This is a genomic window from Leeuwenhoekiella palythoae (assembly GCF_900130045.1).
Classification (GTDB): domain Bacteria; phylum Bacteroidota; class Bacteroidia; order Flavobacteriales; family Flavobacteriaceae; genus Leeuwenhoekiella; species Leeuwenhoekiella palythoae.
The window spans coordinates 230686-288356 of record NZ_FQXT01000003.1 but is presented as its reverse complement, the minus strand read 5'-3'; the positions used below and the strand labels follow the sequence as shown (position 1 = coordinate 288356).

Annotated in this window: 54 protein-coding genes and 1 tRNA gene (2 of these 55 only partly in view); 21 read left to right on the top strand and 34 right to left on the bottom strand. The window is 38.7% G+C overall.

The window, feature by feature from the left end; translation table 11 throughout:
• The 12 genes in view from BUA96_RS08495 to BUA96_RS08445 are tightly spaced (at most 40 nt apart) and all read right to left on the bottom strand, a layout consistent with a single transcriptional unit that may run on beyond the window.
• A protein-coding gene (locus BUA96_RS08495) for a hypothetical protein (protein WP_072982238.1) crosses the window boundary here: on the bottom strand, positions 1 to 2676 show its 5' portion. Its footprint begins 27 nt before the window's first position; only the first 2676 of its 2703 coding nucleotides appear in the window; the start codon lies at positions 2674 to 2676; its stop codon lies beyond the left edge, outside the window.
• Positions 2670 to 5753, bottom strand: a complete 3084-nt coding sequence (locus tag BUA96_RS08490) for a baseplate J/gp47 family protein (RefSeq protein WP_072982236.1) — start codon at positions 5751 to 5753, stop codon at positions 2670 to 2672. Before BUA96_RS08490 ends, BUA96_RS08495 begins: the two co-directional genes overlap by 7 nt.
• A gap of 2 nt (positions 5754 to 5755) precedes the next feature.
• Positions 5756 to 6169: a GPW/gp25 family protein gene (locus BUA96_RS08485; protein ID WP_072982234.1), complete on the bottom strand. Its 414-nt coding sequence runs from the start codon at positions 6167 to 6169 to the stop codon at positions 5756 to 5758.
• Positions 6170 to 6181: 12 nt separating this feature from the next.
• On the bottom strand, positions 6182 to 6481 hold the full coding sequence (locus BUA96_RS08480; protein WP_072982233.1) for a PAAR domain-containing protein: 300 nt from the start codon (positions 6479 to 6481) through the stop codon (positions 6182 to 6184).
• A 4-nt stretch (positions 6482 to 6485) separates the two neighbouring features.
• Entirely contained in the window at positions 6486 to 8219 is a 1734-nt protein-coding gene (gene vgrG, locus BUA96_RS08475) for a type VI secretion system tip protein VgrG (RefSeq protein ID WP_072982231.1), read from the bottom strand.
• A gap of 12 nt (positions 8220 to 8231) precedes the next feature.
• A complete protein-coding gene (locus tag BUA96_RS08470; RefSeq protein WP_072982230.1) occupies positions 8232 to 8927 on the bottom strand; it encodes a CIS tube protein in 696 nt (231 codons plus the stop codon).
• On the bottom strand, positions 8928 to 9089 hold the full coding sequence (locus tag BUA96_RS17285; RefSeq protein WP_164916923.1) for a DUF5908 family protein: 162 nt from the start codon (positions 9087 to 9089) through the stop codon (positions 8928 to 8930).
• Positions 9090 to 9091: 2 nt separating this feature from the next.
• Positions 9092 to 9526: a phage tail protein gene (locus BUA96_RS08465; protein WP_072982229.1), complete on the bottom strand. Its 435-nt coding sequence runs from the start codon at positions 9524 to 9526 to the stop codon at positions 9092 to 9094.
• The gene (locus tag BUA96_RS08460) at positions 9526 to 9963 is read right to left on the bottom strand and encodes a phage tail protein (protein WP_072982228.1); all 438 of its coding nucleotides are present in this window, start codon (positions 9961 to 9963) and stop codon (positions 9526 to 9528) included. The genes BUA96_RS08465 and BUA96_RS08460 overlap by 1 nt, the downstream gene beginning before the upstream one ends.
• A gap of 40 nt (positions 9964 to 10003) precedes the next feature.
• Positions 10004 to 11965 carry a phage tail sheath family protein gene (locus BUA96_RS08455; protein ID WP_072982227.1) on the bottom strand — a complete coding sequence of 654 codons (1962 nt, stop codon included), beginning with the start codon at positions 11963 to 11965 and terminating at the stop codon, positions 10004 to 10006.
• A 12-nt stretch (positions 11966 to 11977) separates the two neighbouring features.
• Complete coding sequence (locus BUA96_RS08450) at positions 11978 to 12829, bottom strand: hypothetical protein (RefSeq protein ID WP_072982226.1); 852 nt, start codon at positions 12827 to 12829, stop codon at positions 11978 to 11980.
• Positions 12826 to 13428, bottom strand: a complete 603-nt coding sequence (locus BUA96_RS08445; protein ID WP_072982225.1) for a Pvc16 family protein — start codon at positions 13426 to 13428, stop codon at positions 12826 to 12828. Before BUA96_RS08445 ends, BUA96_RS08450 begins: the two co-directional genes overlap by 4 nt.
• A gap of 217 nt (positions 13429 to 13645) precedes the next feature.
• On the opposite strand from BUA96_RS08445, the gene BUA96_RS08440 reads away from it, so the two are divergent.
• From BUA96_RS08440 to BUA96_RS08425, 4 genes are read left to right on the top strand one after another with little or no spacing between them, the layout of a single operon-like run.
• Positions 13646 to 14134, top strand: a complete 489-nt coding sequence (locus tag BUA96_RS08440) for a hypothetical protein (protein WP_084673104.1) — start codon at positions 13646 to 13648, stop codon at positions 14132 to 14134.
• Between the two features lie 12 nt (positions 14135 to 14146).
• Positions 14147 to 14809, top strand: coding sequence for a hypothetical protein (locus BUA96_RS08435; protein WP_072982224.1), 663 nt, complete (start codon positions 14147 to 14149; stop codon positions 14807 to 14809).
• A gap of 12 nt (positions 14810 to 14821) precedes the next feature.
• Positions 14822 to 15610 (top strand): sensor histidine kinase, encoded by a 789-nt coding sequence (locus BUA96_RS08430; protein ID WP_072982223.1) that lies wholly within the window; start codon positions 14822 to 14824, stop codon positions 15608 to 15610.
• 59 nt (positions 15611 to 15669) lie between these two features.
• Entirely contained in the window at positions 15670 to 16323 is a 654-nt protein-coding gene (locus BUA96_RS08425; protein ID WP_072982222.1) for a response regulator, read from the top strand.
• Here BUA96_RS08425 and BUA96_RS08420 read toward each other — a convergent pair.
• From BUA96_RS08420 to smpB, 4 genes are all read right to left on the bottom strand, one after another.
• Complete coding sequence (locus BUA96_RS08420; RefSeq protein ID WP_072982221.1) at positions 16320 to 16835, bottom strand: DinB family protein; 516 nt, start codon at positions 16833 to 16835, stop codon at positions 16320 to 16322. The two genes, BUA96_RS08425 and BUA96_RS08420, sit on opposite strands and share 4 nt — an antisense overlap.
• 12 nt (positions 16836 to 16847) lie before the next feature.
• Positions 16848 to 17237, bottom strand: a complete 390-nt coding sequence (locus tag BUA96_RS08415; protein ID WP_072982220.1) for a hypothetical protein — start codon at positions 17235 to 17237, stop codon at positions 16848 to 16850.
• Positions 17238 to 17255: 18 nt separating this feature from the next.
• Positions 17256 to 19715 (bottom strand): DUF5686 and carboxypeptidase regulatory-like domain-containing protein, encoded by a 2460-nt coding sequence (locus BUA96_RS08410; protein WP_072982853.1) that lies wholly within the window; start codon positions 19713 to 19715, stop codon positions 17256 to 17258.
• A gap of 143 nt (positions 19716 to 19858) precedes the next feature.
• On the bottom strand, positions 19859 to 20323 hold the full coding sequence (gene smpB / locus BUA96_RS08405) for an SsrA-binding protein SmpB (protein WP_072982218.1): 465 nt from the start codon (positions 20321 to 20323) through the stop codon (positions 19859 to 19861).
• 110 nt (positions 20324 to 20433) lie between these two features.
• On the opposite strand from smpB, the gene BUA96_RS08400 reads away from it, so the two are divergent.
• On the top strand, positions 20434 to 21168 hold the full coding sequence (locus tag BUA96_RS08400) for a DUF6503 family protein (RefSeq protein WP_072982216.1): 735 nt from the start codon (positions 20434 to 20436) through the stop codon (positions 21166 to 21168).
• Positions 21169 to 21209: 41 nt separating this feature from the next.
• Here BUA96_RS08400 and BUA96_RS08395 read toward each other — a convergent pair whose 3' ends face one another.
• Positions 21210 to 21752 carry a SixA phosphatase family protein gene (locus BUA96_RS08395; RefSeq protein ID WP_072982214.1) on the bottom strand — a complete coding sequence of 181 codons (543 nt, stop codon included), beginning with the start codon at positions 21750 to 21752 and terminating at the stop codon, positions 21210 to 21212.
• 116 nt (positions 21753 to 21868) lie between these two features.
• Here BUA96_RS08395 and BUA96_RS08390 point away from each other — a divergent pair, with 116 nt between their 5' ends.
• Both BUA96_RS08390 and BUA96_RS08385 read left to right on the top strand, forming a co-directional pair.
• Complete coding sequence (locus BUA96_RS08390; RefSeq protein WP_072982212.1) at positions 21869 to 22054, top strand: CsbD family protein; 186 nt, start codon at positions 21869 to 21871, stop codon at positions 22052 to 22054.
• A gap of 77 nt (positions 22055 to 22131) precedes the next feature.
• On the top strand, positions 22132 to 23424 hold the full coding sequence (locus BUA96_RS08385; RefSeq protein WP_072982211.1) for an anthranilate synthase component I family protein: 1293 nt from the start codon (positions 22132 to 22134) through the stop codon (positions 23422 to 23424).
• On the opposite strand, the gene BUA96_RS08380 is transcribed toward BUA96_RS08385, so the two are convergent.
• Positions 23421 to 24056, bottom strand: coding sequence for a Crp/Fnr family transcriptional regulator (locus BUA96_RS08380; protein WP_072982209.1), 636 nt, complete (start codon positions 24054 to 24056; stop codon positions 23421 to 23423). The genes BUA96_RS08385 and BUA96_RS08380 overlap by 4 nt on opposite strands.
• A 130-nt stretch (positions 24057 to 24186) precedes the next feature.
• Between BUA96_RS08380 and BUA96_RS08375 the strand changes: the two genes are divergently transcribed.
• Positions 24187 to 24951, top strand: coding sequence for a YebC/PmpR family DNA-binding transcriptional regulator (locus BUA96_RS08375; protein WP_072982208.1), 765 nt, complete (start codon positions 24187 to 24189; stop codon positions 24949 to 24951).
• A 53-nt stretch (positions 24952 to 25004) separates the two neighbouring features.
• Here the strand turns inward: BUA96_RS08375 and BUA96_RS08370 are convergent, their stop codons facing one another.
• Positions 25005 to 26777 (bottom strand): mechanosensitive ion channel family protein, encoded by a 1773-nt coding sequence (locus BUA96_RS08370; protein ID WP_072982206.1) that lies wholly within the window; start codon positions 26775 to 26777, stop codon positions 25005 to 25007.
• A 306-nt stretch (positions 26778 to 27083) separates the two neighbouring features.
• On the opposite strand from BUA96_RS08370, the gene BUA96_RS08365 reads away from it, so the two are divergent.
• On the top strand, positions 27084 to 28619 hold the full coding sequence (locus tag BUA96_RS08365) for a glycogen synthase (protein ID WP_072982204.1): 1536 nt from the start codon (positions 27084 to 27086) through the stop codon (positions 28617 to 28619).
• 3 nt (positions 28620 to 28622) lie between these two features.
• Here the strand turns inward: BUA96_RS08365 and moaA are convergent, their stop codons facing one another.
• The 8 genes from moaA to BUA96_RS08325 are packed head-to-tail and all read right to left on the bottom strand — an operon-like array spanning position 28623 to position 34456.
• Positions 28623 to 29630 (bottom strand): GTP 3',8-cyclase MoaA, encoded by a 1008-nt coding sequence (moaA, locus tag BUA96_RS08360; protein WP_072982202.1) that lies wholly within the window; start codon positions 29628 to 29630, stop codon positions 28623 to 28625.
• Positions 29623 to 30540 (bottom strand): bifunctional molybdenum cofactor biosynthesis protein MoaC/MoaB, encoded by a 918-nt coding sequence (gene moaCB / locus BUA96_RS08355; RefSeq protein ID WP_072982200.1) that lies wholly within the window; start codon positions 30538 to 30540, stop codon positions 29623 to 29625. The genes moaA and moaCB overlap by 8 nt, the downstream gene beginning before the upstream one ends.
• A gap of 38 nt (positions 30541 to 30578) precedes the next feature.
• On the bottom strand, positions 30579 to 31007 hold the full coding sequence (locus BUA96_RS08350) for a molybdenum cofactor biosynthesis protein MoaE (RefSeq protein WP_072982198.1): 429 nt from the start codon (positions 31005 to 31007) through the stop codon (positions 30579 to 30581).
• 6 nt (positions 31008 to 31013) lie between these two features.
• Positions 31014 to 32063 (bottom strand): ThiF family adenylyltransferase, encoded by a 1050-nt coding sequence (locus BUA96_RS08345; protein WP_072982197.1) that lies wholly within the window; start codon positions 32061 to 32063, stop codon positions 31014 to 31016.
• Between the two features lie 9 nt (positions 32064 to 32072).
• Complete coding sequence (locus tag BUA96_RS08340; protein WP_072982195.1) at positions 32073 to 32312, bottom strand: MoaD/ThiS family protein; 240 nt, start codon at positions 32310 to 32312, stop codon at positions 32073 to 32075.
• Positions 32313 to 32891 carry a molybdenum cofactor guanylyltransferase gene (gene mobA / locus BUA96_RS08335; protein ID WP_072982193.1) on the bottom strand — a complete coding sequence of 193 codons (579 nt, stop codon included), beginning with the start codon at positions 32889 to 32891 and terminating at the stop codon, positions 32313 to 32315.
• Positions 32892 to 32928: 37 nt separating this feature from the next.
• Positions 32929 to 33273: a winged helix-turn-helix domain-containing protein gene (locus BUA96_RS08330; RefSeq protein ID WP_072982191.1), complete on the bottom strand. Its 345-nt coding sequence runs from the start codon at positions 33271 to 33273 to the stop codon at positions 32929 to 32931.
• Between the two features lie 4 nt (positions 33274 to 33277).
• Positions 33278 to 34456, bottom strand: coding sequence for a molybdopterin molybdotransferase MoeA (locus BUA96_RS08325; protein WP_072982190.1), 1179 nt, complete (start codon positions 34454 to 34456; stop codon positions 33278 to 33280).
• A 195-nt stretch (positions 34457 to 34651) separates the two neighbouring features.
• Here BUA96_RS08325 and BUA96_RS08320 point away from each other — a divergent pair, with 195 nt between their 5' ends.
• Entirely contained in the window at positions 34652 to 36961 is a 2310-nt protein-coding gene (locus tag BUA96_RS08320) for an FdhF/YdeP family oxidoreductase (RefSeq protein WP_072982188.1), read from the top strand.
• Positions 36962 to 37131: 170 nt separating this feature from the next.
• Here BUA96_RS08320 and dapB read toward each other — a convergent pair whose 3' ends face one another.
• A complete protein-coding gene (gene dapB / locus BUA96_RS08315) occupies positions 37132 to 37932 on the bottom strand; it encodes a 4-hydroxy-tetrahydrodipicolinate reductase (RefSeq protein ID WP_084673103.1) in 801 nt (266 codons plus the stop codon).
• Between the two features lie 384 nt (positions 37933 to 38316).
• Here dapB and nirB point away from each other — a divergent pair, with 384 nt between their 5' ends.
• From nirB to BUA96_RS08275, 8 genes are all read left to right on the top strand, one after another.
• Complete coding sequence (gene nirB, locus BUA96_RS08310; RefSeq protein WP_072982184.1) at positions 38317 to 40827, top strand: nitrite reductase large subunit NirB; 2511 nt, start codon at positions 38317 to 38319, stop codon at positions 40825 to 40827.
• A gap of 77 nt (positions 40828 to 40904) precedes the next feature.
• Positions 40905 to 41282 carry a nitrite reductase small subunit NirD gene (gene nirD, locus BUA96_RS08305; protein WP_072982182.1) on the top strand — a complete coding sequence of 126 codons (378 nt, stop codon included), beginning with the start codon at positions 40905 to 40907 and terminating at the stop codon, positions 41280 to 41282.
• Between the two features lie 11 nt (positions 41283 to 41293).
• Complete coding sequence (locus BUA96_RS08300) at positions 41294 to 41872, top strand: DUF4202 domain-containing protein (RefSeq protein WP_072982181.1); 579 nt, start codon at positions 41294 to 41296, stop codon at positions 41870 to 41872.
• A 7-nt stretch (positions 41873 to 41879) separates the two neighbouring features.
• The gene (locus BUA96_RS08295; RefSeq protein WP_072982179.1) at positions 41880 to 43679 is read left to right on the top strand and encodes a sensor histidine kinase; all 1800 of its coding nucleotides are present in this window, start codon (positions 41880 to 41882) and stop codon (positions 43677 to 43679) included.
• A 4-nt stretch (positions 43680 to 43683) separates the two neighbouring features.
• A complete protein-coding gene (locus BUA96_RS08290) occupies positions 43684 to 44361 on the top strand; it encodes a response regulator transcription factor (protein ID WP_072982851.1) in 678 nt (225 codons plus the stop codon).
• A gap of 136 nt (positions 44362 to 44497) precedes the next feature.
• Positions 44498 to 45928 (top strand): NarK family nitrate/nitrite MFS transporter, encoded by a 1431-nt coding sequence (locus tag BUA96_RS08285; protein ID WP_072982177.1) that lies wholly within the window; start codon positions 44498 to 44500, stop codon positions 45926 to 45928.
• Positions 45929 to 46097: 169 nt separating this feature from the next.
• Complete coding sequence (locus BUA96_RS08280) at positions 46098 to 49622, top strand: nitrate reductase (RefSeq protein WP_072982175.1); 3525 nt, start codon at positions 46098 to 46100, stop codon at positions 49620 to 49622.
• The gene (locus BUA96_RS08275; protein WP_072982173.1) at positions 49619 to 51058 is read left to right on the top strand and encodes a rubredoxin; all 1440 of its coding nucleotides are present in this window, start codon (positions 49619 to 49621) and stop codon (positions 51056 to 51058) included. The genes BUA96_RS08280 and BUA96_RS08275 overlap by 4 nt, the downstream gene beginning before the upstream one ends.
• Here the strand turns inward: BUA96_RS08275 and cobA are convergent.
• Positions 51052 to 51819, bottom strand: a complete 768-nt coding sequence (cobA, locus tag BUA96_RS08270; RefSeq protein ID WP_072982171.1) for a uroporphyrinogen-III C-methyltransferase — start codon at positions 51817 to 51819, stop codon at positions 51052 to 51054. The genes BUA96_RS08275 and cobA overlap by 7 nt on opposite strands.
• A gap of 153 nt (positions 51820 to 51972) precedes the next feature.
• Between cobA and BUA96_RS08265 the strand changes: the two genes are divergently transcribed.
• Positions 51973 to 53238, top strand: a complete 1266-nt coding sequence (locus tag BUA96_RS08265; protein ID WP_072982169.1) for an alginate export family protein — start codon at positions 51973 to 51975, stop codon at positions 53236 to 53238.
• A gap of 73 nt (positions 53239 to 53311) precedes the next feature.
• Here BUA96_RS08265 and BUA96_RS08260 read toward each other — a convergent pair.
• Positions 53312 to 53386: transfer RNA gene (locus BUA96_RS08260), tRNA-Pro, on the bottom strand.
• Between the two features lie 223 nt (positions 53387 to 53609).
• Between BUA96_RS08260 and BUA96_RS08255 the strand changes: the two genes are divergently transcribed.
• On the top strand, positions 53610 to 54056 hold the full coding sequence (locus tag BUA96_RS08255; RefSeq protein WP_072982167.1) for a hypothetical protein: 447 nt from the start codon (positions 53610 to 53612) through the stop codon (positions 54054 to 54056).
• Here the strand turns inward: BUA96_RS08255 and BUA96_RS08250 are convergent, their stop codons facing one another.
• Both BUA96_RS08250 and BUA96_RS08245 read right to left on the bottom strand, forming a co-directional pair.
• Complete coding sequence (locus BUA96_RS08250) at positions 54057 to 54509, bottom strand: c-type cytochrome (RefSeq protein WP_084673102.1); 453 nt, start codon at positions 54507 to 54509, stop codon at positions 54057 to 54059.
• Positions 54506 to 55636, bottom strand: a complete 1131-nt coding sequence (locus BUA96_RS08245) for a PQQ-dependent sugar dehydrogenase (RefSeq protein ID WP_072982166.1) — start codon at positions 55634 to 55636, stop codon at positions 54506 to 54508. Before BUA96_RS08245 ends, BUA96_RS08250 begins: the two co-directional genes overlap by 4 nt.
• Before the next feature lie 244 nt (positions 55637 to 55880).
• Between BUA96_RS08245 and trxB the strand changes: the two genes are divergently transcribed.
• Positions 55881 to 56837: a thioredoxin-disulfide reductase gene (gene trxB, locus BUA96_RS08240; protein WP_072982164.1), complete on the top strand. Its 957-nt coding sequence runs from the start codon at positions 55881 to 55883 to the stop codon at positions 56835 to 56837.
• Between the two features lie 82 nt (positions 56838 to 56919).
• On the opposite strand, the gene BUA96_RS08235 is transcribed toward trxB, so the two are convergent.
• Positions 56920 to 57246, bottom strand: a complete 327-nt coding sequence (locus BUA96_RS08235; protein ID WP_072982163.1) for a hypothetical protein — start codon at positions 57244 to 57246, stop codon at positions 56920 to 56922.
• Between the two features lie 75 nt (positions 57247 to 57321).
• Positions 57322 to 57671, bottom strand: the 3' end of a protein-coding gene (gene aroB, locus BUA96_RS08230) for a 3-dehydroquinate synthase (RefSeq protein WP_072982161.1). Its footprint extends 730 nt past the window's final position; only the last 350 of its 1080 coding nucleotides appear in the window; its start codon lies off the right edge, out of view — the gene reads right to left on this strand; it ends in the stop codon at positions 57322 to 57324.

Genomic DNA, 57671 nt, shown 5'->3' with positions numbered 1-57671 from the left:
CAAAATGACTTTTTGATTAGTTTTTTGCTCATAGGTATTTGATGGAGAAGGGGTACAGCTGTAAAGCCTGCCTTGATGGTAAATGGTGTGCAAACTGCTTAGCACTTTATTTAGGGAAGTAAGTGCGGTTTCATCTTGTTTCTGGCCGGCGTTGGTCTTAGAAAGCAGCCAGTTTTTATACGCAGCTTCAAGTAAAACCATTTCATTTTCTTTAGGTGGATTACCGTCAGGCTCGGTATAATTTTTTGGATACCCAATCCAGCATATTTTTGGAAGAATATGTGACGGCAGTTCTCTGCAGATCAAATCTTCCACATAGCGTCTAAAGTCTATATTGCCAAAGCGTTCCGTCCAACCCGGAAGTACAATGCTCACTCTAAAGCTATAGGGGTCTAACGGTTCACATGCTTCTTCAATCTGTTCTTTACAAATGGGTAGAAACGTATGTTCTGGTGCTGTATTTTTAGTAATATCAGGTCGGAGAAGTATGTGTTCAATAAGATACATTCCTTCATTTCCTGCAAAGGATTTGACCAGATTAAGCACAGCTCTACTTGCTTTACGCGCATTAGCTCTACTGTTAAATTGAGCAATACGCCGGGCGATAATGTAATCTTCGCTTTTTGTATTGGTGATCGTTGGATTCACAAGAACGAAATACCATTTAACCTGATCTTCAGGATTCTTCTTTTTGATTTTTCTGAACTTGTAATTCGAAGGATCGGTAGCATAGCGTTTTACCAGTATTAACTCTTGGTGCAATGCTTCAAGACTCGCGTAATTCTTAGTTGCAGAAGACAGAATGGTCTTTGAACCGTCTTTTATTCGCCAGCGATATTCTAGTTTGTTATCAGCGTCTTTTTCCTCATAAATTTCAACGTAATCTTCAGAAAGATTTCTGCGGTTGATGTCAGTAATTCCTAATAGAAGATAGAGCCGTTTTTGTAGCGCAGAAATATTATCAGTTTCCCAAAGTTGAGCTTCGGGTTGCTGATACCAGTTAAAAGCTGCTCCTCGCGCATAACTACTTTCAGCATATTGCTTTAACAAACGTTCTTTGGTATCTAAAACCGCATCATTTGCAAGATCTCCATAGATCTTTTGCGTTAGAAAAGCGTAGTTACCAAAATCTTCTGCAAATCGAGACAACAAATGGTCTACTATTTCGTGGCGCTTTTCACTGTTTCTAGCAGTATAATCTGAATAGAATAGGTCGCTTAATTTTTCCTCATCGTTATAATTTTGAGGTTCCCTTAAAAGTTCCTCAAGACCTTTTATATCCGTAAGAGGTTGAGCAAAAAAGTTTTGAGATTTATCACCAGCAACCGAAAGTAAATTACCTACGGTACTAAGGTGTTTAAAATAATTAGCCAAAAGCTGATCGAAGAATAATAGATAGGCCTTGAGTTGCTTAGCCTTGACCTTATCAGCTTTAGAAGCATTGCTTTTGAGTCCGTAAGGGCCTATACCATAAACCTCTGGAAGATCGTTTTGAATACTGCTTGTTTCGGCAAGGTTGGTGAAAATTCCTTTTGGTATGTCTAAATCTTGAGAAGCACTTTTGATTTGGGTACTCACAAGGAGTTCCTGTTCTTCAAATGCGGTTTGATATGCTTTTACTTTATTTTCATCAGGTACAAGCGGTATAAAACCTTTAAAAAAGCTCCACGAACTTTTATCGCATAGCACCGGTTTTTTACCGTTTTCAATACAGATACCCCAATTATCAGGGGGAGGTGTTTGGTCAGAACAAGCGCCTATACTTATGGCCTTAACATATTTAATTCCATCTATTTTAGTAAGTATTGCGATCAGATCGCTTTGGCGTACTTCGGTTCTTAATTGAGCTGCTTTTACCTCATTACTATCTAAAAAACCATTTTCTAATACTGGTCCGTTAAAGATCTCTTGAGTTTCTAGACCTAATTCAAGCAATTGAGCTAAGGTTTTGGGACGTATTGAAGGCGTAAGGTATTGATCAATCTTTTGTAATACAGTTGCTTTTACGAGATTTTCATCAGCCTCAGGTTCCAGTTCTAGTTGGGCGCAAATTTTAATGGGATGTTCCCCAACCTCAGTGATATGAATGAGGTCTTCACATAAATTGCGGTTGGTTTGGTAGCGCTTCATTAGTTCAGGTCTCAGGCTATTTATAGAGCGGGTACCGTCAAGATCAACAATGAGATCATATAATCCATTCAGTATCGTTGTATGTTCATCTTGAGGCTTTAAATATGAATAAGACGTATTTTTTAGAAAGCTTCGGTAACTTAATTTGGCATCTTTTGTATTGATGTAAAGTTTCTTATTATGCTTTATTAACCAGGCGTTACGCACTCCCGGAACGTCTATAAAGAGTTTTCTGTAATCTAAATGCGTTACCGGCTTACAGCTTAAAATGTCTGAAGCTTTATGAAACTGATCAAGGTTATCTTCCTGTTTGTGGGCGATAAGCGTTTCAATAGGAAGGCTCATGCGTTGACCAAGATCGGTAAGTGCGTAGCATAACACTTCGAGAATGGTTATCCCGGGATCGTGGCTGTTATAGTCTGTCCATAATTTGCTACTCAGAGATTCTATATAGGCAATTCCGCTTTTGCGTAAAAATTCAAAATCAAGATCATCCTGAGTGCTTGTATTCTTTGATAGCGATATGTGTTCTTGTAAACCTAACATGAGACTAGAACAGTATTTTCGTTAGACTTACACGTGCTTTTTGCCAAATCAATAGTGTGTGTTTTGGCAGAAACTAATATAGCTTTTGGAGAAGAGGGGACGATTTCATTTTTTGGTGTTGCCTGATGCATTAAAACTACATCGCTCAAATAGTCTACATAGCTTAATTGTTCAAGATGACTTATAAGCATACTTTTATTAATAGACACGCCAAATGTTAGCAGGGAAACCTCTTCATAAGCCCAAGGCGAAAGCCATTTTTTCACAGCTTCCTGTAATTCATTTTTATAGTGATGCTCGTCATAACCTTTATGAAATTTTACTTTGAGAGCAACACTTACAGGCTCATACTGCGGATTGATTATTTGCGGCGTGATGAAATACGACGTTCGTTCAATTAAAAATTCTTGAATTTCATTCAATTTGGCAGTACTGCTTCTAGGCTCAAACAGGTCAAAAACGGGTTTGTTAACTGTATTAGGTATGACCACTAATGTGACTTTCCCTGCTGCTTTAAATTTAGTTTTACAGGTATGGTTTAAACATTTTACCTTATAAATTTCAGGGAAGTTCTGTAGCACCAGATGTTCATAATCCCAAAGATTCAATGCACGATCCTTATGGCGTAGTCGTTCACTTACTCTTCTGTAATAATCAGCTTGGGACTCTTGAGTTCTTCCATTGAAGCTAGAATAGGGTTGCATTACTTTTTTAATGGAAGCAACACGCGTGTTTAATTTGCTAATGCTTTCTGCAGGCAAACCATTTTTTAAATGCTGAAAACTTGCGGAAGCTAAATGAGCTTTTACAACCTGAGTATGAATATTTATAAACCTACACACTACATCAAAGGCTCTAGATGTATGCGCTCGTAACCAAATAAATCCTTTAGGCATTAAAAGACTTTCGGTTGAAGCCGATTCAGGCAAGGCCAATGTAATAATTCCGGTTTTTAGAAAATTGTCTGTTTCTTCCCGCAGGATTTCCTGATCGGTTAATGCTTGCCAACCCGAAGCAGTAAGAACTGACCATTCGATTTTTTCTTGTTCTGCAAACGATTCTTTCAAAGGATTTTCTGTTCCCTCTTGAAGCTGAAACAAAAAGCTTACCTGCGCTCCGGGCTGGGCATTTTCAAGAGCTAAATAAAGATATCCTCCTTCCTCGTATTGAGGAAACACCGTAGTACCCATTGAAACGCCATATGGATGAATTTGATAAAAATTTAGTTGCTGATCAGTTTCTTCTGCTTGCTTATCTGAGGTAAGGTCTAACCGTTGCGTAGCGTAATAACTGAGTTCTAACGATTCCAGAAGTGGGGTGTAAGGCTCGTTAGGAATAATTACTTCTGGATCTTGAGCGGCCAAAGCCAGTGCGTAAAGTTTAGGATAGAGTGTATGATAAAAACTTGTATTTAAAGTAAGTTCAATAGGATGTTCACCAGATTGGATTCCGTTTTCACTCAGACTTTTAATGTTGATATTGGTTTGGGATGCTCCTTCAGTAAATAATGGATGCGTATCTTTAGATTGAGAAGTGCTAAAAAGTCTGTTCTCATCTGCTATAGTAATCTGTGCAGAAAAATGGTCGTTACTCTCAACAATGAGATTATCAAGATCAGAATTCCAAGTTTTGGGAAGTTTAGCTAACTCTGTAACTTCGGTTTTACTGCCAATCTTATAAATACTTTCCACAAAAGCGCGCGTAGAATTGATGGTGCCGCTTCGGTATCCTAAATAATGATCTCTAAAGCTTTGAGGTAAATTAAGCCAGTTAAGCCTAAGGTTTATTTGAAGCCAATTCTTGGTTGTAAGTTCAGAGCATTTTATTTTAAAACGGGACTTTTCAAATGGTCTAGGCCCAAAAGGATAAAATGGTTTTGATGCGCTTAAATTCCCGATGTCATTACTTAAATCAAGCGTTGTGAGTCCATCAACCGCCACGGCAATTTCGACATCATCTAAAATTAATTCACTAAGCGATTGGGCCAGATCATAAGATTCTGTAGAATTTATGGATAACTGCAGTTTTACTACCGGAATTCCATTTTTAAAATTTCCAGTATGGATTGCTTCATCAAAGCCAACAATTGCTTTTTCTGAGGCTTCTAAACTAAAAGCAAAATTGATAATTCCAGATTCTGATGAGGTTTCAAAGCCCGGATAACTTCCTTTTTCTTGTAATCTAATTGGACCGATCCAGCCTTTTTCACCGGTGACAAAAACTTCAAGTAAATTAATAAACTCCTCACTATCAATCTTTTTGTTTTCTTTATAGAAGGTTGAAATACGCACTTGACGTAGTCCGGATTCCAAGTTCAGTACGGTGGCAGCTACAGCAAAACCTAGAGTAGCATTGGGTAATTCAGGACGGTTTTTAAATGTTTTAGGATAGCCGAAGGGCATCCAAAATTGTTCTTCTTTGAGTTCTTGGTCTATACCATCTAGCGTATTGGTTTTTTGGGTTGCCTTGAGTACTTTAGTTATAGGATCTTTATAATTACTTCTAATATTAGCGAGCTGAGCCTTGTTTATGACTGTGGTCTGCTCAGTTGCGTAAAGAAGTGGCTTATTGTGCTCGTCTTTTCCTGCAACGGCTTGGGTAGCCTCAGGTAATGCATAGGATTCTATATTTTTAGCGAGTTCAAATAGTAAATGAACCTGATCGTTTTGAGCGGGTTTCTTGGCGATCTTTAAAACTTCAGAATAGTAAAAATCCAGATGTCTTGTAGTGATCGTATTAAACCGATTTTTAGAATGTTCTAATAATCTTAAAAAAGAAATAAACAGGGCTAAGTGCGGCGTAATGGTATGTTCCTTTTCACCTTGCTCTAAGTAATTTTGAAGCGTCTTAGCATCGCCAGAAATAAAAAAGGTTTGCCAATCACCTATAGCTTGTTCCGGATTACGAGTACCGAAGTACTTAACCTCTTTGGCAAAATTGTAAGCCAATTGCATATAATCCTCCCAAGACAAGTCATTCAGTTGAACTGAAGCAGGATTGGGGGCTGCGGCAGTTCTATCTTCTTGAGACGTTCCGCTTAGCGCATTCAAAAAAGAGTTGATACAATTGGTACTCATAATTATTTTAATTCAGTTCCTTCATTGATGTAAAAGGGATAAACCATATTGCCACGCGAATTGGTTAAACGCACGGTGTAATGCACGATCATGAGTACTTCACCCTCTAGAATACGTGATTGATCAAAATCGATCTTATCCAGTTCGATTCGTCTTTCATTATACAGGATGGCCATTTTCACCCGGTCTACGATGTAGGTGCGCGTGCTCATATTTAGTCCTTCAAAAACAAAATCACTTAAGCTTGAACCATAATTAGGAAGCATAATGCGTTCTCCCAATTTAGTATTCAGAAGAATATGAAGACTTTGATTGATGTCTTCAATAGCAGAAACCATTTGGATATTTTTAGTTTCTTTATTAAACTCTGGTGGAAAACTCCATCCTATACCTAAAAATGATTCTTCAATTTTCATAATCCATTATTTTTAACCGCCAATATCAACAGTTGGAGCTCCTATAGAAATTGTTCCGCCGTGTGCTGTTGAGTCTCCCATTCTGGCCGCCGGCATTCCGCCAATTAAAACACTTGTTGAACCCGAGGCGATCACATCAGGAGGTCCTACACAAACCGCATTATCCCCAACGCGAGCTGCCGGCATTCCTTCAATAAGCACGGTAGGCTCTCCCGGCCCAATTATAGGCCCGCCCACGTGCGGAACAGTTGGCGTTCCCGGCGTTTGCATCGGGCAGGTATGCATATCGTTAAGTCGTGCTGCAAGTGGCATAGGTTTAATTTATTTGTACTAATGATCCTTTTAAAACAGCTATCGCTGAGGTTGATAATTCTGCTCCTGCTGCGCCTTCGGCTTTTAAATCTTGTTGTGCTTTTATGCTTATGTTTTGTCCCTCAAGATTGAGGTCGCCTTTAGCCTGTATAGTTATAGCACCGCTGCTGTCTAGAGCGATTCCGTCACTGGTGAGGCTGACACTACTAGTGCCATTGTCATCAACATGAATTTCCTCATCGTCATCATTGATGATTATGCTTCGACCTCCTGGTGTGGTGATGGAAACTGATTTTTTTTCATCGTTGAATAAAAATTGAATTCCGCTACGCGTAAAAAATCCTTTTTCATTATTCTCATCGGCTGCCTCGATTGGTGCAGTGTTAATACTACTATGTAAAGCGCCTAGTATAACAGCGTCGTTGGGATCGTCATTGATAAATCCTAGTATAACTTCGTCATCGATCTCGGGGCGGAATAGGGATCCGCGATCTAAGCCGGCATCTAGCAGTGCAATACGTGCCCAAATCCCTTCTTCAGCATTGTTGATGATTGGAATCTTGACCAAAACACGTTCGGCACCCTCAGGATCATCTTGTAATTGGGTGACTTTGCCAATTTGTAAACCGCTTATTGCTGGAATAATACCAGAAGCCGGCTGTGCATTTACTTCAAAAGTTTCACTAAACCATTGCGGACTCAAGCCATACTGAAGATTTGTGAACCAGTTTCCATTAGCGATCTCGTGATGTACCGCGGTAATGTATGCTTTGCCATTAAAACGATCGCCTAATCCTTTAAGAATTACGTTCATTCCCGGTTTTACCGAAGCATTCCCTTGAATTTTTATACGCCCCCGATTAAGCGACAACAGATGAAGTTGCAGTTTAGCATCAGCCCAGTCCTGTAGTACTTCTTCGGTTAGATTTCCGCCGTGGTTGAGTTTAAAATTTTCAAGATCTACTATTTCAGCGAGATCCATTTGGGTTAGATTTCCCAATTCTAAAGCGTTAGATGTACTTGCTTCTTTTTCGCTTACTTCTTGATCACCGCTGTTCCAAGTATAGGATGTGATGGTTTTCAGTGCATTTCGGGCGTCTATTTCACCGTCAAAATCATAAATGTTAAGTCCGTATTCTAATGTGATTATCGGTTCGGTAGAAAGATCAGGTTTCTTGAATTCAATAGTGTTTCCTTCAAGAAAACATAAAAATCCGTTTATTTGGGCGCGTAGTACGATAAAGTCCCAATCGGTAGTTTGATATTGAATAAGTTGAGGGTGAGTATAATTTGATTGCTCTACCGATGCATTAATGCCTGCATTACCAAGAATACTTTCAATAATATCACTATCAGAACTATCATAAAAGTAGTTGCTTTTGGGGCCAACGGTAAGCTTAACAGCCTCGTGTTTACACTCAACAACAAGCATAGAAACAGACTCTCTTATTTTTATACTATGCCGAACAACTATACCCGTAAATAAGCTTACATTATCATTTTCATAGCCCGCTAGGATTTCTAATTCGCTGCCCGGAATTAAATCTTCTGAAGAGCTAACCGCAAATGTCCCGGTAGAAACATCACCATCTACCAGAATAATCGATGCATAAGGAATACGATTAACTTCGTGATGAATTACCATAGACTTGATCGAGAATGAAGCACTTTTATCAGTGCCATTGATCAAAAGCTTATAGCTAACTATTCCTGTATTTAGTGCGGTAGCAGTGTTCATGTGACTAATGCATCAAATGGTTTTTTCTATAATAGGAGGGAAGAATATCTTCTGACCGGGTTTAAGTGTTCTAAAATTGGTGATCCCGTTTGCCTGAGCCACTTTCAAATAGTATTTGGAATCGCCATAAATGCGAAAGGCCATCAACGGAAGCGTATCTCCCGATTCTACAATACGTATGTGCGTGAGATCTGGTGAATTTCGGTTTTCGTCTGCCAAACGTAATTCAGGGTCTACCGTTTCTTTAAACCTGGCTTTGATCACTGCTCTTAACGGAGTTCCTTGCGGATTAAAAAGTTTATATTCGATATTCATCTCAATTAAAATCCCTTTAAAAAGCAGACTCCCCCAACGGATTTCTAAATAATAGGGGCGATGTTCATCCCCAGAATATTCAAACGCTACTTCTTTAAATTGCTGAATATCATCGACCACTCCGACGTCTTTATCGTGATTTTGATTGTGAGCAATTATGCCTGTACGATCAAACAAGAATTCAAGATCTAGATTTTTGGGAGGCATTTTTTCAAATCTGGGATCATTGCCACTAGACCCTGCGGCCTGATCATCATTGTATTCAATTTTGTACGCCAGCGTGTATTTTTCTGGATTAAGCAGAGATGTAAAAACTCCATCAGCTACTTTCTCGCTATATTTTATATCGCGAAAAGCGGTGATCTTCAATTTAAAAAGTTCTCCTAAAGCCATTTATCGTTCATTTTTTCGTTCTTGAATACGCATAACTTGTTCTATGCATGCTTCGATGAGTTTTTCTTTTTTAGCAGAAGAGGTTGTCGAGGTCGCAGCGGTAGAGTTGGCGTTATCGCTAACATTTATTTTGATATGCAATTCTTTAATTTCAATGGGCATAATCAAGATTTAAAATAGTTATACGCTAGTTCTATGGTTTCTATAGCGATGCTGTTCTGCTCTGCATTAAAATCTGAAACCGACCATTTTACGGGATACGCGTGAACTACATTCCAGGTCACCAGAGGTTCGTGTTCATTATTTAAAAGTTTGATCGTGACATCTGTAGGACTGAAATCAAAATTTTCTACAGCGTCCTTGCACCATTTAATAAGTTTCGAATCACTTACGAGTCCGCGTTTTAGGACCAGATTAGGAAACTTGGTACGAACGGGTAATTTATGCTTAAACCTATTTTCTCCACCTTCGGCATACTCTTCCGTTTCTATATCTACTGAAAGTCCGCTCACAGATTGAAACTGATGATCGATTTCAGGAGAAACCGCACCAAATTCAACTTTAAAGTGAAAACCAACCGGTGGATAGTAGTCTGCCATTATGCTCCGTTTTGAATTTCAAGCCCTTCGTGCACAATCTCTATTGATTCTATAGCCACTTCATTGGCGTCAGATTTCAAATCTGTTGACTGTACTTTTATAGGAAATGCATTTTTTACTTTCCAAACAACAACAGGCGCGTGCTCTTCATTTAGGAGACTTATGGTAATGTCACGCCGTTCGATGGTGTTGAGTTTTACACTGTTCCACCAAGCGAAGTATTCATTGTCAGCCAAGAAGGTACCACGTTTCATCGTGATGTTGCTGTATTTTTGCATTCCCGGCATTTTAGTTTTGCTGTATTCCGGGCTTGCTCCGTGTCTATATTCTATAGGTTCAATTTCCACATCAAGACCGGAGACTTCTGTAAAACCTACATTTGTTCCGCCCCAATCAACGAGGAAATGAAATTTTGCTAATGGATATATTGCTGCCATTTTTGTGATTTTTAATTACTAGGATTAGATGTTTAGTTTTTTATGATTCCTGCATTTTATGAGAGAATTTCAGTATTATGAATTCTGCAGGTCGTACTACCGCCATACCTATTTCGATCGCCATAATTCCGTTTAAGATATCTTCGGCGGTCATTGTTTCTCCAAGCCCTACACGCACATAAAAAGCTTCGTTTGGTTTAGCCCCGGCAAGAGCTCCTGCACGCCATTGAAGATTTAAAAAGTTTTCGATCATTGCGCGTACTTTTACCCAAGTGTTGGCATCGTTACTTTCAAATACAAACTGTTCAGTTGCTTTTTTAACCGATTCTTCAACCATATTGAAAAAGCGACGTACAGGAACATAACGCCATTCGTTATCATTTCCGGCAAGTGTACGTGCACCCCAAACCATAATGCCTTTTCCAGTGAAAGGTCTAATAGCATTTATAGATTTTCCGGCAACGGTATCTACATTCAAGCCTTGCTGATCGTCGTGATCTATAAGGTGTGTCACACCTACAACACTATTTAAAGAAGTGTTAGCTGGAGCTTTCCATACACCGCGGTTAGCATCTGTTCGTGCATAAACTCCTGCAATTGCTGCACTTGGTGGTAGCACTATGTATTCTCCTGCAATCGCATTTTTAATTGATTTTAGTGCCGGAATCATTTCGGTTGCGGCTGTTTCGTAGGTGCTTAAATAATTTGCCGTAGTGCTGCTGATATAGTCTAATGCCGATTTGATTTCAGTATAGAAACTACTCACAGTAGGGAGTAATGCGGCTATTTGGCTTGATTGACTTTCGGTATCTACAAAATAGGTTGTACTACTTGAGGATGGCACATAATCTACACCTGTTGTAGAATTAATTACATTACTAGCAGTAAAAGCATCATTAAAACTTTTGAGAATATCACCCATAGTCTCCGTAATGGTTTGAATACTGCCACTAGTCAAACTTGTATTAAATACTGAATTTAAATGCGGTTGTAAGGCTTGGTCAGGCGGCGTTGCTGAAGTGTGTTTTAATTTGTAATTATCGGTTCCCACTTCAACAATATCTCGTATAAAATCAATTGCATCGGCATAGAATTGAAGGAGACTAACAAGGTTTCCAATAGATGAACTTGTTGTGACCGTAGTAAGCAACTCTTGATATTGATTATCAACCGACGAACTAGAGTCGGCAAGGTCACTCAGCTTATCTGATACGAGTGCGCTGTCATCTATGAGTTCATCAAGTTGATTAGCAAGACTTTTGGCATCTTCATCTTGAATCAACTCGGCTAGAGTAACCGATACGCCTCCAAAGCTTATTTTACCTTTTAAACTTTTATAATGCACCGTTCGCGGCAAATTTGCTTTTAACCAAGGCGTGTAGGCTGCTCCATATTTTAAGCTGTTCATACCCACGCCATTTCTAAAAGCATTTATATCTACCTCGAGATCTTCGTTATCATTTTTAATACCTAATAGGGCAAAGCGATCGCCTAATTTTCCACACTGTTTTAATAATCCCTGATTAAAGGAGTCTAGATCAGCTTGATCTAATAAACAGGCATCGGGAGAAACTAAAATGGTAGGTTCATCTACTTTTGCGATTTTGGCTAAACCGTTTTCTAAAGCTGTTAATGCAATACTATCTTCACCGCATTTACCTACACTTACTATGTAGCAATCACCGCCACCATTTGCATAGAAAAGTCTCAACGCATCATATAAATAATACGTGTCTTGTATAGTAAAAGAAGCAACTGATTTTGATGCTGTTAACTGAATATCGTTAATATTTGCTTCGGGTGCACCTCCATAAAGGGAAACAAACTCTAACATAGAGCCTATTTTCTTAGGAGTCAAAAGCAAATCTTGTTCGGTTTTATGAGAAACTTTATTTGTATACCCTATAAATGCGGGAATAGCGGTCTCAACCTGCGCTACCGAAGGAGGAAATACTGATATTTCTTCTACATATACTCCGGGCGTTTTATACGATGATGCCATAATAGAAAGTGTTTAATTAATATAAATGTTAGAATATGTTTTGATGAGCGAACCGTCTGTATCACGGTCTTGATAAATTCTAGAAGGAGTAGGAGTAGGGTAGTCAGTACCCGCATTGCTTATGGGGACAATCCCATGCTGTACTAGAGGTTTTTCTTCAGGTTCTGTAGTGTATATCAGAACCTTTGTCGCTACTGAATAATAGCGCCAAATGGTTTTTCGATTATGAAATACAATTTTAAAATGCGGTGTATGCTGTGGAAGCGTTCCATTTAATAAAATCAGATTTAAGCCCGAACCCGCATCACGCATTTTTAAGGAGATTATAAAAGGTTTTTCGGTTCGAAGGTCACCATATTTCTTAATGAGAAAGTCTTTAAAAGCTTCGGAGACCGAATGATTTTTAGCGTTTGATTCTTCGTTGTGTCTAGCTAAATAAACAGGTGCGGCAGCATTGTAAAGCGTGGCATAATTACTTAGGAAAAGCGGACGGTCAAAAGCTGGATCAAGGTCTGTGTAATTATAAAATTGTGGGTCTAAAAGTTGAATATAAAACTCAAGCTTTAGGTCTTGATCTAAAGCAATTAATGGTGTGTAATTAGGAGCGGTATCATTTAAAAGTTCAGCTTCAATCAAAACCACAAAGCCTAAAGGACTTGGTTTTAGCAACATTCTGTGATTCTGTAGGTTTACTTTTGTCTCAGCAGTAGGAACTATTTTTCCGAAGGAATTCCAGTTATATTTTTGAAGTTGTTTTTCAAGAACTGTTTCATTGATGTCAAAAGGAGTGATTCCGTCATCTAAGAAAAACTTATGGAAAATATCCAGTTGAAATAAAGGACGATATGTGGTAATGGTACTCACGATGTTAGGTGTTTAAAATTGGTATTAACCTGTGTGAGTAAAGCGCCTTCATCTAGTACATGTTCACGCTCTAAGCTTAAAATATTGAGCTTATAGATTGCCGCAGGATATGCCTTACCGCCGTTCATGCTCCAGATGTAATTGAGTTCTTCAAAGGAAGGTGTGTAAAGCTCAATCGTGAATTGAAATTCTTTTACAGCTTGCATTACTTGCGTATTTCTGGAAAACAATGTGTTTTTATGATTGAAACTATTTTTCCCTTGAAAAAACTGAAGTATTGCCGCAAGAGATCGTAAGGAAAACGCATACTCAAGACGGTTGCAGGTAAACAGAATGTAGGCATTTACAAATACCGGAGTATTTTTATATACAGGTTTGCCGGATTGAACCGTATAGTTGCGCTGATTTTTGAGTGTCACCTCTTCTTGAAGATTCAGCAATGAAACAACTATTTTATTATCTAATGGTTGATTATCTCTATTGGGCTTATCAATAAAATGCGCAATAGAATCTAAAGTCACCAGATTGGTGCCTAAATCCATTTCTTCTAAATAGATTTCGACTTGCTCTCGTAATATTTCGAGGGATTCATAGAGCATGGGTTGGAGAGTTTAGAATTTTGGTTATTCAAATTTAAATAGATAAATAATTGATATTCAGTGGTTAAAATCCCGAAACACATTGCGTCATTGACCCTTTTTTAATTCAGCTTATTCCCTTTACGCTACGGGGAATTTCCCCCTATTTAACTTTCTGATAATCTATTTGTTAGCAAATGCAGTACTTTAGACTGTGAATCACAAAATCAAGACTATTATGAGGTGTTTTAAAGTTTTTATATGCGGTTTTGTAACCGTATTATTTTTAGGTTGTACAGAACAATACAATACTGCAAAACCTCCTAAAGGAGTTATTTCAATAGAAGAAGCAAAGATTTTAGATCGCACATTTACCGAAACCCGGGCGGATGCCATAAACAAAGCTATAGGTATGCCTGATAGTCGATCAAGTTGGTGGTCTGTAGATGATCTAGAAGCCTATATCGCTTATGCAAAAAGTGTAGCGAAGGAAAAAGGATATAATGTAAACGGCTTACGCGTGTATTATGGCGCTTATCCTAAGGATTACCATAATGCTGAAGTTTCCGGATACTCAACTTTATTTATTGTCCCAACCGGATATAAAGCAGCTTCTAATGAAGCGGCTGTTTTTAGTATTAATTTTCAAGAGGAAGAAGAGGATCTTGAAGTCCCTCCATTAAATATGGGACATTTAAGAAAACCACCTCCAGGCACGTACCAATAGAAAAAAAAATTAATGGAAGATTTGAGTTCGTATTCTCAATACTTAGAACTTATTGCTCTGATCATAGGTGTTATAAAGTATAAAGAATTTAAAGATTTTTACTTTAAATATGTCTTTTACTTTTTGATCTATGTGGTGGCCAATGAGTTTTTAGCGGGTATTTCATATGAAGTATTGAACATCCCCAATACCTTTTTATATAATATCTATATTCTAATTCATTTTTCCTTTTTTTTAGCTTGGTTTCATTCGCTAATTGTTTCGACCGTAAAAGCGCGAATACTTAAGTTTTTCTTTTTATTGTATATCGTGTTTTGGTTTGGCGAAGCGTTGACAATTGGCACAATAACTGATAATTACCTGTCCATCACCTTTTCACTAGGAACATTATTGCTCATAATTGCTGTAGCTTTTTATTTCATCGAAATGCTCACTAGAGAAGTTGTGCTTAATATTACGCAATCACCATATTTCTGGGTAAGTTTTGGTATTTTGACCTATTGCGTGACCTACTTGCCTTTTTACATTACTTTAATGTTCTTTTTACAAGAAAATCCAGTTATTCTGAGTGTGGTTCTCTTTCTCATTAATTGTATTCAATATTGTTGCATTGCAATTGCGTTTATAAAATCTGATCGCTATCAAATGGAGCATCCAATAGCAAAAAAAAGCTAACTTGCTTCTTGTATGTCTTTTGATGATAACATTTTAGGCTCTTTTGAACTACTTATTATAGTATGTTCTTTAGTGCTTCTTGCCTTTTTGATGATTATCATTATTCTTTTTTCAGTATTTCAAAAGCGCAAGATCAAGTTTATTAATCAGCGTAATGAAGCTATTTTAAGATATCAAGAAGAAGTTGCGCGTACTCAGGTCGAAATTCAAGAAGAAACCTTAAAGAATGTGGGTCGCGAATTGCACGATAATATTGGTCAGCTAATTTCTGTAGCTAATTTGGAGTTAAAGATCTTTGGCGCAAATAACCATTTAGAAAAAGAACCAGAGCTTATAGAAATCACAAATCTGCTAGGCAAATCCTTAAGTGAGATAAGGGCCTTATCTAAAAACCTGAACAACGATATTATTACACATATCGGTCTTCAGGAGAGTATAAAAAATGAACTTAATCGCCTAGAACGACTCAAATTTTTAAATACAGCATTTACTATTCAAGGAGCGCCATTTTCAATACCTAAAGATGATACCATCATTTTATTTAGGATCGTGCAAGAATTTCTCAGTAATGTGATCAAGCACGCAAAAGCCTCTTCTCTAGAGGTTATGATGCTCTTTAAGGATGATTTCTTAGAAATTTTAGCCCAAGATGATGGGATTGGCTTTGATCAAAGTGTAACATCTCAGGGGTCTGGGCTACTAAATATGCATACTCGGGCACAAATGATCAGAGCAGAGTTTGAGCTTAATTCAACTAAAAACAAGGGTACACGTCTTAAAATCAAATACATAAAGGTTTAATTTATTTATTATAATTACCTTTAACGCACTTAAAACTAACCACAAATTTTACTATTTCCATGAAAAACCATGTTGTAGGAGTCGTTGATGATCACGTTCTTTTTGCACAATCCCTACAAGGGCTCATTAATAGTTTTAATGGTTTTGAGGTGGCTTTTATGGCACGTAATGGTAACGACTTGATTAATAAACTTAGTACCTGCGATAAAGAACCTGATATTCTACTCTTAGACATTAATATGCCTATAATGAATGGTTTTGAGACTATTTCCTGGCTAAATGAACACAAACCGGAAATTAAAACCATAACGCTTTCTATGGATGATGATGAAGAAACCATCATTAAAATGCTAAAAGCAGGAAGCAAAGGCTATTTGCTGAAAGATATTCACCCAGAAACACTTAATCTTGCGCTCAACCAAGTGATAGAACGCGGTCACTACTACACTGATAATGTAACTACTGCTTTACTTAAAGGTGTTTCTAAGAAAGAACAAGATACACTCCTCGAAAATTTTTCAAGTAGAGAATTAGAGTTTATGGAGCTTGCCTGTTCTGATAAGACCTATAAGGAAATTGCGAGCGAAATGTGCCTAAGTCCTAAAACTATAGACAATTACAGAGACACGCTTTTTAAAAAGCTTGAGGTGCGCAGTAGAATAGGTCTGGTGCTATACGCTTTGAAAAATAAAATTGTTTCTAACGGAAACTAAAGCATTTTTACAAAACTTGCCGTTGCGATAAGCTGACCTAAATGCCGCTGACTGTGTTCAGCAGCGTGAAATAATAATCCGATTAAAGTGGATGGTAATTTTTTTCTTCCTACAGATCGAGACTCCGTTAGCTGGTGCTCCTCTAAAGTTTTAAAATAGGTTAGGGCTTCTTCAACCTTTGCAGTAAAAACATTTATTAGTTGTTCAACAGAGAGATTAGTTTCAATCGCTTCCTCTGCCTTGAGGTACGCAAATTGTTCAGAAGATAAGGGTTCTTCTTTGGCATACGTAAGCATTCTATCTAAGACGCCGCTTAAATGCTTGAGGTGAAATCCTACGGAAGCTCTTCCTGCCGGTTTGACCCATAATTTTTCTTTTGGGAAATTTTTCAACCAAAATGGTAATTCTTCATTGGTTTGCATTAGAGCAAATGCTGCAGGCTGTAATAGTACAGGCAGATCTTCAAGAGGACCTCTTAGCCAAACTTCGGGTTGTTGTAGTTTTTCAGCCATTAATAAGTTCGTTTAGCAACCGCATTCTCCATAAATTGAAGTACTGTAAACTGCTCCATTCTTGTCAGTTATTATTAGAGTTCCTTCCCTATGGTAGCGTTCTTGATCTAGTTGAATTTCTTCCTCAATTTCAACATCTAAAGTATATTCAGATTTTTGTACATTTTTTGGGTCAACAGCAATTAAAGAATCATTTATACTGATGTAAGCAGGAGTAGTTTCATAACTATCAATATAAATAAATTGCTGTTTTTGAAAATGCGCTTCATCTACCGCATAATAGCAACTACATCCCATAATGTCAGGAGCAAAGCCTTCTATCTGAGTTACAGCGATACTTTTGTCTTTGACGCAGCTCACGAGTAACATTGTAGAAAAGAATAGTAGTAAACCCTTGCTCATAATTTTAAAATTTGGCTTTTAAAAGCTTAGGCCGAAGACGAATGCTCCGTCTTGATTGGGGCCATTAATTGAACGCACATAATCTACTCGTAAAAATTTAAATTTACCAAAACCAAGATTACCAATCCCTGCTGAAAATTCATAATACGGTTTTTGCTCTTGGGTTATTAAGGAATGCGCACCAAGAATCAAATTAGCATTTAAACTACGTATTCCGGGAATTTTGCCCAAAATAAAACCTTTAAAGTTATGCTCAGCGTGTCCTTCAAAATAGCTGTTGTTAGTACTAAAACCGTAATAGGGGAGCAGGTTAAAACCATCTAAGTGTCTCCCTTGCATTTGTATTCGTGTTTGATTTCCTTGAAAATGTTGATAGTCAACAAAACTAATGTCATCGCCATTTAAAAAAGTTCCGCCGCGCAGAGTATAACCTAAATTTCCCTTGTTGCCGATGTCTAATTCTTGCTTCAACTGCGCAGCAATCTGAGTAAAATTAAAACCGGAATCTGATGCTGCAAAAGCTTGCTCAAAATGTAGAGTTAGCGTAGGGTATTTTGACTCGCTCACATTGAACTTTCCGTCAGGATAACTCATATATTTTTGATCAAAATGAATGACCGCTCTGGCATTAAATTTAGCCAACTCGTGTGGCACAATTGCAGCTGTGTCAAAATTTAGCGGCGCTAACGGATTGTTTGATGTATAGTCCACCGAATTCTTAATCCAAACTTGATCTGTTGTATTAAAAAGCGGACTGCGTTTTTCGTACGCAGCGTTGGCATAAAATTGAAAGCCATTAAAAAGCTCTTCACTATAGTAAACTCGAGCAAAATCGAGTTCATAAAGCTTCATATAATTGCGTTCCCAGAAGAGGGTAGAAATGCTATTTACCAACTTAGAAATGGGCTCTTGCGCATTGAACTGTTGCACCTTTGTTCCACCCGTTATACCCAGCGTGCGTTTATTAATTTTATTAAAACGCTTTGCAATATTTCCCGTAAAACGCAGACGATCGTCGTCAAGACCATAATTTGCATCAAGACTGGCATAGGTAGCTTGATTATATTCTTCGGTCCAAGTATTATAAAATAAACCTGCTGTTGCATTAAAGCCTTGAACGGTATTGAAATTAAGCGTAGAAGCGACCCCGCTGTAACTTATGCGCCAGCGCTCAAAACTATTAGTAAAGCTATAACCTAATAGAGGATCGAAAATCCCAAAGGTATTAGATACTGCATCTACAGAATCTTTATAGGGTTTCGAATTACGTTTTTCTTGAATACTATCTTTAAGTTGATAATCTGCACGCTCTTCAAGGGTCAGCGGTACCGGTCGTATTTGTTGCCAGAATAAACTGTCTTTCTTATTGGCTTCAGGCTCAAAACGCAGCACTTCATTAGAAAAAGAAGAACGCTCAAATTGCGGCTCAAAATCATAATTGCTATAAACTGCGGTAAAGCGACCATTTCCGCCAAACCCCAGAAGTTTAAAACTGAATTCAATGTTCTGTGAAATTTTCACCCATAAATCGGTTTGCGAATCGTATTTAAAATTGTGTTTAAATACCAAAGATTCTACAAAAGGCACTTGAATGGCTTTACCTGTTGTCGTGAGTTCTGCACCATAAAGTTGCCAGTCATCTTCTACAATATAAATTACGCCAGAAAATACTCGATCGTTCTCTCGTTTTGGGGTAACGGCAATTTTGTTGATGAGTTTATTACCTTCTTTAAACGCGCCTAGAAGTTTATAGTTGTAATAATTAAAGGCATTGTCAGCCAGTGGCGAAATGAGTTGCGCATTGATCTCTAACGTATTTTCATAAAAGGAATAATCAGCTTCTTGAGCGCTGTTAAAACTAAAACCGTTGTCATTTCCGCTTACTTTGCTGGCGGTGATGGTTTCATCAAAATCATCTGGAGCTTGATAAGCGATTTTTGAGATGGTTTCGCTGAGATAAACAATTCCTGTCCGGGTTGAATCTAGTCCGCCGCCAAGATCTCCAATTTCTTGACCTAAGAATTTTTCAGGCGCATTTTCTACGCGCCATAAACCTCTGGAATAGAAGTCTGCCGTATATGCTTTCTGTTTATCTAAAATTACCGGTTTTTGTTCAAGTACAGCTTGAATAATCCTATTGGCGGGATTGCCGGTAGCATCCACAAAAACTTCATCTAGTGAGGTGGTTTCTTCCTGCAAGGTGACATTCAGCTCAAATGGGAAAGAGGTTACGCTAACTTCAACCTCTTTAGTCTGAAATCCTAAAAACTGAAAAACGACAGTGTAATTACCGGGCTTTGTTATAGCGAGCTCATAATTGCCGTCGCCATTAGAAGTTGTACCGGTAGCTGCATTTTTCTGGTAAATATTTACATAAGGAAGTGGTTCGCCCTCGGTATTGCTAACCAAACCGGTGATTTGTGAAGTTCCGGTAAATGTGCTTAGGGTGAGTAGAAAAAGAAGTAGCTTTTGTTTCATAAAAGAAGTTTCAAGTAAATAATTCTTGGGGTAAAAGCCCAAACCACTTTTAGGAAACAATTTTTCAATTTTCAGGCAAGCCTCAGAATATTAAATCCTTTGGTGGTGCTAATAAAGACTTCAACTACTTTATGCCTGTTGCATTAATTATTAAATGCTTTCTTGATCTGCCCTAATCGTTTTTTAGTGTCGCGCTCCTTAATAGTCTCTCGCTTGTCATACAATTTTTTACCTTTTGCTAAGGCGATTTGCATTTTAGCAAGACCGCGATCATTGATAAAAAGCCTGAGCGGAACGATCGTAAGACCGCTATTGCGCACTTCTTTATGCAATTTATTTAACTCACGCCTGTTGAGTAAAAGTTTGCGACTGCTCTTAGGATTGTGATTAAAATAGGTCGCGTGAGAATACTCTTGAATAGTCATATTGATCACAAAAAGTTCATCTTCTTGAAACTCACAAAAACTTTCGGCAATAGACGCTTTTCCTTCTCTAATAGATTTGATTTCGGTTCCTGCGAGTTTTATTCCGGCGGTATATTTATCAAGAATCTCGTATTCAAACCGAGCCTTCTTGTTTTTTATATTAATTGTATTTGCTTGCTTCATAGATTTTTTTGCCTTGTAAGCTTATCGCTTTATGCTGTACAAAAGTACTAATTTCTTATTGGGCGTTCTATTGCTTTAAATTACTTTAATTTTGTTTTAAAATTTATTTGATGAGAACATTACTCCTAGGTGCTATTGCATTATTTATTGTTTCGTGCGGTGAAACTGCTGAAGATCTTAATGCCGAAAGCATAATTGCAAAAGCTATTGAAACCAGCGGTGGCGCAACGATTGACACCTCTTTAATAGCCTTTCAATTTAGAGATAAGTTTTATAGAGCAGATAGAAATAACGGAAGGTTTAAGCTGGAGCGTTGCACAGATGCTGCTTGTAAAGATACCCTAGACCAGTTGACCAATGCCGATTTTAAGCGTTTTGTTGATCAGCAGGAAGTTACGCTTTCTGACAGCCTAGTCGCTTCATTATCAGGAGGTGTTAATTCTGTTCATTATTTTTCGGTTTTACCTTACGGGTTAGATGCCAAAGCGGTAAAACCAGAATTGGTGGGTGAGGCTACTATTAGAGGAAAACACTATTATGAGGTTCAAGTAACTTTTAGCGAAGAAGGTGGCGGAGAAGATTTTGAAGACACCTATATGTACTGGATCAATAAAACAGATTTTACCGTAGATTATTTAGCATACAACTATCACGTTAATGAGGGCGGAACGCGTTTTCGCGAAGCGTATAACATTAGAGAGGTTGAAGGAATACGTTTTGCAGATTACAACAATTATGAGCCCGCCGAAAAGTTTCCGCCGTTACAATCTTTAGATAGTTTATATACATCCGGAAGCTTAAGCTTACTTTCTAAAATAGAATTAGAAGATGTTACTGTCGAATGATATTCGCAGGGCTTCACACGAATTTTCAGGCTTGATAAAAGCTATTCTGCGGACCAGTCATTAAAATCTTTGAGCTCTACTTGGGCGCTTCCATTTTTGACGGTTACGACATATAAATATCCATACAGAGCGTCGTCGATCTCGTCATATTTGTTTTCGCCAAGAATAGCATTCACAAAAGCGGGAGTCGTATTGCTGTGACCAACGACCAATACTGTCTTTCCTGCGGTTTCTTGCTGAAATTCGGCATCATATAAATGCGTAGGATCATACAAATTAACTTGTAGCGCTTGTGCATCGGCAGTTGGCTGAGCCGTGGCTAGGGTACGCTTATAATCGGTGCTGTACACCGCATCAAAGTCCACATCACTTAATTCTTCAGCCCAAAATTGTGCACGTTGCTTTCCGGCGTCGTTTAATTCAGGATCAGAACCTGCATCAGGACCACGCATTTTATCAGCATGCCGAATTAAATAGTAGGTAGCATCCAAAGAAACAGGCGCAGCTTGCGCAGTTGCTTTAGGGGTGTCTTTACAAGAAATAATTGCAAGAAGAAGCGTACAAAGGAGTATGGTTTTTTTCATAAATTGAATTTAGACATTTTTAACGTAACCCGCATAAACCTTAGGTTTTTCTTGTGCTAGGCCGGGGTGATTAATCTGTACTTTTAAATAGTATTAATTACAAAAACTATAAAGCTATGAATTCTGATCAATTAGAAGGAAAATGGAAACAAGTAAAAGGAAAATTTAAAGAAGAGTATGGCGATGTGACCGAAGATGACACAAAGCACGCTGAAGGTAAATTTGAACAAATGCTTGGAAAACTTCAAGAAAAAACCGGTAAAACCAAAGAAGAAATTAAAGATTGGATCGATAAGCAATAACCCGATCACAATTAATTAAAAAGGAACCGCTAGCAATAGCGGTTTTTTTTATTTCTAAACTGTACTTTCGCAAGGCTATGCGCAAAGAAAAATCAGTAGAAATTCCGCAAGATCTTCCCTTGCTTCAGCAGCTTGTTTGCTGGGCAAATCAGGAATTGGTTTCTTGTTTGCTGTTATCAAATAATCAGGTGGATGCTTACGGCGCTTACGATTATGTATTTGCTGCTGGGGCACACGAGTCGCTACAAGTTTCTACCGGAACCGCTTTTGAAGCTTTGAAAGCGTTTAGAAAACGCACGCAAGATTTTCTTTTGGGATACTTTTCTTATGACCTGAAAAATGAACTGGAAGACGTAAAGTCAGAGAACTTAGACGGACTCGATTTTCCGGATCTGTTTTTCTTTCAGCCTAAAAAGTTATGGCTGGTTAAAAAGAATGAAATTACCTGTTTATACCTCCCGGAATATGCAAACGAACTTGATGCTGATCTGGACAAAGTTTTTAGTCAAGCCTTTCAAATAGAAAATACAGATGCATCTGAAAAACCGCATATTCAAGTGCGGTTTAACCGAGATGCCTATTGTGCGCAGGTTTCTAAAATGCTCGACCACATCAAACGCGGCGATATTTATGAGGCTAATTTCTGTCAGGAATTTTATAGCGAAGCTGCAATTGATCCTGTTGCAAGCTTTTTACATCTCAATGAAATTTCTGAAGCTCCATTTGCTGTTTTCTTCAAAAATGAAACACAATATGCCTTATGTTCCTCACCTGAACGTTTTTTGGCAAAGCGGGGCACTCAGCTTATCAGTCAACCTATAAAAGGTACGGCACCACGCAGTTTAAATGCCACTGAGGATGCTTTTCTCGCCCGCCAACTTGCCGCTGATGCTAAAGAGCGTACCGAAAATATTATGATCACAGATCTAGTGCGTAATGATCTTTCAAAAAAAGCTTTAAAAGGAAGCGTAAGAGTCGAAGAACTCTGCAAGGTTTACAGTTTTAAACAAGTGCATCAGATGATCTCGACCATCAGTGCTCAAGTTGATGCTGATGAAGATCCTGTAGCGTTGATAAAAATGACATTCCCAATGGGAAGTATGACCGGCGCACCTAAGGTTTCTGCAATGCACATTATTGAACAATTGGAGAATCATAAACGTGGTTTGTATAGTGGCAGCATAGGTTATTTTGAACCCAATGGTGATTTTGATTTTAATGTGATGATTAGAAGTATTCTGTATAATGCGGCAAAGCCTTACGTCTCATTTTCTGTAGGAAGCGCGATCACTGCACAAGCCTTACCTGAAAAGGAGTATCAAGAGTGCTTACTTAAAGCCAAAGCCATGCGCGAGGCTTTAGAGCTTTAATCTAATGCTATAAGTTCAATTTTGTTTCGTTGAATTTTTATACGACCCTCCAATTCGAGTTTTTTTAATAAGCGTGAAATCACCACGCGAGAGGTATGCATTTCATAAGCGATATCTTGGTGCGTACTTGACAGAAAATTACTTTGCATCAGTTTCTGTTTGTCTCTTAAATAGCGTAAAAGCCGCTCGTCCATACGCATAAAAGCAATACTGTCTATAGTATCCAGCATTTCCATCAGGCGATTTTGGTAGCTGTCAAAAATAAAGTTTCGCCAGGATTTGTAATTGGAGCTCCATTCTTCCATTTTTTGAATAGGAATCATAATAAGCACCGTGTCGAGTTCGGCGATTGCTCGTATTTCGCTTTTTCGTTGGCCTCGATTAAAAGATAACGTCAGCGCACACGTATCTCCTTTTTCAAGAAAATAGAGTAGGAGTTCATCACCCTGAGTATCCTCTCGCAAAATCTTGATAGCACCGGATACTAACAAAGGCATTGCGGTGATATATTGACCGATTTCCATTAGTTTCTCGCCTTCAGAGACTTCTTTTAAAATTCCGGCTTTTGCGATTTCATCTAAAAGTTTTGGCTCAAAAATATGTGCGTAGTGCTGTTCTAATAATGCTCTCATATTTTCAAATGTAAACCGAAAAACTCAGTTGCGCGGTTCAATTTAATTCAGAAAGCATTAAAAAAGGGTTAAAGTGCTTGTTCTGCGTAGATAATCTTTTAGATTGACGGGTACACTAAATTGAAATTATATGGCAGGACATAGCAAATGGGCAAATATTAAACACAGAAAAGGAGCCCAAGACAAAAAGCGCGCGAAACAATTTACACGCGCCATTAAAGAGATCACGGTGGCGATTAAAGAAAACAATCAAAATGGCGATCCGGATTCTAACCCTGCGTTGCGTAATGCGATCCAGAATGCCAAAGGTGTCAATATGCCTAAAGACACTATAGACCGTGCTATTAAAAAAGCCTCAGGAGCAGACGCAGACAGCTATGAGCAAATGACCTTTGAAGGTTACGGCCCGCACGGCATCGCTTTTTTTATTGAGTGTACCACAGATAATACCAACCGAACCATCGCTTCGGTGCGTTCTATTTTTTCAAAAAATGGCGGAAGTTTAGGTACCAATGGTTCGCTCGAATTTTTATTTGACCGAAAAGGTGTTTTTACGTTAGATAAGAACTCTATCGAACGCGATTGGGAACTGCTGCAACTCGAATTGATTGAAGGCGGAGCCGAATCTTTTGAGAACCACGACGATGTTTTTGTGATCTATACGGCATTTACCGATTTTGGTAAAATGGCGCAGCATCTTGAAGAACTGAATATCGAAACTAAAAATGCCGAATTGCAGCGTATTCCATTAAACACCATAGAATTGCCGCTTAAAGAGGCAAAGCAAATTTTAAATCTTGCTGAAAAATTTGAGGATGAGGATGATGTACAGAATGTATTTCATACCCTTGAATTTTCCGAAGAATTGGAATTGGCTTTAGATGAAGAAGAGTAGCCTCTTGATATAATCAAAGAATTACATATTCTGAAGTTAGTCTTTGAGGGAGCCTACTTTTCTTTATCTGATTCCTTAGTAGTTTTTGACTTTTCGATAGGGAGCTTGTTTTCAAATTGAATACGCGATTTAGAAAGGTGTTTGCCATTTTCTAAGCTGCAAATGTATTTTATGAGCTTTTCGCGTAATCTACAATGCAAATCCCATGTAGTAGAAGCGTCTTTAGAGCTACATAAGGCTCTTAGCTCCAATGCATTTTCAGTAACACCTACGACTTGAACGGTGGGCGGAGTATCACGATCCCAGTCTTCTTCGGCTTCTAAAAGTTCTTCAAATTTATTACGAACTAAATCCACATCAATCTCATAATCAGCATAAAGGATTATTGGGCGCACTTGATGTGCACTGGTCATCGACCAATTTTCAAAGGTGTTTGAAATAATGTTTTTTAAGGGCACCACCAAGCGTCGTAGATCCCAAGTACGAACTACCATATACGTAAACCGAATGTCTTCAACATAACCCCAATCGTCTTCAATAATAACGGTATCTCCTATGCGTGCTGGACGGGTTATGGCGATCTGAATTCCGGCGATGATATTTCCTAAGGTACTTTGCGCCGCAACCCCTAAAATCACAGTTGCAAGACCCGCAGAAGCAATGAGGGAAATTCCTAATTTCTCTAAAGATCTAAATTGGGAAAGGATCACAGAGATCCCCACAATGATCACCACAAAAGTGATCACCCTACGCGCCACCGAAATATAAGTCATCATCATCCGGGCTTCGTTATTTTCTTCGGGATTAGCATCGCCAATTTTGGTTTCGGCAACATAAACCATAAAAGAATCAATAAAGCGCATAATAAACCACGTGATCGATAGAATTACTGCGATAAGCAAAATAGCATACAACGTACTGGCAAACGTTCCACCAAATGAAATCAATTTATTCAAAGCGATGTAGAAGAAAATCACGCCGATGGCCCAACCCGCCGGTGTTGCAAGCCTTTTAGCTATGGTATTGACCCAGGCTTTTTCAGATTTTCTAAAAAGTCTTCTAAAGAATATTAAGCTTACTTTTCCAAGAAAATAGCTGAGCACGATAAGAATAAAGGTTCCCACGACTTTCCACACCGGCATATTTAAAAAGCGTACGCGTGCCCAATCTGGCATCATACGATCTAGCTCTCGAGGGCCGTAAGTTTCATATAAACCGTCTATATTCTCAACAGTATTTGATGAAATGAGCCAAAATGCACCAAACTCTTTATACTTCACCCGTTGAAGTCGTAGAACAACATCTTTGCCCTCAAGATCAATCTCACCAAACACAATGCTTCGCATCGGTTTACCGGCGATTGCTTGGTTAGTGGTCGTGCTAATATCTATCTGGCCATCAGGACGATCAGATAGTCCACCCCAATCGATTTTAACACGTTGATTGAGTACGAAATATAGCTTTTCAGCTAGCGTAGAGGCTTCTTCCTGCGTGAGATTATTGGGAAGCAAATTAAAGTTGAGCGCATAAGATGCTTCCTTAAAATTATTATTGCGAGCGCTGCTGATAAAATGCTCAAGGGTTGCCTGTGGAGACTGAAAATTCAGTTTGTTAGGCGGTAGTCCGTTAGGCATATTCAACCTATTGATCACATAATAGGCTTCATTATATTCTTGAATAGCGTTAGGCAAAAAGGCTCCATCTTCAGGAACGGTAGCTTCACTATCGGGTAGATTGGCTCCAGATTTAGCATTTGTAGAATCTTGAGCGAAGCCCTTAAAATTTAACAATAGAATAAAGAGGAGAAGGATATGGTTAGCTTTCATAAGTTGAAATTTACGGTCAAATTTTAACAGCAGGTATTAGTGTTTCGTTAAAACCACTTAGGGAACAGCTCAACGCTAAAACTTTCACAAGCTTTTAAGAATATTAAATGTATAATTCACGGTTATTTACATAGTTATACAATATTTTTAGAGCATCAGTAAAGTAAACGGTCTGTTTAAAAATCGAACAGATTATGGTTAATTGAGCATATTAAAATCGTGGGTTTTGCGATTAATATTGTCAAAGTATTTTGCTGTTATAAATCTGTTTTTCAGATAAGTAACCAACTATTTTTAATTCTGTAAATGAAAAATTTTTTATTTGTTTGTGCCGAAAATGACGCTTTAGCTCATTGCAAGGCCGGTGGTATGGCAGACGTGGTACGCGATGTTCCTAGACAGATTGCCGCAAGCGGCGACCAGGTTCACGTTGTGGTGCCTGCGTATAACCGTTTGCACAAAAACGGCCGACTAATCACAGAATTAAAATTCAATATCAGGGGAGAAGCAACTCTCGCTTCAATTTATGAGGTCGAACCCAAAAAGCAAATTCCGGGGATTACACATTATGTTATTGATCATCCGGAAATCGTTGAGGGGAATATCGCACATATTTATAATGACGACCCGGAGGAACCTTTTTTTACTGATGCCGTAAAGTATTTTATTTTTAATACTGCAGTAGCACAGGCGGTAAAGCAAAATTTGTTTGACCATATTGATGTCGTGCATTTACACGATTGGCACACGGCGTTACTGTTATTTCATAGAGCTTTCCATCAAGATTTTACGATATTAAAAGACAGCAAATTTGTTTACAGCATTCACAATCTAAGTTTACAAGGTATTAGACCTTTGAATAATAATTTTGCATCTATCAATAATTTTTTCCCGGAGCTCGGCTACGAGTATGATAAAGTGAAAGATCCCAGGTATAATGACTGCATTAACTTGATGGCGGTGGGAATTCGCCTTGCCGATAAAGTGCACACGGTGAGTCCGTCCTATATGCAAGACATTATGAGACCCAGTCATAAGCCGGAATTTATTGGGGGAGAAGGCCTTGAAGAAGATTTACGAATCGCTTTTGCCGAAGGTAGATTGCACGGCATTTTGAATGGTGTGAACTATAAAAATATGCGCGTAGCTAAAAAAGGGAATCTATACGCCAATATTCTCGTTCAGATCTTTAAATGGATTCAGGAAGAATCAAAAAAATATAAGTCTGATATTTTAGCGAATACAGGAGAAAAAGTGGTGCATCTTCTTTTGAATCCGCCCAGCTTTGTGGCGTCTAGTGTAGCGCGTATGACCGAGCAAAAGTTTTATTTCTTCAAACGTAATCCCGAAGCGCTAAAGGCTATTTTAACCCATCTGGAATCTCAGAATGGTATTTTTATTCTTCTGGGTACCGGTGAGCCTGAGTATGAGCGTTTGATGCGCGATATAAGTTATGAGCACTCCAATTTTATTTTCATAAATGGCCAATCTGAAGACATCATAGATTCTATTTATCTGGAGTCTAATTTATATTTTATGCCAAGTCTTTTTGAGCCTTGTGGCATTAGCCAAATGCTCGCCATGCGCAATGGTGTTCTTTGTTTAGTGCATCACACAGGCGGACTCATTGACACCGTGCGGGATGGCGTAGATGGTTTTGCTTTTTACGGGTCGCACATCGATGAGACGGTGACTAATATGGTGAAAGCTTTTGCACACTGTATAGAAGTATTTCAAAATGATCGTAAACGTTGGGGCATTATGCGCCGAAAGGCTAAAGCAGTGCGTTTCTCTTGGGAAGATTCGGTGAAAAAATATTATGATAAGCTCTATACGTACTAAAGTCTAACCGCCAATCGCGATCATACTGCGGTTGTTACTGTGTAGATCAGGATTGGTAAGTTGATCAAAATCGGTCATTCCGGCGCGTACGGCTTTTTTAGCGTTCAGCGCAGCATCAATAAGCGCTTCGAGTTTTTCGCCTTCGCGAAAAGGTTTCAACAGGTTTGTTTCTTCATTAGAAAACAGGCAATTTTTCAATTTTCCGTCAGCGGTAAGTCGAATGCGGTTACAACTATCACAAAACGGATTAGTCACCGAACTGATTATACCGAAGGTTCCTTGAAACCCTTCAATCTTAAAATTACGTGAGGTAAAGTTTTTCTCGTTAGGAAGTGGTTGCAACGCTTCAACACCAAAATGATCAGTCACCCGATTGATAACTTCAGCCTGAGATACTAGTTTTTCTTTATTCCAGGCATTTCCATCAAAAGGCATAAACTCAATAAAGCGCACATTGATCGCTCGTGCTCTGGTAAGATTAATAAAATCTACAATTTCATCTTCATTAAAATTTTTCATCAAGACCGCATTGATCTTGACATTAAAACCTTCTTGAATGAGTTGTTCAATATTCTCAAATGCTTTTTTGTACTGATCTCTTCTGGTGATGAACTTAAATTTTTCGGCATCTAAACTATCAAGACTCACGTTGATATCGTGAAGACCGTATCGTTTAAAATCTTCAATAAAACGATGAGTAAGCAGCGCATTTGTGGTGATCGATAACTTCACCGGGAGTTTAGCTAACCGCGCTAAAATAGCTGTAAAATCCTTACGTACCAGAGGTTCGCCCCCGGTTAGCCTTATTTTAGTGACCCCGTGATCAACAAATACTTTGGCAAAAGTTTCGATCTCATCTGCGGTCATAAGATGCGACCGCGGACTTAACGGAATTCCGTCGTGCGGCATACAATACGTGCAGCGTAAATTACATTTTTCGCTTAGCGAAATCCGTAAATAGCTGTGCTTGCGACCGTGCGTATCTGTTAATATTGAAGTTGTACTATTCATTGGCTTGGTGTTGTGCACCTCTTAAAATTTTAAAAACATGTAATAAATGCGGGAAAACAGCATCCATAGATTCTTTGGCTCCGTTAGTGGAACCGGGTAATGCCAAAACGAGGCAATTTCCTAGCGTTCCTACCACGCTGCGGGAAAGCATAGCATAGGGCATACGGTCCTGACCATATTTGCGAATGGCTTCCTCAACCCCCGGAATTCTACGCTCTAAAATAGGCTCAAGCGCTTCTGGGGTAACATCGCGTATACTCAGGCCTGTTCCGCCCGTGTAGATCAATAAGTTGACCACTTCAGAAAGCTCTAATGCTTTGTTGCGAATGGTTTGCAAATCATCAGGAATGATCTCATAACCTTGTATCTGCACATCACTGGCTTGAAGTTTCTCCATAATTGCTTTACCAGCGCGATCTTCTTTTTTTCCTTCAGAAATTGAATCTGAACATACAATAACATGCGCACTAAGTCGCGACGGATTCTGATCTTTAAAACTGCTTTTACCGCCTTTTTTGTGCAGAAGCTTCACGTTGTTGATCTCTATACCTTTATCAATGGGTTTGAGCATATCATACATCGTCAACGCGATCACCGATGCACCGTGCATCGCTTCAACTTCTACACCGGTTTTGTAAACGGTTTTAACCGTAATCACAATAAAGACCTGTAAACCTTCAATACGATAGTCAACCGCGGTATATTCTACCGGTAACGGATGACAGTCAGGAATTGAGGTATGCGTATTTTTTACGGCAAACAAACCCGCAGTTTTTGCCATTTCAAACACATTGCCTTTGGGCACGGCGTTGCGCTGCAACGCATCTATGGTTTCTTGTTTACTAACGCATACCGTGGCTTGGGCGGTAGCAGACCTTAACGTATTTATTTTATGTGTGATGTCAACCATAATGGTGATTTCAGAATTTGTGATGGAAAGATTTAAGATTAACTATTGACTTTCCATTGATGGGTTTCATCTTCAAAAATCTCTTTTCCGAAGATTGGAGTGTGTTCTTTCACTTGGTTTACCAGCCATTCGGTAGCGGCATAAACTTCTTTTCTGCGCACCGCAGAAACAAAAACAAAAAAGCAGATTTCACCGGCTTTTATTGTTCCCAGACTGTGGTAAATATGCATACAGATCAGATCGAATTTTTCAAAAGCAGCCTCACGAATTTCGTGTAGCTTGGTGTTTGCCAGTTCTTCATAGCAGGTGTATTCAATAGCGGCAACATTTTTGCCATCTACCGCATCTGCACGCACCTGACCTAAAAAGATATTGTGTGCACCAATGCTGGTCTTAGATTGATGTTTAGCGATAGCATCGCCAATAAATTCACTACTGATGGGACCTTCTATAAATACTTTTTTCATAATCTTTTACTTTATGATCGTTACTGATGTAACGAGATTTTTAAGTTGCGTAGCATTTTCTGCCAGAGGCTTTGTGTTATTGATGTGATTTTCCTTTAAATAGTTAACGGCTTGTAGCGCTCGTCGACCGCTTTGGCAAAAAACATAATAGTTTTGTTCGGGTTTGAACGATGCCTTGTTTTGCGACAACTCTGAAAGCGGAATTTCTAAAACTGAAGGATGCTTGATTCTGGGTTGCTCCTCAAGATTGCGAACATCTAATAATACAGCGCGCTCTAGAAATTCTTGCTTAAAATTGACCTGAATGTTTTCGGACTTATTATGGTTTTCATCAAAAAAATCTTGAGTGATTTCTATAGATTCTTTTTTAGAAAATTTGAATTTCTCTTGGTGCGCCGTCAACGTATTGTAAACGAGCAATTCTCCAGATAGAATACTGCCGGTTTGCAAAATGATTTTCATCACTTCTGCGGCTTGCAGCATACCGATAATTCCCACGCTTGTTCCTAAAACGCCGGCTTCGGCACAGCTCGGTACTTCAACTGCCTTTGGAAATAAACAGCGATAGGTTGGACCGTCATTATAATTGAATACCGAAACCTGACCTTCAAAACGGTGAATGCTTCCGTACACTACGGGTTTTGAAGTGAGTATTGCAGCATCATTTATGAGATAGCGCACATCAATGCGATCTGTAGCATCGACTATAATATTGTAGTGATCAAATAATTCTAGTGCGTTTTTCCCACTTAAATACTCCGGGTAGCTGGTGATAGTACATTGAGGTTGTTGCTTTTGAAGCACTTGTTTTGCTTGCTCAACCTTAAATGCACCCAAATGTTCTGGGGTGTACAAAATTTGGCGGTGCAGGTTACTTTCTTCAATACGATCGCCATCAACAATGCCCAGATGCCCAACACCCGCAGCAGCGAGATAGGGCAGAAGAGCGCAGCCTAAACCACCGGCTCCAATCACGAGCACTCGTGCTTCAGCAATTTTCTGCTGGCCCTGTTCCCCAACTTGAGGTAATATGATTTGACGTTGATAGTGATTCATAATTTTATTTTAACCTCCGGCATAGGGTGGAAGCAATGCAATAACATCTCCTTCTTTTAGCGTCACATTTTCATCCTGATCAATGAGTTTTTGATTGATCGCCAGCTGAAATGGAATATGACCTATCGCATTATTTTTTTTTAGATGATCTAAAAGCGCGGCCGAAGTATGTTGCTCAATACCGCGTGTTTCTTCGTGTGTACCCAGAACATCTACTAATTGTCCAAAATATTTAAGTGTAACTTCCATTCAATTTAATTCTTGTTCAACACGCGCTAAAACCTCAGGCGTATTGATATTCGTAAAAGCCCGCTCCGCTGTAAAATTAAGGGCTCTGTAATTGTTCGTTTTGATAAAATCAAATAATCTTAACTGATCCTTCTCTAAATGCGCTTCCAGATTTTTAAGTATTCTTTTACTGTAAATCCCTATAAGCGGATGCCAGTTGGTCGCTGTTTCGGCAAATATGATATCTGCTGTTTTCTTTTCAGCAATTAAACGTTTAAGAACTGATGCATCTAAAAGCGGAATGTCACAACTCAAGATCAAAATACGCTCCTGATTTGTGTGTTTTAGCGCCGCGTGAATACCACCTAACGGACCTTTATCTATATAATGATCATTTACAATGGGAAGCCCAAAACGGCTATACTCCGAGTTTTGTGTGACAAAAACTATTTCTTTAGAAACCTCATTTATTCCGCTGATTATATGATCTATAAAATGCTTTTCTTGAAGCATGGCTAAACCTTTGTCACGACCCATTCTTGAGCTTTTTCCGCCGCAAAGAATATAAACCGGAATGTTATGTGCAGAAGATTCAGTCATCTATTTTTTTTATTCGAGTGTCGTCCCAACGGATACTCTAAAGGCTTGCCCCCAGATAGTTTACTTCTTTGAATTTCTCATTTAAAAATTCTTCGCAGGCAGCATTTAATTGTTCAAATTCTACGATCATTTCTTTTCCATAATCGGTTAAATAAGTTCCACCGCCAGATTTTCCACCGGTATTGGTCACCACAAGTGGATGTTTTGCAGTAGAATTCATCGCATTGATGAGCCCCCAAGCTTTTTTATAAGACATCTTCATCGCTCTGGCGGCAGCACTTATAGATTGCGTTTCTTGAACTTTTTTTAAAAGTTCAATGCGACCATAGCCTAAAAAAACACTGCCTTCATCCTCAATCCAAACTCTACTTTTTATCTGCATCGTCCTAAAAGTTTAAATCAATATAACCTACCTGCTGGCCTTTTTCTAGCATCTCTTGGTCTTCTTCAACCACTAGAAGTGCGTTGCTTAAAGCATAAGTATTCAGCATCGAACTTGCCTGACCGGTGTAAGGTGTAATGGTATCATCTGTTACCCCGGCTTTCAAAAACAGGGTTTTACCAATAGGATTTTTTACAGCTTCTGTTAATCTGGCTTTACGCGTAGGTAAAAAAGGCGATAGGCTTCCCATACGCGCTCTTAAGTGCGGTAAAACATAGACGTAAAATGCGGTCAGACTAGATGCCGGATTACCTGGCAACCCAAAAACTGATTTAGAATCTTTGGTACCAAACCACAACGGTTTTCCTGGTTTTTGATTGACCTTATAAAAATGTTCTGTAACCGAATTTGCTTTTAATGCCTCTTGTACAAAATCATAATCTCCTACTGAAATCCCACCGGACACTAAGAGTACATCGTGAGTTTCTAAAGCTTGTGCTATACTATTTTTAGTTTCTTCAAAAGTATCTTTTGCTTTAACAAGAGTGACTTCAATAATCCCCAAACGAGCTAAAGCATTTTTCAGCATAATGCCATTGCTTTCATAAATTTGATTGGGTTCTAGTGGCGTTCCGGGTTCTTGCAACTCGTCTCCTGTCATCAGGACAGCTACTTTAGGCAAACTATAAACTGAAACTTCTGTGATGCCTAAACCTGCTAAAAATCCTATGCTTGCTTCATTAATAGCATGTCCTTGCTCTAATACTTTTACTCCTTCAGTTACTTGTTCGCCCACCGGTCTTATGTTAGCTCCTTTGGCTGGCAGTTTTTGCAGGTGTAATATTTGATCTTCAAACTGTGTGTGTTCCTGTATAATTACAGTATTTGCAGCATCAGGTACAGGAGCTCCTGTAAAAATGCGAATGGCTTCCCCTTTTTTTAATTGGGGGACTTTTGTAGCACCGGCTTGAACTTTACCGGCCAAAGTCAACGAAGTGATTCCTTCCTCATAAATAAATGCGTAACCGTCCATTGCAGACTGCCGGAACGGTGGTAATGATATAGGCGCACTTATCGCTTCAGTTAAATAGCGCTGGCGACTTTTAGATACAGGTACTAAAGTCCTTGGTAAAAGGCTAGCCTTTTCTATAACTATTTTTTGAGCCTGAGCAACTGAAATCATTTTTAAAAAGCGTTATGTTTTAGCGAATATAACGAAATCTATTTCATACATCAATAATTTCGCCTTTTAGTTAACAGGCTTTTAGGAGCTTCTCAAGAATTCTGACTTTTATTTAGTTTTTCCTTAATAGCGCGCTGTGACTATAATGGCTAAATTGTTTTCTGAAATCATTCAGCATAAAAATTTAGAAATATTATGTCAAAGCCTGTAAACAGAGGGGTGTCTATCACCGGAATCGAAGAATTTACAAACATAAAACTCGGTGATCCCGTACGTGATGCCGCCGGAATGTTAGGCGTAAAAGAGGCTCTCAAACACGGTTTTAAAGAGATGGGTGTGTTGCGCTCTATGGGCGCTCTGCTCAAAATGAATCAGAAAGATGGCTTTGACTGCCCCAGTTGCGCCTGGCCTGATCCAGAAAATAGATCTCCTGTTGCAGAATATTGCGAGAATGGTGCAAAAGCACTTGCTGATGAAGCTACTTTGGCTAAGGCAGATACTAATTTGTTCAAAAAATGGAGCGTGGGAGAGTTGTCTCAACTTTCAGATTACGAACTGAATAAATTTGGTAGACTTACAGAACCCATGGTTTTAAAACCAGATAGCACGCATTATGAACCGATTACTTGGGAAGAAGCGTACCAACTTATAGCAACCCATTTAAAGGAATTGCATTCGCCAGATGAAGCGATCTTTTACACCTCTGGGCGTTCTAGTAACGAGGCTGCTTTTTTATACGGAACCTTCGCGCGAGCTTTTGGCACTAATAATTTACCCGATTGTTCAAATATGTGCCACGAATCTAGCGGTGTTGCGCTCGGCGAAACGCTGGGAATAGGGAAGGGGTCCACCGTACTAGAAGATCTTTATGAAGCAGAAGTGATCCTGATCGCCGGGCAAAATCCGGGAACGAATCACCCCAGAATGATGTCAGCATTAGAAAAGTGTAAAAACAATGGCGGAAAAGTAATCAGCATAAACCCTTTAGAGGAATCCGGATTAGTGAATTTTAAAAATCCGCAACACTTGAGCGGAACTATTGGGAGCGGAGTTCAAATGGCCGATTTGCATTTACCGGTTCAGATCAATCAAGATATTCCGTTGATGAAACTCATCTTAAAGAAGCTGGCAGTTCTTGATGGTATTGATCATTTGGTTTTTGATCACGCGTTTATTGAGAAATATACTTTGGGCTATAAAGCTTTGATGCTGGATCTTGATCAATATGACGAGCAAGATCTTTTAAATAGATGCGGGGTAAGTGAAGCTTCGATCAACAAAGCGGTTGCGATGCTGCGTAATGCTAAAAAAATTATTGTGTGCTGGGCAATGGGGCTGACGCAACACAAAAACGGAGTTGAGAATATACGTGAATTTGTCAATCTTCTATTATTGAAAGGTGCTCTTGGTAAACCCGGCGCCGGAACGTGTCCCGTACGTGGCCACAGTAATGTGCAAGGAGATCGAAGTGTGGGGATTCAGCATTTTGTAGATGAAGCGATGAACGAACGCATACGGAAGCATATGGCGTTTGAACCACCTACAGAAAAAGGCTGGGATGTCGTAGAATCCATACAAGCGATGCACGAAGGCAAAGCGAAAGCATTTTTCTGTTTAGGCGGAAATTTTTTAATGGCTGCTTCTGATACTAAGTATACCGCCGAAGCTATTGAGCAATGTGATCTAACGGTACAGATAAGTACTAAACTCAATCGCTCACATCTTGTCACCGGTAAAACTGCGCTCATTTTACCAACATTGGGTAGGTCTGAAAAGGATATGAATGGGGATACCAAGCGCTACTTCACTGTAGAAAATAGTATGGGAAAAGTGAGTCAATCTAAAGGGGTTTTAAAACCCGTAGCCGGAAACTTGCGAAGTGAACCTCAAATCATCGCCGAACTTGCTGACGCTTATTTTGACTCTCATCCGTTAGACTGGAAGCGGCTAAGTCAAGATTATGATTTGATTCGCGAGTATATAGATAAAGTGGCTAAAGGCTTTGAAGAAACTTCAAAACGCTCTGAAGGACACGGATACTATTTACCCAATAATGTACGCAACCTAGACTTTAGTATGCTTCCGGAAGGGAAAGCGCAACTCACGGTCAATAAATTACCAGAACATCAACTTGATAATGATGAACTTATGTTGATGACTATACGTTCTCACGATCAGTTTAATACCACGATTTATGGTCTTGATGATCGTTATCGCGGTGTTTATAATGAGCGTCGAGTAGTCTTTATTAATAAAGAAGATATGAAAGCGCAAGGTTTACAAAAACTGGATGTTGTAGATCTTACGAGCAGTTATGACGGGGTAGTGCGCACAGCACATAAATTTCTGGTCATACCTTATGAAATACCCAAAGGCAATGTAGCGGCCTATTTCCCTGAAACCAATGTGCTTGTACCTTACAATCATTATGCAGATCGCAGCAACACCCCAATAAGTAAATCAGTTAAAGTAAGGATTGTAAAACGGATTGATTTGAGTAATTAAGAGTATGGGTGTACTCACCGAAGCAATACAACACGCGTGGAGCTTGTGGTCTATTCATATGAATTCAGTTAAGTTGTGCAAATGATACTATTGATGATTTGCCATCTTTAAATTAATCTAATACATCTGAATAGACCTTCAACATTATCTCCATGCTTAAACATCAATTCTCAAAATTCCATTATAGAATCAAGTCCTCTTTTTAAACCTTTGAAAGTACCAACTTTCTCAATAGCCAAAAGTCCGCCTTTTACATAAGGTTCAGCGCTCGCACCAGAATCATGCCTTATGGATAATTTCTCGTCTTTTAGGCCAAAAATTGTTTCAATAGAAATAACGTGACCCGGAAGCCTAACTGAATGAACTTGAACATCGTTAAGATTTGCACCACGACTTGCTTGATCACCCATCAATTCATCCTCGGTAACATATTTATTGGGTTTCTGAACATTTGATAGGCGATATGCAAGCTCTCTTGCTGTTCCGCTTGGGGCATCAATCTTATCTTCGTGAGTATAATCTATAATTTCAAAATTAGGAATATACTTAGCTGCCATTTCTGAGAATTTTTGAAGGAGCACCACAGTCAAAGCAAAGTTCCCAACCGCTAGGACAGAGGTGTTAAACCTGTTTGCAGCTTTTTCAATATCAGCGTAATCTGCATCAGTTAAACCAGAGGTTCCGACGATGACATTTTTACCTTTTTCTGTTGCTTTTAAAATGTTGTTTTTAGCACTATTGGGTTTGGTATATTCTACAAAAATGTCAAAATCGACTTTATCTAAAGCAATTTCAATATTTTCATAAATGGGTATGGGTTCTGAATCTATTTGTAGAATTTGTGCAAGGTCTTCACCTTTATGCGTGCGTGATAATGCACCAACTAATTGCATATTTGGGTGATTAAAAACGCCTTTGCACAAAGCAGCACCTGCCCATCCCGTTCCTCCTGCTATAAATACTTTGATCATAATGATTGAAATTAAAGTTTAACACATCTTTTTTTCTCTAAATAATAGAGTTGTCTTTAAAAATAACTAGTTAGAATAGCTAGCATTTAGTTTATGTAACTAGTTACGTAAAAGTATTCTATTTAAATGTAACCGGTTACGTTATTGTGATTAATTAACAATTCTGGTTAGGGAAGGAGTGCGCGTCTAAAGTCAAATCCTATTTAATATACTTTATAATATAGAGTAATTCGTGAGCCAGCGTTGGCTATTTCAATGAAAGATTATTGGTTACACTGTGATTTATATAAACAAATTCCAAAACATATATTTTTAATTATTTACGTATTATAATTATTTTATTAAGTATAAATACTTATATTTGATTTTATAAATACGTAGCATATGAAAAAAATAATTGTAGTTGGTAATGGGATGGTTGGGTATAAATTCTGTGAAAAACTCAGTCAGCATCCCGATTTTGAGGCTTATGAGGTCACCGTTTTTGGTGAAGAATCTAGACCTGCTTATGACCGCGTTCATCTAAGTGAGTATTTCTCTGATAAATCTGCAGATGAACTTTTGTTAGCACCTTCAGGGTGGTATGCCTCTAAAAACATTAACCTGCGCACTTCAGAATTAGTGATCGCTATTGATATAGATGCACAAACGATCACTACTCATAAAGAAAGCCAATATGCTTATGATTATTTGGTCTTAGCCACTGGGTCTTCTCCGTTTGTTCCTCCTATAAAGGGAGCTGATAAGCAAGGTGTTTTTGTTTACCGCACCATTGAAGACCTTGATGCTATGAAGGCTTATGCCACTAAGCTTAAAGCAGCCGGTAAAAAGAATGCAGCCGTTCTTGGTGGTGGCCTGCTAGGTTTAGAAGCAGCGAACGCCGCTAAAGAATTAGGCTTAAATGCACATGTTGTAGAATTTGCCCCACGATTAATGCCAAGACAGCTTGATCAGCAAGCAAGCGATATGCTTCAAGCAAAAATAGAAAGTCTGGGGATAGGTATTCATCTAAGTAAAGCTACTGATCTTATTGCAGGTGAGGATTGTATTTCGCGAATGGATTTTACTGATGATACGCATTTAGATGTAGATATGCTTATCATTTCCGCTGGTATCAGACCTCGGGATGAACTGGCGCGTAACTCTGGCATACAAGTAGGAGCGCGCGGAGGTATTTATGTAAATGAGAAAATGCAAACTTCGGTTGAAACCGTTTATGCAATAGGAGAAGTTGCGCTGTATAACGAAGGAATTTACGGCTTGGTTGCACCAGGCTATGAGATGGCAGATGTGGCAGTACAGCAGATTACTGGTGGCGATAAATGTATGGTTGCATCCATAGATATGTCTACCCAACTTAAACTGATAGGTACAGAGGTTGCAAGTTTTGGAGATCCCTTTGTAGAAAATGATGAGATTGTCGCCATTACTTATGAAAACAAACACAGTGGCATTTATAAACGTATTAACGTAGCCCGTGATGGTTCGCGCTTGTACGGCGGTATTCTCGTTGGTGATTCTTCAGATTACAACAGTTTATTTCAGATCTATTATAACGTGATGAAAATTCCGGAAAATCCTGAAGATTTAATCTTAGGTTCTCGAGGTGGAGACAATATCCTAGGCAGTGTACTTGATTTACCAGATTCTGCTCAAATATGTTCTTGCGAAAGCGTTTCTAAAGGAGCAATTTGTAAAAGTCTTGAAGATGGAAGCTGCTCGGGATATAAAGATATTGTGAGTTGTACTAAAGCCACTACCGGTTGTGGTGGTTGTAAACCTATGGTGACTGATCTGGTAAACGAGACCCTTAAATCTTTAGGAAAAGAAATAAAAGATACGGTGTGTGAACATTTTGAATTCAGCCGGCAGGAGCTTTACGATCTGGTCAAAGTAAAGAAGATCACAACTTTTGAAGAAGCACTTCAGAAAATAGGAAAAGGATGCGGTTGTGAAATTTGTAAGCCGGTACTGGCTTCTGTTTTTTCGAGCATTTATATGGAAACTGCTAACAAGCAACCGGCTATACAGGATTCTAATGACCGATTTCTCGCCAATATTCAGCGAAATGGTACCTACTCAGTGGTACCTAGAGTTCCGGGAGGTGAGATCACGCCTGAAAAACTTATAGTTTTAGGTGAAATAGCAAAACAGTATGATCTGTACACCAAGATCACAGGCGGGCAACGCATAGACTTATTTGGAGCACAATTGCACGAATTACCGTTGATCTGGAAAGCGCTCATAGATGCAGGATTTGAAAGTGGTCACGCCTACGGAAAATCCTTGCGTACCGTTAAGAGTTGTGTAGGGTCTACTTGGTGTCGTTACGGTATGCACGAGTCAGTTTCTTTTGCTATTGAAATTGAAAACAGGTACCGCGGTTTACGCTCTCCACATAAACTGAAGGGTGGCGTATCAGGTTGTATACGAGAGTGTGCAGAAGCCCGAGGAAAGGATTTTGGATTGATCGCGGTAGATGGAGGATGGAATTTATATGTATGTGGAAACGGTGGCGCCACACCTAAACACGCTATTCTTCTTGCTGAAAAATTAGATGACGCAACCTGCGTTAAATACTTAGATCGCTTTTTGATGTATTACATACGTACTGCGGGGCCGCTAGTTCGTACCGCTCCTTGGCTTGAAAAACTGGATGGGGGAATTGAGTATCTCAAAAAGGTAATTATTGAAGATAGCCTTGGGATCGCCGATGACCTTGAGCAAGAAATGCAAGGTTTGGTAAATAGATACGAATGCGAATGGAAACAAGCTATTGAAAACCCCGAAATGGCAAGCCGATTTAAGCATTTTGTAAACTCTGACGATACAGATGATAATATTGAGTTTGTTGCGTTGAGGGATCAAAAAATGCCAAAACCTTGGGCCTCCTAAAACTGGCAGAATTTTTCATACCACAATAGAAGTTTCAAATAAAAGCATATTCAACAGGTAATTTTAAAAAATCACTTATGGAAGAATTACTCAATACGTATAAAAGTGTAACACTGGAAGGGGCCAGAACTTGGGTACAAGTTGGTCACCAATCCGATTTTCCGCAGAATGGTGGGGCGTGCATTAAACATAAAAATAAACAGATCGCAGTGTATAATTTCAGTCTTACCCAGTCGTGGTATGCCTGTCAGAACTTGTGCCCTCATAAAATGGAAATGGTGCTTTCAAGAGGGATGATCGGTGATCTAGATGGTATTCCCAAAGTAGCGTGCCCATTGCACAAAAAGACCTTTTCGCTTGAAAATGGTTCAAATCTAAACGGGGAAAATTTTAAAATTGCGGTCTATCCGGTAAAAATTCAAAATGAAATGGTGTATATTGGTTTTGAGGATTAATAACCTAAACCATGACAAAACTCGAGCAAGCGATACAGAAAATAGATGCTTTAAATGCACAAGATCCTAATCTTGAAAAAGATGGTGATCAAGAAGTCCCTAAAGAATTGTTGTATTCGCAACGTATGACGCAACATTTATTTGCATTTGAGCCAGATGCTAGTGAGCCTTTGCAAGTTGCGGCCAGAGCTCAACATATTTGCCGCTGGAAAAGCCCTCGGGAAGATTATCCAATGACCCGCGTAGGCTATTTAAAATGGCGTGAAGAATTAAAAAAAATGCATGCACAAGTGACTGGGGATCTTTTAGAATCTTTAGACTTTGAGAAGGAATTTATAGATCGGGTTCAGTTTCTAATTAAGAAAAAGCGCATTAAAAAAGATCAGGAATCTCAAACCTTAGAAGATGTAATTTGTTTGGTATTTTTAAGCTATTATTTTGAAGATTTTGCAGCCAAGCACGAGACAGATAAAGTCATTGATATTGTTCAGAAAACTTGGGCAAAAATGTCTGAGAAAGGCCAGCAAGCAGCGCTTAAACTCCCACTAAGTGCAACCACATTAGATCTGGTGGGTAAAGCACTTGCTTAATGTAATTATGGCATCGTTAGATCAAAAAACCTTTGTAAAATTACGCCGCCTCTACATAATTGCTTTGAGCCTCATCGCAGTCTCGGTTTTCGTAAGTCAGTTTTTAGTACAGAATTTTTTAGATGATCAGGCTACTGACAGTAGAGTGATCAATATTGCCGGGCGGCAGCGTATGTTAAGCCAAAAGCTTACAAAAGAAGCCATTCAACTTAAATATCCGGATTCTAAATTTGCGTTGCGTGCTCTTCAAGATAGTTTGGCTCAAACCCGTAATCTATGGTATGTGAGTCACAAAGCGCTTCAGCAAGGCAGCGATTCCTTACAAATTCCGCATATCGCTTCAGATACTATTGCCAAACTTTATGAGAAAATCAATCCGTTTTTTAACCAAATTCTAGATGCTTCATCCACCCTAATTAGACCATCTCAAAATACGAGTCAATCCAACGCAGAGATGGACTCAGCGATACAAACGATTCAGAAAAACGAGGGAGCGTTTTTAAAATTGATGGATCAAATTGTAGATCAGTATGAACTCGAAGCAGCTGCAAAAATTGATCGCCTTCGTACGCTAGAAACGCTACTTGCTTGTCTTACACTTTTGATTTTATTGGGCGAATTTATCTTTATTTTCTGGCCTACAGCAAAAGTTGTTCGTAACGGAATGCTAGAACTTATTAATGCAGAGCGTAAAGCTTTAAAAATGGCAAAAGATGCCGATGCGCTTACAGAGTCAAAAGAAAAATTGCTTTGGGAATCTCGAGCCTTAAACCAAGCAATGGATAAAACATTACTTTTTGTACGCACCGATACTAGCGGTGTACTCCTTCAGGCAGGAGAACAATTTAAAAAAATGTTTAAGCTGAATTCAGTACAAGAGAATACAAAGTTTGCTTCGGTGATCTCAAATGTAGAACTCGAGCAACAAAATTTAGAAAAGATTCTCACTGAACATAAAAAAACTGGATGGCAAGGTGAGGTTAAAGGCAGATCGCCAGAAGGTGATGAGTTGTATTTAGAGATGTCGTTATTACCGTTTCAAAAGGAAAAAAGTAGCAACGAACTTCTAATAATTCTTTTAGATATTACTAAAAGAAAAGAAGCGCACGAGGAAATAGAGCGGTTAACTAAAGCCAATTTTGAAGAGCGCATAAGCAGGCAGAAAAATGTCTCAAGACAAATAATAGAAAACCAGGAACAAGAACAAAATAGGATTGCGCAAGATCTACACGACGGCATTGGTCAAATGCTGACCGGACTAAAATTTACTTTAGAGAGCATCAACCTCAAGGATCGTGACAAAGCGCAGACTAAAATAGATCACCTTAAAGTACTCTCTTTAGATATTATAAAAGGCATACGTACCGCCACTTTCAATTTAACCCCACCAGAATTAACAGATCACGGTTTAGTGCCTGCATTGATCAAACTGGCTAAAGAATTAACCGGTTTAACGGGGAAACAAATCACTCTAAATAACACGACGGGTTTCTATCAAAGGTTAGATTCCCTTGTGGAAATCAATACGTATCGTATTACGCAAGAAGCTGTAAATAATGCTATTAAATATGCAAATTCTACGAGTATTTTAGTAAGAATTAGACATACCGAGCATCTTCTAAGTCTGACCATTGAAGACGATGGCGATGGCTTTGATATTGAGCAAGCCCAACAAACTAAACGTGGAGATGGCGGTATGGGAATGACATTTATGCGCGAACGTATGAACTATATAAATGGGAGACTTTTTGTAAATTCGGAAGTTGGAAAAGGAACCCGCATTACACTAAATATTCCTATTGATTGACCCTATGGATACTGAAACACTTAAAGTTATACTAGCAGATGATCACGTTCTAGTACGCGATGGTATAAAGGCGCTTTTAGAAGAAGAGCATGAAATTATGGTCATAGATGAAGCCTCAAATGGTAAAGAAGCATTACAAGTTATCAAAGAGACCACTCCAGATTTACTTATTGTAGATATTAGAATGCCTGAAATGAATGGTATTGAAGTGGTACAAGCTATAAAAAACGAAGCTATTCCTGTAAAGACTTTGGTTTTATCTATGCACGATAGTGAAGAATATGTGTTGCAGTCCATTCAAGCAGGTGCAGACGGATATTTGCTTAAAGGCTCAAGTAAAGAAGAATTTATAAAGGCTTTAAATACGATTAAAAATGGCGAAAAGTATTTTGCAGGCGAACTCTCCTCTATAATCATCAACAACTTTGTGAATGGTAATGTGTCTTCTGTACCCAAACAAGAAACAAAGAAAGAATCTGTTGCAGATGCTTTTAGTCTTACTAAGCGTGAACAGCAGATATTAAATTTGGTTCTCGAAGGAAAGAGTAACAAAGAAATAGGAGAGGAGCTTAATATTAGCAAACGTACTTGTGAGGTGCATCGTTTCAATTTGATGAAAAAATTAGAAGTTAAAAATCTTATGGAGTTGGCGAATAAGGTTTCAGCATTCAATATTTCTTAATACGACAGCGTGATTACTAGAATATCTATAAAACACAACAATCAGATTTAAAAGGTATTAGGAATTCCTTAAAACTTTAAACTACGTATTTTAGTTAAGTATATATACTTATATTTGTGAGTATAAATACTTAATTATGAAAACAACAATCACTTCAGCTAAGGCAACGCGCCTAAATTTTCGAGATTTTACCAGTGTTCCAATGCGAACATTTTGGATCACATCAATTGCATTCTTTTTATGTTTTTTCGCTTGGTTTGGTATTGTGCCTTTTATGCCCGATGTGGTTAGAGATTTAGGACTTACGCCTGCTCAAAAATGGAATTCTGTAATACTTGCCGTTTCAGGTACTGTATTTGCCCGTTTACTTATAGGAAAACTATGCGATAAATACGGACCAAGATTATGTTACACTTGGTTGTTATTGCTTGGAGCTATACCGGTAATATTATGTGGTCTCGTGCAGACACCCTTACAATTCTTAATATGTAGATTATTTATTGGTTTTATTGGGGCGAGTTTTGTGATTACACAAGTACACACCTCACTGATGTTTGCTTCTAATATAGTTGGGACTGCAAATGCAACCTCTGCAGGATGGGGAAATATGGGAGGTGGAGCCAACCGTTTAATTATGCCACTTATAGCTGCGGCTATCATAGGTTTAGGTGTTGCGGAAGCAGATGCCTGGAGGTATTCACTTGTTATTGCCGGAGTAATTTGCTTTTTAATGGGGATCGTCTATTTCTTTTTTACAAAGGATACTCCTGAAGGAAATTTCAAAGAGATTAAAGCGGCGGGAAAAAAGATCAAAGGAAAAAAGAAGGATGAAGTTGGTTTTCTCGAAGCCTTAAAAGATTATCGCGTATGGATCTTATTTGTGGTCTATGCGGCTTGTTTTGGAATAGAGCTTACCGTTTACGGGACAATGGATGATTATTTGCAAAATACGTTTAATCTTGAACGCATAACAGCCGGTAATATCGTGCTCTCTTTTGCTTTGATGAATTTATTCGCGAGAACGCTTGGCGGGTATTTTGGAGACCGCTTCGGAAAATTAAAAGGTCTTCGTGGTCGTGTTTTATTTCTTGTGGCCATCTTGGCTGTTGAGGGAGTAATGCTTGTTACCTTTTCTACCATTACCAGTCTATTGTTAGGAATTATTTTTCTAGTTGCTTTTAGTCTTTCGGTGCAAATGGCCGAAGGCGCAACTTTCTCTGTTGTTCCATTTATTAATAAAAAAGCTATTGGTTCTATCTCAGGAATCGTGGGTGCAGGGGGTAATGTAGGTGCTTTTTTAGCAGCAATGCTTTTGAAATCAAAAGCTGCAGTTGCAGAGCAAGCAGCAATCAATGCTAATTCTGGTGCCAGTGAAGAGGTCATTCGCTTAGCACAATCAGAAGCTGCAGCAACAGCAGTTTCTAGTGGATATTTCATTATAGGAATTATGGTGTTCGTCATCGGTCTATTAGCTTATGCTATAAAGTTCTCTACCGCAGATGAAAAGAATGCGATCGAAGAATTAAAGCTTTCGGGGCAAGAAAACTTTATTCCGTCTAATGCATAAAAAGTATTGAGGGTATTCTTAAAATTTATTTTAGCGCATTTAATTTTGATAATACCCCTAAAACTTTAACCTTAGTAGAGCAAACTTATCTGCGGTAGCCCAATTATAGACTTCCTTGATAAATTTGATACAGAGCTCGTAATTCATTAAACAAACGTATTTCTCGTTTATGCAGGATAACTCAATAAAATCTACTTGTTCCTATTGTGGAGTAGGGTGCGGTTTACTCATAAAGAAAGACTCTAAGAATAAAGTTTCGGTTGAAGGTGATCCAGACCACCCGGTAAATAAAGGTATGCTGTGCTCAAAAGGCAGAAACCTTCATTATGTGGTAAATGATACTTCAGACCGGTTGCTTTATCCTCAAATGCGCTGGAGTAAATCGCATCCTAATCTGGATAGGGTAGATTGGGATACTGCATTAGAGCGTGCTGCACATGTTTTTAAATCCATTATCAAACAGCACGGTCCGGATAGCGTGGGCTTCTATGTTTCAGGGCAATGCTTAACCGAAGAATATTATATCGCCAATAAACTTGTAAAAGGCTTTTTAGGAACTAATAATATTGATACCAATAGCCGTTTGTGTATGAGTAGTGCAGTGGTGGGCTATAAAAAGACTTTTGGTGAAGATTCTGTTCCTATTGCTTATGCAGATATTGAACTGGCAGATTGTTTTTTGATTACCGGAGCTAATCCGGCGTATTGCCATCCTATACTGTTTCGGCGTATTGAAGCACATAAAGAAAAGAATCCCGATGTTAAAACAATAGCTGTAGATCCACGACGTACAGATACCGCAGCTTATGCAGATTTACATCTTCAGCTGTTGCCCGGTACTGATATCATTCTATATAACGCCATTGGCCGAAGACTTTTAGAACAAGGTCTGGTAGATAAAGATTTCATAGATAATCACACCGAAGGTTTTGCGCAATATCGGGCTCAAGTTATGCAACTGTCTTTAAAGGAAGCTGCAAAGCAATGTGGAGTTCCGGTGGCTGACATAAAAAAGGCTGCTGACATAATAGGCATCAGTAAAGGTTTTATAAGTATGTGGGCGATGGGCTTAAACCAAAGCGTCGTAGGTACTAATAAGAATTTTGCCCTCTTAAACCTATCTTTAATTACCGGTCAAGTTGGCAAGCCGGGCTCGGGTCCTTTTTCACTCACTGGTCAACCTAATGCTATGGGAGGTCGTGAAGTGGGCGGTATGGCTAATTTATTAGCGGTGCACAAAGATTTAATGAATGAAAATCATCGTCGCGAAGTCGCTCATTTCTGGGGTGTAAACGAGATTTCTGGAAAACCGGGCTACACCGCAACACAGATGTTTGAAGCCTTAGAGACAGGACGATTAAAAGCAGTATGGATTATTTGCACCAATCCGTCTGTGAGTTTGCCAGATGTGCGGAAGGTTGATAAAGCCCTTCAAAATGCAAAATTCGTTGTGGTTCAGGACATTTCTAAGCGATCAGATACGTTGCAATATGCAGACTTAATTTTGCCTGCTGCAGGATGGCTGGAGAAAGAAGGAACGATGACCAATTCAGAACGAAGGATTTCGCACTTGCCTAAGGTTGTGGAGGCACCCGGTGAGGCAAGGCCAGATGTAGAAATACTTTGTGATTTTGCACAAAAAATGGGGTTCAGAGGCTTTGATTACTACAATACCTCAGAGATTTATCAAGAATACGCCGCGATGACTAAAGGCACCAATATTGATATTTCTTACCTTAATTATGATCGTCTAAAAAACGAGGGAACATTTCAATGGCCGGTGAATACATACAGACATACCGGAACACCGCGTTTGTTTGAGGATAAAAAGTTTTATACACCTAGTAAAAAGGCGGTATTTAATATTCCGTCTACTTTGTACAATCGTTCTATAAAGCCTGATGCCGAATATCCCTTTGTGTTAACAACAGGTCGTGTGCGCGATCAATGGCATACCATGACAAAAACCGGCAAGGTGTCCCGTTTAAAAACGCATTATCCCACACCGGTATTGGAAATTCATCCGGTTGATGCCGTTAAACTAAAGATAAGAGAAGGAACTATTTGTGAGGTTGCTAGCGAAAACGGTAATGTTCGTGTAAAAGCAAAACTTACTGATACCATACGACAGGGCGTTGTGTTTTTACCTATGCATTGGGGAAAAAAGTTAGCCTCTGATCTCAATCGCACCAATAATTTGACGCAAAATATGGTGGATCCTCAGAGCAAAGAACCAGACTTTAAGTTTACTGCGGTACGTGTGGAAAAGTATACTAAAAAGCGAGAAAAAATCGTCGTTATAGGTTCGGGAGCAGCTGCATTTCGCTTTATTCAAAATTATAGAGAGCGCAATACACAAGATATTATTTGTGTCTTTTCAAAAGAAGCACATCCCTTTTATAATCGGGTGCTCCTGCCGGAATATATCACTGAAGAATTATCCTGGGAGCAGTTGCTTAAAATAAAAGAGCAACACCTTTCTACATTAGATATCAGACTTTTTAAGAATAATTCTATTGTTGATATCGATAAGAAATCGAGAACCTTAAAAGACAGTCAAGGTATTTATCATGCCTATGATAAATTAATCATCGCCACCGGAAGCAGGGCCTTTGTTCCTACAGATGTGCGATTAGATCTTCCGGGTAGGTTTACTATGCGGGATAAACTTGATGCAGATCGATTTAAAAAGTACTTGATGCAATCGGGAATTCCTAATGATCAGCAACATGTCGTGATTGTAGGAGGCGGACTTTTAGGACTTGAATTGGCAGCGGCGCTTCGGCATAAATCAGTTAAAATAACCATCATTCAGCGCTCATCATATTTAATGGAGCGGCAATTGGATAGTATAGCCAGTAATATGCTTGCAAACAATGTGCAGCAACGCGGAATTCAGATCTATTTTGACAATGAAGTGAGTACGGTTTTTGACGCGGAAGAAAGTCATAGTTTAGAGGTCACTCTAAAAAGTGGAAAAGTTTTGGAAGCTAACGCAATTGTCTATGCCGTAGGTACGCGACCTAATATTGAGATTGCACGCAAGGCTGGATTAAAAATGGGTAAAGGGCTACGTGTAAATGAGTATATGCAAACTTCAGAGGCCTCTATTTTTGCCCTTGGGGAAATAGCAGAATTTAGAAACCAAACTTTTGGGATCACCGCAGCGGCTGAAGAACAGGCTAATATTCTGGCTAACTATTTAGCAGGCGATATTAGCAATCCTTATAAGGGTTCTGTGTTGATGAATATTCTCAAGTTTGAAGATTTAGACCTCTGTAGTATAGGACAGGTGAGTGTGCCTAAAAATGATCCTTCGTATGAGGAAGTTATTTTTATGGATGTCTCAAAACAATACTATAAAAAATGCATCATCAAAGATGATTTACTAGTAGGAGCAATTTTGATGGGGGACAAGCAAGAGTTTGCAGAATTCAAGAATTTAATTGACAGCCGCATTGAACTTGCAGAAAAACGCGAATTATTACTTAGAGGAGCAACCAAGCAAGAGCCGGTAAAAGGTAAACTTATTTGTTCATGTAGTCAGGTGGGAAGCGGCAATATTGAAGAAGCAATAAGACAGGGATGCACAGATTTTACTGCACTTTGTGATCAAACCGGAGCCGGACTAGGCTGCGGAAGCTGTAAAACCGAAGTACGTGAAATATTAACCGAAGCGACTGTAAAACTATGAGACAGCAATTTTCAAGAGTAATTGTAAAAGGAGGAGTGGTGTCTCCTGGTGAGTTAAAAATTATTCTAGATCAAGCAGAGCGTCTAGATTTAGACACTATTGCTTTTGGGTCTCGACAGGATATTTTGTTTTTGACTCAAAATAAAATAGTAGATAATTCTTCAAGTCTTAGATTGGTGACCCCTGATGGCGATCGGGTAGAAAATATAATGAGTTCTTATGTTACGAGTGACCTGTTTGCAAGTACCCATTGGCTTACTGGAGATCGTTACTTATATATTCTCGAACAGTTTCAGAATACACCAAAGCTTAAAATAAATATTGTAGATCCTAAACAGCGCGTAGTGCCCTTGTTTACAGGACACTTGAATTTTATCGCTTCTGAACAAGAAGATTATTGGTATCTATATATGCGTCTTCCACATTGGGAAAAAACGCAGATGTATCCGGTATTGATCTACAGTTGGGATTTGGCACAGATAGCAGAAGCTGTTGAAAGAATTCTGAAAGAAGAACCCCAGAATGTTGAGATGGTTTTTGATCTGGTCATCGATGCTACCGATTTAAATAACAAAACGGTTTCATCTCCTTTAGCGATGGATTTTCAACCTTTTCCTTATTGTGAAGGAATGAACCGTATGCAATCTGGCAAGTATTGGTTAGGCTTGTATTGGCGAAATAACAAGTATGACATAAAATTTTTAAAAGGATTATGTGATTTGTGTGTAACCTCTAAAATTGGCAAAATCGCACTAACACCCTTTAAATCATTTATAGTTAAAGGAATTCCTTCGGAAGATAAACTGGCTTGGGAAAAATTCTTAGGGTTATCAGGAATCAATGTTAGGCACAGTATGCTTGAGCTCAATTGGCATTTGCCGGTTGCGAATGAAATGGCTTTGAATTTAAAACAGTTTTTAGTTGACTCATTCAATAAGCAAGACATCAGCACATATGGGTTAACCTTTGGCATTGCAGACTTTTATCGAAGCGGTTCGTATTTCACATCAATTGTTATCGAAAGAAATAAACCCGATGTTTTACCGGTTGAATTTGAAGCCAGAGCTAGCTTTAATATTGTTTATGCTCGGGATTTTGATCCCAATACGCAAGATTATATTGTGCACGTTCAAGATGTAGATCAGTCTGAATTACCCGCCTTATTGATGGAACTTAGTCAAATGTATTTTAAAAATTTAGGAGATAAAAAACCTGCAAAAGAAGTAAGTGCTCCAAAACTTCAAACTATAAAAGTAGCGGTGTATCAGTGCAATTCGTGTCAAACAATTTATGATTATAGATTTGGCGATCAGACGCAAAACATACAACCTGGAGTACTTTTTGAAAAACTACCCAACGAATACTGTTGCTCGTTGTGTGAGGGGCCAAAAGAGAATTTTAGTAAAATATCTTTTATGGCAGAATTGAATCAGTAAGCGCTCGGTTGTGTTTCTACTTGCTGAGCGATCTGCAACATCTGATCTCTATGATTTACTACGTGGCCTAAAACAATAATAGCAGGATTACTCAGTTGTTTCTCTTTGTAAATTTGAGCGATGGTATTAACCGTTCCTATGGCTATTTTTTCATTACTTAAACTGCCATTTTGAATAATGGCTACGGGCAGTTCATATTTGTTTTGAGCTTTAAATAAGTCCAGAATCTCATTGAGTTTAGAAGTACCCATAAGTATTACTACAGTTGCGTTACTCTGTGCAGCGAGCTCCACATCCTTAGATAACGTATGCGCTTTGGTCGTACCGGTTATCACCCAAAAACTTTCAGAAACACCTCGCTTTGTGAGCGGTATATTTTGTAATGCAGGTACAGCATTACACGAGGAGATTCCTGGGATTACGCTTGCCGATATTCCGCGTTGAGCAGCGTATAGCATTTCTTCGGCACCGCGACCAAAAATGAATGGATCACCGCCTTTAAGACGCACCACTATAGCATTATTCTGAGCTCTATCTACAATCAGATCATTTATTTGATCTTGGTGATAGGCATAGCACCCCTTGCGTTTTCCAACAAAGATCAATTCGGTTTCCGGTTTGCAGTGTTTTAATACTTCGGGATTAACTAATGCATCATAAAGCACTATATCTGCACTTTTCAATGCTTTTAAACCTTTTAGCGTCAGTAATTCTGGATCGCCGGGTCCGGCACCGAGTAGTATGAGTTTTCCTGTATTCATAATTTAGATATATATACGTATTATTTTATTGAAATCTCTGTAATTAATTGCTATTGAAATTAATTATCTCAAATAATTAGAATAAAATTAAGTATTAATACGTAATAAATCAAATTTTAAAATATATTTGAATGGGAATTTTAAAACGCTATTATGAAAAACATTACCATTACTCTGCTTTTCTTCTGCATGTTTCAAATGGGAGCACAGGAGTTTACTGTTGACGCCGATTTACGGCAACGCTTTGAATACCGCCACGGGTTTACTACGCTTTTTCCAGACAATGCAGAACCTGCAGCATTTGTAAGACAACGAGCACGTTTAAATTTTAATTACTCAGCCGAAAAGCTCAAACTTTTTATTGCAGTTCAAGACGTGAGCACTTGGGGCGATACGAGACAGATTCTGCCGGCTGATGGTAATGATTCGTTTATGCTCTTTCAAGCTTGGGCAGAACTTCAACTGGGTACCCATTGGTCTACCAAGTTGGGAAGACAAGTGATCTCTTATGACGACCAACGCATTTTTGGAGGTTTAGATTGGGCTATGCAAGGTCGTTTTCACGATGCTGCTCTTTTAAAATATAAAAAAGAACGTACACAGCTTGATCTGGGATTTGCTTTTAGTCAGCAAGGTGAATCTATTTTAGGTACTACATATAACATCCCGGGGTTCTTTACTTATAAGAGTATGCAGTATGTTTATTTTAAGCAAAGTTGGGAGCAATCAAGCTTTAGTTTACTAGGTTTAAATACAGGTTTTCAGCGTTTTGCTCAAGAAGATATGACGCAGGCAGATGGCGTGTATTATACGCATACTGTGGGTTCTTATTTTACGTTTCCTGTAGCCAAGCTGAAGTTATCAGGAAGTGCGTATTATCAATTTGGTGAAGCCTATCCTGTAGATGAGTCGTTATCTGCTTATCAATTGGCACTAAACGCCACATATAAAGTAGGTAGCACGCTTCTTGGGGTAGGTGCCGAATTGCTAAGTGGTTCTGATCAAGGAAGTTCAGACCGTAAATCATTTTTTCCTCTATATGGGACCAATCATAAATTCAACGGGTTTATGGATTATTTCTATGTGGGTAATCACGCCAATAATGTGGGGCTTAATGATTTTCACGCAAAAGCTGTTTTTAAAACCGGTGAACGCGCTACCTTGCTTACTGCCCTGCATTATTTTACCTCAAATGGTTCATTAGCCGAGACTACAGATAAGTATTTAGGAACTGAATTAGATCTGGTTTATACGCAGCCGTTGATCAAAAATATAAAATTACAGTTGGGCTATTCGCATATGTTTGCTTCATCAAATATGTCTTTAATCAAAAATGGAGTCACTTCAGAAAATACAAACAATTGGGGATGGGCGCTGCTTGTTATCAATCCAAAGTTATTCAATCATAATTTTGACTAGGGAAGTGGTTACCTATCATTTAATGAAAAGCCTGCTGAAAATGATCTTCAGCAGGCTTTCTTTTTTCGTATTGTCGGGATGAGAGGATTCGAACCTCCGATCTCGCGCCCCCCAGACGCGCACTTTAACCGGACTAAGCTACATCCCGAAATTTTTGCAGGCTGCAAATATAAATATTTGTAACAGACCACAAAGTTTTAATCCTATATAACACATAATAGCGTTGCCACTATAATTTATATCAATTAGTGAATATTCATTAAATAAAGTTAATTGTTTAAATATTTTAAAATTATAACGTTATAGTTTATTGAATAATAATTTTTTGTACCTTAAAGGTAGTATTTGTTTAATTCCTCAATCTCAATATTATGAAACTATCTTTAATAACGCTTATTTTTTTGATCAGTACTGTTTACAGTACAAATCAAACCGAAATCAAACAGGACAATGATGTTTTAATCAGAGGTACCTGGGAGCTCAGAGACTTTTATCATTATGACGAAAATGAAGTCGTTGATACTGTAGCAACGACTGATGGTTATCGTCAAATAAAAATGTATACTAAAGACCGCGTGATGTGGACGCGCTATGTACCCAAAGATTCCGTTGAATGGTTTGGATACGGCAGTTATGTCGCTTCAGATGATCAGCTTAAAGAAACGCTAGAGTATGGATCGGAGAGCATGATGAATGTTATTGACACCCTACGTATTTTTACATTCGAATTGCAGATTTCAGAGAATGAATACAGTCAAATCACTGTGGATGAAGAAGGTAATCGTATTTTCTCTGAAAACTACAAACGTATCGAATAGCTATTTCTCTATCGCCGCAACTTCTTTTTCGGTGACGGGTTTATCTGAAGAATTTCCCCAGGAATTTAAGATGTAATTCATAACATCTGCAACCTCGTCATCATACAATCCTAACGGAGCCATTATACTGTTATAATCGGTTCCGTTTACGGTTATAGGGCCTTGTAAACCGTATTTCACCGCGTGAATAGCTTTGGTTCTATTATTTAATAAATAATCTGCTTTAGCCAAAGGCGGAAATGCCCCCGGAATACCTTCTCCGGTCGCCATATGACATTGCATACAAAAGTCTTCGTACACGGTCTTTCCGCGCTTTATACTGTTTTGCAATGAGGTATCCTTTTGAATAGGAATATAAACAGACGCACTAGTGCCAAAACTTTGATCTCCTTTAGACGCTGAAAAAATTATAATAATTGCGAAGCTCGCGAGTGTGATTAATGCAGTTTTCAATTTTGTACAAGTTTTACGATTCCTACTCCTTCAACACCAACATAAACGAAGCCGTCTGGGCCTTGAATTACATTACGCACACGACCAACACCGTCCAGCAGTTTTTCTCTTTTTATAACTGAATTGTTTTCATCTAAATAGAGTGCTTCGAGATAAACAAACTTAAGAGAACCTACTAAAAGGTTGCCTTTTAATTCTGGATAGGCATCACTGGTAACCATTGCCATTCCGCTAGGTGCGATTGAAGGTACCCAATAGTAAAGAGGTTGCTCCATTCCTTCCTTTTTGGTAATGTCTGTAATATCTGTACCGCTGTAATTGATTCCGTAGGTAATGACCGGCCAGCCATAATTAGCACCTTTTTTAATTACATTGATTTCATCGCCACCACGTGGACCGTGCTCGTGCACCCAAATTTCGTTTGTTTCTGGGTTGATGAGCATCCCTTGCGGATTGCGATGCCCGTAAGACCAAATGGCCTCTTTAGCATTTTCAGTTCCTACGAATGGATTATCTGTGGGTATACTTCCGTCTAAATTTAAGCGGTACACTTTACCGTTGTCGCGAGTGATATCTTGTGGATTAATATCACGCTCACCACGTTCACCTGCTGTAAAAAATACGTGGCCAGCATCGTCAAATACGATACGACTACCCCAGTGCTGGCCTTTAGTGGTATTGGGCGTAGCTTTATAAAGCACTTCTTGATTACTGAGGCTATTGCCCGATAATTGCGCACGCATAAGCGCAGTGTTTCCTCCTTTGGCTTCACCTTCGGTAGAAGAGTAGGTGAAATATATAAATCCGTCACTTTCATAATTCGGACTCAACTGAATATCTAATAATCCGCCTTGCCCCCGATTGTAAACTTCCGGAACTCCGTCAATAGTTATTTTCTCACCGTTTACAAAGTGAATTAGTTCGCCTGATTTCTCTGTTATGAGTAAGCTTCCGTCTGGCAAGAATGCCATTCCCCAAGGATTGATCAAGTCAGGAACAATGACTTCGTATTCGTAGGCTTCAGAAACTGTAATAGGTACATCATTATCTTTAACCTCTTTAGGGTTTTGAGCACAAGCGATTACTGTGGTAAGCACGGATAAAAGAAGAATGCTAAAGTTTTTCATATAAGAAATTTTGATTTAAAAATAGTGAAAACCTAACAATCCCTAATAGTAGAATTCAAACATCGGTGTAAATTTGCATTGTTAATAACGACTTATAATTAGCGATTGACTAGTCTTTATAAGTATAGCTAAAAAACTATTTTTGTTTAGATCACTAGAGTTTATGATATTAGGCCAAGAGTTGATCTTTCAATAAATATAAAAAATGTAGAATTCCACAGCACGTGGATAATATTTAAATAAAATGGCAGTAGAACGTATTAAATGTTTAATTATTGGGTCTGGTCCTGCAGGTTACACCGCAGCAATTTATGCTTCAAGAGCAGATTTGAAACCGGTAGTCTACACAGGTATGGAACCCGGTGGACAATTAACTACGACCACTGAAGTTGATAATTTTCCCGGATATCCTGAAGGAATTGACGGTCCAACTATGATGGTGCAGTTGCAGCAACAAGCAGAACGTTTTGGTACCGAAGTGCGTATAGGAATGATTACCAACGTTGAATTTTCTTCTGAGGAAGGAGGCATTCATAAAGCTACCGTAGATAATACTACTGAGATCGAAGCAGAATCTGTGATCATTTCAACAGGTGCAACAGCGCGCTACCTCGGGTTACCTAGTGAGCAGCGCTTGCGCGGTGGTGGTGTTTCGGCCTGTGCGGTTTGTGATGGATTTTTCTATAAAAATCAGCGTGTGGCTATCGTAGGTGGTGGGGACACTGCTGCGGAAGAAGCTACTTATCTTGCTAACATTTGTGAGCACGTTACAATGCTTGTGCGTAAAGATGAGATGCGTGCTTCAAAAGCAATGCAACATCGTGTGAATTCAAGAAAAAATATCACCGTACTTTATAATACTGAAGTTGAAGAAGTAGTAGGTGAGCAAGTAGTAGAAGGATTGAAAATGATCAACAATCAGACTAAAGAAGTATCTGAAATCGAGATCACAGGTCTATTTATCGCTATTGGTCACAAGCCGAATACTGACATTTTTAAAGGACAGCTGGAAATGGACGAAACCGGTTATATTCTTACTGAAGGAAAATCTACTAAAACCGGTAAACCTGGTGTGTTTGCGAGTGGAGATGTTCAAGATAAAGAATACCGTCAGGCTATTACTGCCGCTGGAACAGGATGTATGGCAGCACTAGATGCAGAACGTTATTTAGCATCTGTGGAAGAAAAAGTTGAAGCATAATAATACTTATAACATGCTTACAAATAAAAAAAGCTCTTGCATTAGCAAGAGCTTTTTTTATGCTTATTACTGAAGAACCGTTCTAATCCTCGTCTTCTTCAGATTCATCATCAACCATTTCCTCATCTTCTTCATCCATTTTTTCAGGGATTTCAGAAATTGGCTCGTTTAGATCATCATCATCATAATCTTCAACGTCATAATTTTCCATAGACGTTTCTAACTTTTTACTCACCTTCACCAAGTATATCGTATCTGCAGTGCGTACTTCTACACACTCGATGGTTTCGTTTTGAGCATTTTTAAATGATATGATGTGGTCATCATCATATCCGTAGGGGTACTTATCAACCAGAAGCGCAAGAATCTCTGGGGTAAGCTTTTTAAAATCAACTATTACGCGACGCATAAATAAAATTTAATTTTTGTTGCAAATTGTGGTTAAATGTAAAAAAAAACGAATGGGTTGTGCAACACTATTCACTTAATTCTTTTTTAATTTTTTATAATACTCAAAAGCATTGTAAATCAATTCGTTTGAAGCTTCTTGATTGAGAACAACTTCGCCTATACGATTAAGCAAAACAAAGAGCACCTTTCCGTGGCTGTTTTTCTTATCGTACTTGAGTAAAGTGATGATACTCTCTATATCTTTTTCTGTAAATTCAACGCTAGGGTAGAAGGCCAAGATCGCTTCTGAAATTACATCACACTCTGATTTAGGCAGACTGCACAATTCACTAGATAAATAATTGGCCAAGATCATACCAATTGCGATGGCTTCACCGTGCAGCAAGCGTTCTTTTTGATCGCTTTCCATAAAATAAGATTCAA

Coding starts and splice junctions, on each gene's coding strand:
- BUA96_RS08490 (WP_072982236.1), bottom strand. CDS start 5,753: ATGAGTACCAATTGTATCAACTCTTTTTTGAATGCGCTAAGCGGAACG.
- BUA96_RS08485 (WP_072982234.1), bottom strand. CDS start 6,169: ATGAAAATTGAAGAATCATTTTTAGGTATAGGATGGAGTTTTCCACCA.
- BUA96_RS08480 (WP_072982233.1), bottom strand. CDS start 6,481: ATGCCACTTGCAGCACGACTTAACGATATGCATACCTGCCCGATGCAA.
- vgrG (WP_072982231.1), bottom strand. CDS start 8,219: ATGAACACTGCTACCGCACTAAATACAGGAATAGTTAGCTATAAGCTT.
- BUA96_RS08470 (WP_072982230.1), bottom strand. CDS start 8,927: ATGGCTTTAGGAGAACTTTTTAAATTGAAGATCACCGCTTTTCGCGAT.
- BUA96_RS17285 (WP_164916923.1), bottom strand. CDS start 9,089: ATGCCCATTGAAATTAAAGAATTGCATATCAAAATAAATGTTAGCGAT.
- BUA96_RS08465 (WP_072982229.1), bottom strand. CDS start 9,526: ATGGCAGACTACTATCCACCGGTTGGTTTTCACTTTAAAGTTGAATTT.
- BUA96_RS08460 (WP_072982228.1), bottom strand. CDS start 9,963: ATGGCAGCAATATATCCATTAGCAAAATTTCATTTCCTCGTTGATTGG.
- BUA96_RS08455 (WP_072982227.1), bottom strand. CDS start 11,965: ATGGCATCATCGTATAAAACGCCCGGAGTATATGTAGAAGAAATATCA.
- BUA96_RS08445 (WP_072982225.1), bottom strand. CDS start 13,428: ATGCTCTATGAATCCCTCGAAATATTACGAGAGCAAGTCGAAATCTAT.
- BUA96_RS08440 (WP_084673104.1), top strand. CDS start 13,646: ATGAGGTGTTTTAAAGTTTTTATATGCGGTTTTGTAACCGTATTATTT.
- BUA96_RS08435 (WP_072982224.1), top strand. CDS start 14,147: ATGGAAGATTTGAGTTCGTATTCTCAATACTTAGAACTTATTGCTCTG.
- BUA96_RS08430 (WP_072982223.1), top strand. CDS start 14,822: ATGTCTTTTGATGATAACATTTTAGGCTCTTTTGAACTACTTATTATA.
- BUA96_RS08425 (WP_072982222.1), top strand. CDS start 15,670: ATGAAAAACCATGTTGTAGGAGTCGTTGATGATCACGTTCTTTTTGCA.
- BUA96_RS08420 (WP_072982221.1), bottom strand. CDS start 16,835: ATGGCTGAAAAACTACAACAACCCGAAGTTTGGCTAAGAGGTCCTCTT.
- BUA96_RS08415 (WP_072982220.1), bottom strand. CDS start 17,237: ATGAGCAAGGGTTTACTACTATTCTTTTCTACAATGTTACTCGTGAGC.
- BUA96_RS08410 (WP_072982853.1), bottom strand. CDS start 19,715: ATGAAACAAAAGCTACTTCTTTTTCTACTCACCCTAAGCACATTTACC.
- smpB (WP_072982218.1), bottom strand. CDS start 20,323: ATGAAGCAAGCAAATACAATTAATATAAAAAACAAGAAGGCTCGGTTT.
- BUA96_RS08400 (WP_072982216.1), top strand. CDS start 20,434: ATGAGAACATTACTCCTAGGTGCTATTGCATTATTTATTGTTTCGTGC.
- BUA96_RS08395 (WP_072982214.1), bottom strand. CDS start 21,752: ATGAAAAAAACCATACTCCTTTGTACGCTTCTTCTTGCAATTATTTCT.
- BUA96_RS08390 (WP_072982212.1), top strand. CDS start 21,869: ATGAATTCTGATCAATTAGAAGGAAAATGGAAACAAGTAAAAGGAAAA.
- BUA96_RS08385 (WP_072982211.1), top strand. CDS start 22,132: ATGCGCAAAGAAAAATCAGTAGAAATTCCGCAAGATCTTCCCTTGCTT.
- BUA96_RS08380 (WP_072982209.1), bottom strand. CDS start 24,056: ATGAGAGCATTATTAGAACAGCACTACGCACATATTTTTGAGCCAAAA.
- BUA96_RS08375 (WP_072982208.1), top strand. CDS start 24,187: ATGGCAGGACATAGCAAATGGGCAAATATTAAACACAGAAAAGGAGCC.
- BUA96_RS08370 (WP_072982206.1), bottom strand. CDS start 26,777: ATGAAAGCTAACCATATCCTTCTCCTCTTTATTCTATTGTTAAATTTT.
- BUA96_RS08365 (WP_072982204.1), top strand. CDS start 27,084: ATGAAAAATTTTTTATTTGTTTGTGCCGAAAATGACGCTTTAGCTCAT.
- moaA (WP_072982202.1), bottom strand. CDS start 29,630: ATGAATAGTACAACTTCAATATTAACAGATACGCACGGTCGCAAGCAC.
- moaCB (WP_072982200.1), bottom strand. CDS start 30,540: ATGGTTGACATCACACATAAAATAAATACGTTAAGGTCTGCTACCGCC.
- BUA96_RS08350 (WP_072982198.1), bottom strand. CDS start 31,007: ATGAAAAAAGTATTTATAGAAGGTCCCATCAGTAGTGAATTTATTGGC.
- BUA96_RS08345 (WP_072982197.1), bottom strand. CDS start 32,063: ATGAATCACTATCAACGTCAAATCATATTACCTCAAGTTGGGGAACAG.
- BUA96_RS08340 (WP_072982195.1), bottom strand. CDS start 32,312: ATGGAAGTTACACTTAAATATTTTGGACAATTAGTAGATGTTCTGGGT.
- mobA (WP_072982193.1), bottom strand. CDS start 32,891: ATGACTGAATCTTCTGCACATAACATTCCGGTTTATATTCTTTGCGGC.
- BUA96_RS08330 (WP_072982191.1), bottom strand. CDS start 33,273: ATGCAGATAAAAAGTAGAGTTTGGATTGAGGATGAAGGCAGTGTTTTT.
- BUA96_RS08325 (WP_072982190.1), bottom strand. CDS start 34,456: ATGATTTCAGTTGCTCAGGCTCAAAAAATAGTTATAGAAAAGGCTAGC.
- BUA96_RS08320 (WP_072982188.1), top strand. CDS start 34,652: ATGTCAAAGCCTGTAAACAGAGGGGTGTCTATCACCGGAATCGAAGAA.
- dapB (WP_084673103.1), bottom strand. CDS start 37,932: ATGATCAAAGTATTTATAGCAGGAGGAACGGGATGGGCAGGTGCTGCT.
- nirB (WP_072982184.1), top strand. CDS start 38,317: ATGAAAAAAATAATTGTAGTTGGTAATGGGATGGTTGGGTATAAATTC.
- nirD (WP_072982182.1), top strand. CDS start 40,905: ATGGAAGAATTACTCAATACGTATAAAAGTGTAACACTGGAAGGGGCC.
- BUA96_RS08300 (WP_072982181.1), top strand. CDS start 41,294: ATGACAAAACTCGAGCAAGCGATACAGAAAATAGATGCTTTAAATGCA.
- BUA96_RS08295 (WP_072982179.1), top strand. CDS start 41,880: ATGGCATCGTTAGATCAAAAAACCTTTGTAAAATTACGCCGCCTCTAC.
- BUA96_RS08290 (WP_072982851.1), top strand. CDS start 43,684: ATGGATACTGAAACACTTAAAGTTATACTAGCAGATGATCACGTTCTA.
- BUA96_RS08285 (WP_072982177.1), top strand. CDS start 44,498: ATGAAAACAACAATCACTTCAGCTAAGGCAACGCGCCTAAATTTTCGA.
- BUA96_RS08280 (WP_072982175.1), top strand. CDS start 46,098: ATGCAGGATAACTCAATAAAATCTACTTGTTCCTATTGTGGAGTAGGG.
- BUA96_RS08275 (WP_072982173.1), top strand. CDS start 49,619: ATGAGACAGCAATTTTCAAGAGTAATTGTAAAAGGAGGAGTGGTGTCT.
- cobA (WP_072982171.1), bottom strand. CDS start 51,819: ATGAATACAGGAAAACTCATACTACTCGGTGCCGGACCCGGCGATCCA.
- BUA96_RS08265 (WP_072982169.1), top strand. CDS start 51,973: ATGAAAAACATTACCATTACTCTGCTTTTCTTCTGCATGTTTCAAATG.
- BUA96_RS08255 (WP_072982167.1), top strand. CDS start 53,610: ATGAAACTATCTTTAATAACGCTTATTTTTTTGATCAGTACTGTTTAC.
- BUA96_RS08245 (WP_072982166.1), bottom strand. CDS start 55,636: ATGAAAAACTTTAGCATTCTTCTTTTATCCGTGCTTACCACAGTAATC.
- trxB (WP_072982164.1), top strand. CDS start 55,881: ATGGCAGTAGAACGTATTAAATGTTTAATTATTGGGTCTGGTCCTGCA.
- BUA96_RS08235 (WP_072982163.1), bottom strand. CDS start 57,246: ATGCGTCGCGTAATAGTTGATTTTAAAAAGCTTACCCCAGAGATTCTT.